We start from the raw sequence: 56080 nt of genomic DNA, 5'->3' as shown, positions 1-56080 counted from the left end.
GCGGGTGGTGCGCGCATCCATGCCGCAGGAATCACCAGCGTGCGCCCAGGCATCAGGCGCAAGGGATCACGCACCTGATTCAGTGATTGCAACCGTCGCCACTGCCCCGGGTCATCCAGGTAGCGCTGCGCCAGCCCATAGAGCGTGTCGCCCGGCTGCACCACATGACCTCCGTCCAGCTGGGCCCACGCAGGCAGCGACAGGCAGAACAGCGCGGCAGCGCGCACGAACGGGACGGGCTGGTTCTTCATGGGGTTCCTGGCAGGCCAGCGCTGCTGACCGGGCTGGTTTCTTCCAGCCGATAGCCGTGGTTGTAGACCGACACCAGGCGGTAGCCCGAAGGCGCCCGCAGTCCGAGCTTGCTGCGAACGTGCGAGGTGTAGACGTCAAGCGAGCGCGAAGAGATGTCGGCACCGATGCCCCACACCCCTTCGATGAGGTGTCCGCGCGAAAGCAGGCGTCCGACATTGCGAAACAGCAGCAGTGCGAGGTCGAATTCCTTGTGGGTCAGCGTGGTGATCTCGGCGTCGTCTTTCCAGACGGTGCGCTCCTGAACCTGGAAACGGTAGCGGCCCCAAACCACGTCCTTGGTCGCGGGGGCATGCCCACCACGACGCAGCAGTGCCATCAGCCGTGCCCGCAACTCCGCCACGCGGTTGGACTTGACCATGTAGTCGTCGGCACCGCCGTTCAGGCCTTCGACGATGTCGCGCTCATCGCTGCGGTTGGTCATCATCAGGATCGGCATCGGGGTCATTGACATGTTGCGGATGGCACGGATCACCTGGGGCCCGGAGACGTCGGGCAACTCCCAGTCCACGATGAAAAGGTCGAAGGTCTCGCGTGGCAACACGCGCAGCAGGGTCATGCCATCCGGAAAAAGGTGGCAGTCATGACCCATGGACGCAACGACGGCTCTGATCAGGTCCAGTTGAGCAGGATCGTCATCAACGGCGGCAATGCGCATGGGGGTGAGGCAGGTGAACAGGCAAAGAGGCCCTGAAAGTCGTTTGCACGAATATATAGATGCATGTTTTGTGATGCAGCCGTTTTGACAATCTATTAAGACTTCCTGCGGCAGCTTGTGCCAAGGTGCTCGATGGCCGGCCTTCCAGGGCCACAACCGCCTACAATGCCGAAAAAGCACGGTCGTTCGTTTGTACTCATCTGGGGCAGCTGGCCCGCATACAATGCCCTGTTGACGTTCACGTCAATTCGTGGCGCCCGTTTTTCCAATCATCAGGAGCAAAGCAGCATGAAGGTCATCGTCCCCGTCAAGCGCGTGGTGGATTACAACGTCAAGGTGCGGGTCAAGAGCGACGGCACTGGCGTGGACATCGCCAACGTCAAGATGAGCATGAACCCGTTTGACGAAATCGCGGTGGAAGAAGCCGTGCGATTGAAGGAAAAGGGCGTGGTCACCGAGGTGATCGCCGTTTCCTGCGGCGTCACGCAGTGCCAGGAAACCCTGCGCACCGCCATGGCCATCGGCGCGGACCGCGCCATCCTGGTGGAGACCGCTGTGGAACTGCAGCCGCTGGCCGTGGCCAAGCTGCTCAAGGCGCTGGTCGACAAGGAGCAGCCTGGCCTGGTCATCCTGGGCAAGCAGGCGATCGACGACGACTGCAACCAGACCGGCCAAATGCTGGCCGCGCTCGCCGGCCTGCCGCAAGCCACCTTTGCCAGCAAGGTCGACGTGGCCGATGGCAAGGCCAGCGTCACGCGCGAAGTCGACGGCGGACTGGAGACGCTGTCCATCACGCTGCCGGCGGTCGTCACGACCGACCTTCGCCTGAACGAGCCGCGTTACGTGACGCTGCCCAACATCATGAAGGCCAAGAAGAAGCAGCTCGACATCGTCAAGCCCGAAGACCTCGGGGTGGACGTGACGCCACGCATCAAGACCCTGAAGGTGAGCGAGCCGCCCAAGCGCGGAGCGGGCATCAAGGTGCCCGACGTGGCCACCCTCGTTGAAAAACTCAAGAATGAAGCCAAGGTGATCTGATCATGACTGCACTCGTTATTGCCGAACACGACAACGCCTCCATCAAGGGCGCCACGCTCAACACCGTGGCCGCCGCCGCCCAATGTGGTGGTGACGTGCACATCCTGGTTGCAGGGCACAACGCCGCTGCTGCCGCCACCGCCGCCGCACAGATCGCTGGCGTGGCCAAGGTGATTCACGCCGATGCCCCCGGTTTCGAACACGGCCTGGCCGAGAACGTGGCTGCCCAGGTGCTGGGCATTGCATCGAACTACAGCCACATCCTGTTCCCGGCCACCGCCAGCGGCAAGAATGTGGCTCCGCGCGTGGCCGCTGCACTGGACGTGGCTCAGGTCTCCGACATCACCAAGGTGGTCAGCGCAGACACCTTCGAGCGCCCGATCTACGCCGGCAACGCCATTGCCACTGTGCAGGCGCAGGATGCCACCAAGGTCATCACCGTGCGCACCACCGGCTTCGACCCGGCAGCGTCCAGCGGTGGCAGCGCCGCCGTGGAGACCGCCACCGCCGCAGCCGATGATGGCAAGAGCAAGTTCGTGGGCAGTGAGATCGCCAAGAGCGACCGCCCCGAATTGACCGCCGCGAAGATCATCGTTTCGGGTGGCCGTGCGCTGGGCAGCGCCGAGAAGTTCAACGATGTGATGACGCCGCTGGCCGACAAGCTGGGCGCCGCACTGGGCGCGAGTCGCGCCGCCGTGGACGCAGGTTATGCCCCCAACGACTGGCAGGTGGGCCAGACCGGCAAGATCGTCGCGCCCCAGCTCTACATTGCCGCTGGCATCTCGGGCGCCATCCAGCACCTGGCCGGCATGAAGGATTCGAAGGTGATCGTGGCGATCAACAAGGATCCCGAGGCGCCGATCTTCTCGGTGGCCGACTACGGCCTGGAGGCCGACCTGTTCGAGGCCGTGCCCGAGCTGATCAAGGCGCTCTGAGCCCTCTGACCAACACAAGGGCATCGTTCGCGATGCCCTTGTTGCATCTGCACCTGTGAATTCTGTGGAGACAACGCAATGAGTTACATCGCCCCCCTCAAAGACATGCTGTTCGACATCGAGCACCTGGCGCGCATCGACCGGGTGGCGCAGATGCCGGGTTTTGAAGATGCCGGGCTGGAAACCGCGCAGGCGGTGCTGGAGGAGTGTGCGAAGCTCAACCAGGACGTGATCGCGCCGCTGAACTTTGAAGGCGACAAGAACCCGTCGTCGTTCAAGGATGGCAAGGTCACCACCACGCCGGGCTTCAAGGATGCCTTCAGGCAGTATGCCGAGGGCGGATGGCAAGGCCTGCAGCACCCGACCGACTTTGGCGGCCAGGGCCTGCCCAAGACGATCGGTGCGGCCTGCGGCGAGATCCTCAACAGCGCCAACATGAGTTTCGCGCTCTGCCCGCTGCTCACCGATGGTGCCATCGAGGCGCTGCTTACGGCAGGCAGCGACGAGCTCAAGGCCACGTACCTGGAGAAACTGGTGAGCGGCCAATGGACCGGCACCATGAACCTCACCGAGCCGCAGGCGGGTTCCGACCTCGCGGCTGTGCGCAGCCGTGCCGAGCCGCAGCCCGACGGCACCTACAAGGTGTTCGGCACCAAGATTTTCATCACCTATGGTGAGCACGACATGGCGGAGAACATCGTGCATCTCGTGCTCGCGCGTGTGACCGGCGCGCCCGAGGGCGTGAAAGGCATCAGCTTGTTTGTGGTGCCGAAGTTCATGGTGAACCAGGACGGAACCCTCGGCGCGCGCAACGACGTGCACTGCGTGAGCATCGAACACAAGATGGGCATCAAGGCCAGCCCTACCGCCGTGCTGCAGTATGGCGACCACGGCGGTGCCGTCGGGTATCTCGTGGGCCAGGAGAACCGGGGCCTGGAATACATGTTCATCATGATGAACGCTGCGCGCTACGCCGTGGGCGTGCAGGGCATCGCGATTGCGGAGCGTTCCTACCAGAAGGCGGTGGCCTATGCAAAGGACCGCGTGCAGAGCCGCCCGGTGGATGGTTCGTTGAGCGCCGCTGCGCCCATCATCCACCACCCTGACGTGAAGCGCATGCTCATGACCATGCGAGCTTCCACCGAGGGTTGCCGTGCCATGGCCACGGTGGCCGCTGCTGCGTACGACGCGTCGCACCACCACCCGGATGCCGACGTGCGCAAACAGAACGCCAGCTTCTACGAATTTCTGGTGCCCCTCGTCAAGGGCTACAGCACCGAGATGAGCCTGGAAGTCACCAGCCTGGGCGTGCAGGTGCATGGCGGCATGGGCTTTATCGAGGAAACCGGTGCCGCGCAGCACTACCGCGACGCCAAGATCCTCACCATCTACGAGGGCACCACGGCAATTCAGGCCAACGACCTCGTGGGCCGCAAGACCTCGCGCGATGGCGGGACCACTGCCAAGGCCATCGCGGCACAGGTCGAATTGACCGAAAAGCAGCTCGCCACTGGCAGCGCCCAGGCCCGGGCAGTGGGCAAGCGTCTCACAGCAGCGCGCGAGGCATTTGTCGATGTGGTGGAGTTCATCGCCGCCAACACGCGCAGCAACCCGAATGCGGCTTTTGCCGGCAGCGTGCCCTACCTGATGCTCGCGGGCAATCTCGTGGCCGGCTGGCAACTGGCGCGCGCGCTGCTCGTGGCGGAAGAACTGTCCGCCAAGGGACAGGACGTGGCTTTCATGCAGGCCAAGATCACCACCGCGCGTTTCTACGCCGACCACCTCCTCAGCCGCGCAACCGGAGTCCGTGATGCCATCGTGGACGGCGCCGAGGCGGTGACTGCGCTGGACGTCGAATCGTTCTGAGTTCACACAACACATCCCTCCCGTTCGGGTTGAGCTTGTCCTTCGACAGGCTCGACGCGAACGGATGTTTTCCCGGTCATCCTGAGCCTGTCGAAGGGCAGGCTCAGGATGACCGGGGATGTCCTAACCACACATCGGAGACCCCATGACCGCACCCGTCCGCAGCCTGCCACCCGTTCTGAAGAACCTGAAGTTCCCGGTGATCGGGTCGCCGTTGTTCATCATCAGCAATCCCAAGCTCGTCATTGCGCAATGCAAGGCCGGCGTGGTGGGCGCCATGCCGGCGCTCAATGCCCGACCGGCCTCGCAGCTCGACGAATGGCTGGCCGAGATCACCGAGGCGCTGGCGGCGCACGACAAGGCCAACCCCGACAACAAAGCCGCACCGTTCGCCATCAACCAGATCGTGCACAAGAGCAACGACCGCCTGGAGCAGGACATGGCACTGTGTGCCAGGTACAAGGTGCCCATCATCATCACCAGCCTGGGCGCACGTGAAGACGTGAACCAGGGTGTGCACAGCTGGGGTGGCATCGTGCTGCACGACGTCATCAACAACGTGTTTGCGCACAAGGCGATCGAGAAGGGCGCCGATGGCCTGATTCCTGTGGCGGCCGGTGCCGGTGGCCACGCGAGCGTGAAGAGCCCGTTTGCCATGGTGCAGGAAATCCGCGAATGGTTTGGCGGCCCGATCGCGCTCTCGGGTGCCATCGCCTCGGGAGGCGCCATCCTGGCCGCGCAGGCCATGGGTGCCGATCTGGCCTACATCGGCTCGGCCTTCATTGCCACTCACGAAGCGCGGGCCGTGGACGGCTACAAGGAAATGATCACCACATCGGATTCCGACGACATCGTCTACAGCAACTTCTACACCGGCATCCACGGCAACTACCTCAAGGGCAGCATCCGGAACGCCGGCATGGACCCGGACAACCTGCCAGTCAGCGATCCGAGCAAGATGAATTTCTCCACCGGGGAAGGCGCCAACGCGGCAAAGGCCTGGCGCGACATCTGGGGCTGCGGGCAGGGCATCGGCGCCATCCATGAGGTGATGTCGGCGGCTGACATGGTGGCGCGATTCAAGCGCGAGTACGCTGAAGCCAAAGCCCGCATCTGCGCGGGTTGAAACCTGGTCAGGGTTTCGGCCCGCCGCGAAACCAGTTGCCCAGGGAGTCGAAAACTTTCCCGAGGTCGCCGCTGAACGTGCGGGCGTATTCCACGCCGCCCTGGTCGGAGATGGCCGACACCCAGCCGCCTTCGGCCCATTCCGCGTAGATCCAGTCATCGCCCTCGCGCACCAGGCCCGCTGGTGGTGAAGGAGGTGGCGCCTCGGGAACGCCCTTGAGGGCAGCTCCCATGAAGTCGATCCAGATCGGCAGCGCCAGCCGCCCGCCCGACTCCGCGCCGCCGAGCCCGCGCGGCTGGTCGTAGCCCATCCAGACGGCAGTGGCCAGCGTGGGCTGGTAGCCGGCGAACCAGGCGTCCACCGCGTCGTTGGTGGTGCCGGTCTTGCCATAGAGGTCGCTTCGCTTGAGCGTGGCCTGTGCGCGCGCGGCGGTGCCGGTGCGCGTCACTTCGTTGAGAAGGCTGGAGACCACGAAGGCATTGCGGGCGGGAATGGCGCGGATTTCTTCCGTCAGCGGCTGCGCGGGCGGCTCCTCGAACAGCACCTTGCCTTGCGCATCGGTGATCTTCTCGATGATGACCGGAGCCACGCGCCAGCCGCCATTGGCCAGCGTGGCATAGGCCTGCGCCATCTGCAAAGGCGTCGCGCTGCCCGTGCCCAGCGCCAGCGTGAGGTTGTCAGGCTGGCGTGCCGGGTCCAGGCCGAAGCGGCCGGTCCATTCCCGCGCTGCGGGGGTGCCGGTGTGTTGCAGCACGCGAACGCTGGCCAGGTTGCTCGACCGCGCGATGGCTTCACGCACCGTGATCGGACCTGCAAACTGGTGGTTGCTGTTGCTCGGACTCCAGCCGTTGGCGGCGGTGAAGGGCAGGTCGTCCACCAGGGTGGCGGGCATCACGCGTGCCTCGAGTGCGGCCGAATACAGGAGCGGCTTCAGGGCCGAGCCCGGCTGGCGCCAACCCTGGGTGACGTGGTTGAACGGCTGGCGCGTGAAATCAAAGCCCCCCACCAGCGCACGCACGCGGCCGGTCCTGGGATCCATGGCCACCAGCGCAGCCTCGGCTTCGGGCCACTGCGAAATAGCCCACACCGGGCCGGCCTTGCTCTTGCCGGTGGCGACCACGCGCACGACGGAGCCACGCTGGATCTTCAGGGGGGCCTTGGCTTTTGCGTCGAGCCCGCGCTGCGCCCATCGCAGACCCTCGCCTTTCACCGTGATGCGCGCTCCGCTGGTGAGTTGTACCTGCAAGGCCTTGGGGCTGGCTGTCAGCACGATGCCGACCCTCAGGGTTTCATCGTCGCGGTGGTCCTTCAGGGCTTCGGCAGCGGCGCGTTCGAGTTCAATGCCGTCTTTGGCGGGCAAGGTCTCCTGGTCTTCCGGGCCACGCCACGCGCCACGACGGTCGAACGCCAGCACGCCGCGCTGCACCGCCGCGTGAGCCGCCCGCTGGTCCGCGGCGCGCAGGGAGGTCGTCACTTTCAGGCCGCTGGAATAGGCCTCGTTGCCGAAGCGCTCCACCACGGCGCGGCGGGCCATCTCGGCCACGTGCGCAGCGTGCACGCTGCGCAACCCGGGCTGGCGGATGACGAGTTTTTCGGCGCGCGCGGCTGCCAGCTGCTCATCGGTGATGGCGTCCACCGCTCGCATGCGTGCCAGCACCACGCGCTGGCGTTGCGTGGCGCGTTCCAGGTTGGCCACCGGGTTGGCGTAGTAGGGGTTTTGTGGCAGGCCCGCCAGCATCGCCGTTTCGGCCAGTGACAGCTTTTCCAGAGGCTTGCCGTAGTAGATCTGCGCCGCTGCGGCGAAACCGTAGGCGCGCTGGCCCAGGAAGATTTCGTTGAGGTAGATCTCCAGGATGCGGTCCTTGGAGATTTCCTGTTCGAGCTTGATCGCAAGCCAGATTTCCTTGGCCTTGCGCTCGGCCGAGAATTCGCGCGTGAGCAGCATGGTGCGCACCAGTTGCTGCGTGATGGTGGAGGCGCCCTGGCGCTGACCACCGGTGATCGCCGCCACGAGTGCGCGCGCCATGCCCTTGGGGTCCACGCCCGAGTGCTCGCGAAAGCGTGCATCTTCCACCGCCAGCACCGCTTGTTGCAATTGCCGGGGGATGCGCGAAAGTGGCACGTACTCCCGTCGCTCGGTGCCAAACTGTGCAATCTCCACGCCGTCGGCGGTGAGCACCTGCAGGGGCAGCTTGGGTTGGTAGTTGACGATGCGGTCCAGCGGCGGCAGGTCGAAGGTCGAGGCCTGCGTGGGCAGCACGGAAAGGGTGGCCGCGACCAGGGACAGGCCCAGGAGCGCACGCCGGGGGTTTAGCGCAAACATGGAGGCGAATTGTCCCGGATGCATGCAATGCGCGTTGTGCACGCGGTGCCCGGCAAGGTAACGACCTGTGACCGGCGAGCGGCCCTCAGGCGCCTGACTTCAGTAGCCTTCGATGGCCACGAGCGTGCCTTTGGACGCACGCTGGCGGATCGCGACGAGGCGCTGGTATTCCGGGGAGTGGTAGAAGGCCAGCAAGTGCGCCATGTCGGGAAACTCCAGGATCACCTGGCGCGGGGGCGCGCCGCCGCCTTCGAGCACGGTGACCGCCCCTCCGCGCACCAGGTAACGACCGCCATGCGCGGCAATCAGGGCCGGCACTTCGCGGCGGTACTCCTCGTAGAGTTCGGGATCGGTGACTTCGATGCTGCCGTGGATGTAGGCGGTCATAAGGCGTGTCTCATGGGTGGGTGGGTGGTCAGGGCGAAGGGTAACGGTCTTTGCGCAGCGCCGTCCACGTCCATGCGCCACCGGCCGCGTCGATCACGCCGAACAGCGCAAGCATGGGTGATGCAAAGCCGGCGATCACCAGGCCGGTGAAGGCCAGCAGGGCGAACACACGCGTCACGACCGAAGCGGCGAAAAAAGGTCGGGCCTCGCTCACGGCCGCGTACCAGTAATACCAGCCGAGGTTGAACACCACCACGCCCAGCACACGGATCCACACCTCGCTGGTGGGCGCAAAGCCGAACATCGAGAGCATGAGGTTGGGCACGATCGCCAGCGATGTGCCCAGCGCAACGAGGTAGACGGCGAACGCCTTGATGGTGAAAGCCGCGTGGGACATGGTGCGCTCCTGTGTGATCGGGTGCGCCAGCTTAGCGCCAACTTCGTTCAGCTGCTGCCACGAATCATGGGCTCGAAACCCAGGTCGACCGAATTCTGCGCGGGTGTCTCGCCACGCATCAGGCCCAGCAGCATCTGCGCACTGGCTTCGCCCATGGCGCGGCGCGGCGTGCGGACCGTGGTGAGCGGCGGCACCATCTGGTCGCTGCCCGAGAGATCGTTGAACCCGACCACGGCGATTCGCCCCGGCACGTCCACGCCCAGTCGCAATGCCGTCAGCAGGCCGCCCTGGGCCAGATCGTCGTTGCAAAAGAACACCGCGTCCACATCCGGGCGGCTGCGCAGCAGGTCTTCCAGCAGCTCACCCCCCAGGCGCATGGACGATGGCTGAGGGCTCAGCAGTTCGAGCCGCGCGTCGTACAGGCCGTGCTCGCGCAAGCAACGGCGGTAACCCTCGGCGCGCTGCATGGTGCGTGGGTCGAGCTGGGCAGCCACGAAGGCGATGCGCTTTCGGCCGCGCCGGACCAGGTGCTCGGTGATCGCGTGGCCTGCCTCGATTTGCGAGAAGCCTACGCAGTACACGCCAGGCGCCTGCGTGAGCTCCATCAGGTACACGCAGGGTACGCCGCTGGCGGCGATGAGCTGGCGCGCGGCTTCAGTGCGATCGAAGCCGGTGAGCAGCAGGCCGGCGGGGCGGTGCGCGAGGTAACTGCGCAACAGCTGTTCTTCTTCCAGGGGCTCGTAATGCGTCACGCCAATCAGGGTCTGGTAACCGTGAGGCCAAAGCGTGCGTTGCACCGACTCAAGCACGTCGACAAACAACGCGTTGGACAGCAGCGGCACCAGCACCGGCACCTGTGCGCTGCGCTGGGAAGCCAATGCGCGCGCTGCCGGATCGGGCACGTAGCCCAATCGACCCGCCGCAAGTTTCACGCGCTCCACCAGTTCGGCAGCCACGCCCCGTTCGCCGCGCAGTGCGCGAGAGGCGGTGATGGGGCTGACCTCCGCCGCGCGGGCCACGTCATTGAGAGTGATTCGTCCGCTGTGGCGGCGCCTGCGTTCGGAGGGTTCCAAGGGTTTTCCCGGTATCAGGGTATGGGTGTTGGCGATTAGGATAGCGCTGTCCAGAGCAATCTGGCATCCGAATTTACCCTGAATCTGCCGCCGCATCTTGCCAGGAAACTCTCATCTGACCCGATGAGATGGCTCGTTGTCACCGCAGACCTTTTTTTGACTTCTTTGGACAGCGCTACCAAATGAACCAACGGCCTGAGAACACCTTGCTCGTCATCATGGGCGTGGCGGGTTGCGGCAAGTCCAGTCTGGGGCAGCTGTGCGCCCGCACACTGAAGGTGCCCTTGCTCGAAGGCGACGATTTCCATGCCGCCAGCAACATCCTGAAAATGCGCAGCGGCTCGCCGTTGAGTGACGAAGACCGCGCAGCCTGGCTCGACACCCTGGCCGAGCAATTGCAATCCCATCGCGAAGGCGTGGTGCTCACCTGTTCTGCGCTTCGGAGACGTTACCGCGACCGCCTGCGAGCCGCCGTGCCGGGCTTGAGGTTCGTGTTCCTCGATCTGACGCAGGAACAGGCGCGAGAGCGGGTGGCTGCCAGGCCGGCGCATGTGTTCCCGGTGAGCCTCGTGGCCAGCCAGTTCGAAACACTGGAGGACCCAAGGCAGGAGCCTGGCGTGCTGAGGCTGGACGCCACTCTCCCGCTGGCGGAGCTTGGCGCAGCGGTGGAGAACTGGTTGCGCACACCCGAGGAGGCTCGGGCATGAGGGCGGGTCAGCTACTGAGGCATGGCGCCGAGGCGCTGCTGGCGCTGTGCCTCATGGGCATGGTGGTGTGCGTGTTCGGCAACGTGATCCTGCGCTATTTCTGGGGCACCGGCTGGGTGGTTTCAGAGGAGCTTTCGCGCCTGCTGTTCGTCTGGCTGGTGTGCATTTCGGCCACGCTGGCCTTTGGCGAGGGCAAACACCTGGGCTTTGACCTCGTCACGACGCGGGTGAAGGGCGCGCCGTCAACCCTGCTGCGCTGGCTCGCACGTGGGCTGATGGCACTCGCCCTGTATTACCTGATCGACGGCTCCTGGTCGCAGGTGCGGGTGGGCCTGGACAGCCGCAGCCCGGTGATGAACCTGCCGCTGGCGGTGGGCGCAGCGGGCACTTTGGTGATGGGTGCGTGCATGGCGGTGTTGCTGGTGCTGCAGGCCTGGGACGATCTGCGCGGCAAAACCGACGGCGAGGAGTTGCCATGACCATCGCCATTTTTCTGCTGGTGTTGTTCGCGGCCATGACGGTTGGCGTGCCGATCGCGTTCGCACTCATGCTCACCGCGCTGGCGCTCATGGTGCATCTGGACTTCTTCGACGCCCAGTTGCTCGCGCAGAACGTGCAGGCGGGCTTTGACAGCTTCCCTTTGCTTGCGGTGCCGTTCTTCATCCTCGCCGGTGAGCTCATGAATGCAGGCGGCCTGAGCCGGCGCATCATCGAGCTGGCACGCTCGATGGTGGGCCACGTGCCCGGAGGCCTGGGTTACGTGGCCATTGCGGCCTCGGTGCTGCTGGCCTCCATGAGTGGCTCGGCCATTGCCGACACGGCCGCGCTGGCCACGCTGCTGCTGCCCATGATGCGGCGCCAGAACTACCCCGATGGATCGAGCGCGGGTCTCATCGCGTCGGGCGGCATCATCGCACCCATCATCCCGCCGTCCATGCCCATGGTGATCTATGGTGTGACCACCAACACCTCCATCAGCAAACTGTTCCTGGCCGGCATCGTGCCCGGGTTGATGATGGCCACGGCGCTGGTGATGGTGTGGCGCTGGGTGGCCAGGGACAAGCAACTGCCGGTGGCCGAAAAGACCAGCTGGCCCGAGCGCCGGCAGGCCCTGGCCAGCAGCGCATGGGCACTGATGATGCCCGTGATCATCATCGGTGGGCTTCGCATGGGTTTCTTCACGCCCACCGAAGCCGCGGTGGTGGCGGCTGTGTACGCACTGCTGGTGGCCACGCTGGTGTACCGCGAGCTCAACCTCAAGGGCATCTACCGCGTGCTGGTGGACGCCTCGCGCACCACCGGCGTGGTGATGTTCCTGTGCGGTGCCGCCACGGCAGCGTCCTACATGATCACCCTGGCCGACCTGCCCAACGATCTGGCCCGCAGCATCGGGCCGCTGCTCTCCGAGCCCATGCTTTTCATGGCCGTGGTCTGCGTTTTCCTGCTCGCCGTGGGCATGGTGATGGACCTCACGCCCACCATCCTGATCCTGGCGCCTGTGCTCTCCCCGCTGGCCGCCAAGGCGGGCATCGACCCGGTGTATTTCGGCTTCGTGTTCATCTTCGTCGGATGCCTGGGCCTGCTCACCCCGCCGGTGGGCACGGTGCTCAACGTGGTGGCTGGCGTGGGAGGTCTTCGCATGGAGCCTGTCATTCGTGGCGTCATGCCGTTCCTGCTGGTCTACATGGCCATGCTGGCCCTGCTCATCGTGTTCCCGGCCATCGTCTTGTGGCCTCTGAAGCTGATGTTCTGACATCTGGCTTTTTTTTTCACCGGCTCGCGCCGCATTCCAACCCAGGAGACTCACCATGAAACTCAAACAGCTCGCCATTGCCGCTGCCGTCACCATCGCCACGCTGGGCGCAGGTATCGCCCAGGCGCAAGACATCAAACCGCGCCTGATCCGCTTCGGCTACGGCCTCAATGAAGTGTCCAATCAGGGGCGCGCGACCAAGGTCTTCGCCGACGAGGTCGAAAAAGCCTCGGGCGGAAAAATGAAGATCCGTGCCATCGGCGCCGCCGCGCTGGGTTCGGATGTGCAGATGCAGCAGGCCCTGATTGGTGGTGCGCAGGAAATGATGGTGGGTTCCACCGCCACGCTGGTGGGCATCACCAAGGAAATGGCGATCTGGGACACGCCATTTCTGTTCGACAACGCCAAAGAGGCTGACATCGTGCTCGATGGCCCGGTGGGCCAGAAGGTGATGGACAAGCTGCAGGAAAAAGGCCTGGTCGGCCTGGTGTACTGGGAGAACGGTTTCCGCAACCTCACCAACAACAAGCGCGCCGTCACCAAGCTGGAAGACATGGACGGCATCAAGCTGCGCGTGATGCAGAACAACGTGTTCATCGACAGCTTCAAGACCCTGGGCGCCAACGCCGTGCCGCTGCCGTTCTCCGAACTCTTCACTGCGCTGGAAACCAAGACCGTGGATGGCCAGGAGAACCCCTACAACACCATCCTCTCGAGCAAGTTCTACGAGGTGCAGAAGTACCTCACGGTCACCAACCACGTCTACAGCCCCTGGATCGTGCTGGTGAGCAAGAAGTACTGGGACGGTCTGAGCAAGGACGAGCAGAAAGTGCTGCTGGACGCGGCAAAGAAGAGCCGCGACTTCGAGCGCCAGGACACGCGCGCCGAAGCCGACAAGGCATTGGCTGATCTGAAGGGCAAGGGCATGCAGATCAACCAGCTCAGCCCGGCCGAAGCCAACCGCATGCGCGAGAAACTGGCTGCAGTGAACAAGGGCATTGCCGCCAACGTGGGCGAAGACCTGTGGAAAGAAGCCCAGGCAGCCGTGGCCAAGGCGCGCGCCGCCAAATAAACGCGCGGCCGGGCTGAGGCACCGAGCCTCAGTCTGGCGCCACCGGGTGGTTGGCCATCAGCTCCAGCGCCTTCACCATCGCAGAGTGGTCGAGCTCACCCATGCCGTGGGCCGAGCAGGCCTGCATCAGCTGCGCCGCGTTCGCCGTTTGAGGCAGGCTCACGCCGAGCTCGCGTGCGCCCTGCAACGCGAGATTCAAATCCTTCTGGTGGAGCTGGATGCGAAAGCCCGGGTTGAAAGTGCGCTTGATCATGCGCTCACCGTGCACTTCGAGAATGCGGCTGGAGGCAAAGCCACCCATGAGCGCCTGGCGCACCTTGGCTGGGTCGGCGCCGGCCTTGCTGGCAAACACCAGGGCTTCGCCCACGGCTGCGATGTTGAGCGCCACGATGATCTGGTTGGCCACCTTGGTCGTCTGGCCGTCGCCGTTGCCGCCCACCAGGGTGATGTTCTTGCCCATGAGTTCGAGCAAGGGCTTCACGCGCTCGAACACCGCTTCATCGCCACCGCACATGATGGTGAGCGAGCCAGCCTTGGCGCCCACTTCGCCGCCCGAGACCGGGGCGTCGATGTAGTCAGCACCGAGTTCGTTGATGCGCTTGGCGAAAGCCTTGGTGGCCATGGGCGAGATCGAGCTCATGTCCACCACCACCTTGCCTTTGCTGAGGCCGGAGGCGACGCCATTCTCTCCGAACAGCACGGCCTCCACGTCGGGTGTGTCGGGCACCATGGTGAAGATCACTTCCGCCTCGCGCGCCACGGCGGCGGCGTTGTCACAGCGCTTTCCGCCGGCCGCGCCGATCGCCTCGGGCACCTGGCTGCGCGTGTGCACATACAGCGTGTGACCCGCGTTGGCGAGGTGCAGGGCCATGGGCGTTCCCATGATGCCGAGGCCGATGAATCCGATCTTCATGGAATGTCCTTGCAAGAGAGAGGAGGTGTTCAGTAGCCGTCCGGCGTGGTGCGCGGATGGGTGGCGCGCAGCGTGGACAGCACCTGTTGCGAGCCGGCGGCGATGAGGCGGGCATCCGAGCTGATGGTGACGAACTGGAAGCCCATGGCGATGCGGCGTGCCGCCGCTTCGGGCGAGCCATTGTGGATGCCAGCCACCAGGCCGTGTGCCCTGGCTCGCGCCAGGATGTGTTCGACCGCCGCCGCCGCCTTGGGGTCGAGATCGTCGAAGGTCGGGTTGCAGCCGAGTGCCAGCGAGAGATCGGACGGGCCGATGTAGATCGCGTCCAGGCCGGGCACCGAAAGGATGTCTTCCAGGTTGTCGAGGGCCTGCGCCGTCTCGATCATCGCGAAGGTGACGATGGTGTCGTTGGCGTGCTTCGGGTAATCGGCGCCGCCGTAGAGGAGGGCTCGCACCGGGCCGAAGCTGCGCGTGCCGCGTGGCGCATAGTGCGTGTACGCCACCAGCTTCTGCGCGTCTTCGCGCGTGTTCACCATGGGGCAGATCACGCCGTAGGCACCGGCGTCCAGCGTCTTCATGAGAATGCCGGGCTCCAGCCACGGCACGCGCACCACGGGCACGGTGTCGGTGGTGGAGATCGCTTGCAGCATGCCCACCATGGCCTGGTAGTCGACCACGCCGTGCTGCAGGTCGATGGTGAGCGAGTCCCAGCCCTGGTGGGCCATGGTCTCGGCAGAAAAGCTGTTGGGAATGGCGAGCCAGCCATTGGCCACCGCGCCGCCAGCGGCCCAGATCTGTCGCAGTCGGTTCGGTCTCATGAGATGGAGAAGTTGTGGTTCATCGGTCCAGCGCCGGGCGCTTGGGGTTGAAGGTCCAGTTTGGCATCAGGTACTGCATGGCGATCGCATCGTCTCGTGCGCCCAGGCCGTGCTGGAGGTAGAGCTGGTGCGCCTTGTCGACCTCGGCCATGTCGAGTTCCACGCCCAGGCCTGGTTTCTTCGGCACCTGCACATGGCCGCCCACGATTTTCAGCGGTTCTTTCGTCAGGCGCTGGCCATCCTGCCAGATCCAGTGGGTGTCGATGGCCGTGACCTTGCCAGGTGCGGCGGCGCCCACGTGGGTGAACATGGCGAGCGACACGTCGTAATGGTTGTTGGAGTGCGAGCCCCAGGTCAGGCCCCAGTCACGGCAGGTCTGTGCCACGCGCACACTGCCGGCCATGGTCCAGAAGTGCGGGTCGGCCAGCGGAATGTCGACCGATTGCAGCGAGAGCGCATGCGTGAGCTGGCGCCAGTCGGTGGCGATCATGTTGGTGGCCGTGGGCAAGCCGGTGGCGCGGCGGAACTCCGCCATCACCTCGCGGCCTGAAAACCCGTCCTCGGCGCCGCAGGGGTCTTCGGCGTAGGCGACCACACCGCGCATGCGCTGGCCCAGGCGGATCGCATCCTTGAGCAGCCAGCCGCCATTGGGGTCCAGGGTGACGCGGGCCTGCGCAAAGCGTTCGTGCAACGCGATCACCGCCTCCACTTCCTCGTCGCCGCGCAGCACGCCGCCCTTGAGCTTGAAGTCGTTGAAGCCGTAACGTTCACGTGCGGCTTCGGCCAGGCGCACCACCGCTTCGGGCGTCATGGCCTCTTCGTGGCGCAGGCGGCTCCAGGCGTCGGCGCCATCGGGTTCGCTGGCATAGGGCAGATCCGTCTTCGTCCGGTCGCCGATGTAGAACAGGTAGCCCAGCATCTCCACCGCATCGCGCTGCTGGCCTTCGCCCAGCAGTGCCGCCACGGGCACCTCCAGGTGCTGGCCCAGCAGATCGAGCAGAGCGCTTTCCACGGCGGTGACTGCGTGGATGGTGGTGCGCAGGTCGAAGGTCTGCAATCCGCGCCCGCACGAATCCCGGTCGGCAAAGCGGCTGTGCAATTCGCGCAGCAGGCGCTGGTGGTCGCCAATCGGTTGACCCACCACCAACTCGCGCGCGTCTTCCAGCGTCTTGCGGATCTTCTCGCCCCCGGGCACTTCACCCACCCCCGTGCGCCCGGCACTGTCGGTGAGGACGAGCAGGTTGCGTGTGAAGAACGGGGCATGCGCCCCGCTCAGGTTGAGCAACATGCTGTCGCGCCCGGCCACCGGTATGGCACGCAGGTCGGTGACGCGGGGCGTGGAGGCGGACACGGTGACGGGACTCAGCATGATCAGTCGGCTTTGATGTTGCGCGTCTGGATCAGCTTTTGCCAGCGGGCGAACTCCGCCGCCTGGAACGCGGTGAACTGCTCTGGCGTGCTGGCCACCACCTCGAAGCCCACTTCCAGCAGCTTGGGTTTGACGGCCGGATCGTTCAGCGCGTCGCGGATGGCGGCGTGCAGCCTGGCTTTCACATCGGCCGGCATGCCCTTGGGTCCGGCCACAGCCTGCCAGGAGTAGACGTTGGCGTCCTTGATGCCGAGCTCGTCGAGCGTGGGCACGTCGGGCAGCAGCGGGGAGCGCTGGGCGCTGGTGATGGAGAGCGCGCGCAGCTTGCCGGCGCGAATCTGCGGCATGGCGGTGTTGATGTTCATGAACGAAGAATCCACCTGGTTGCCCAGCAGATCGGTCATCACGGGGCCGCCGCCCTTGTAGGGCACATGCACGCCACTGGTGCCGGTCTGTTGCCAGTAGAGCTCGGCAGTAAGGTGGTCGCTGCTGCCGTTGCCGGACGAGGCAAACGTCATCTTGCCGGGGTTGGCCTTCTGGAAAGCCATCACGTCGGCCATGCTCTTGTGGGCGGAAGCGGCGGGCACCACGAGCACGTTGGGTGCCTGCACAGCCACGGAGATGAAGTCGAATTCCCTGGGGGCGTCGTAGCTCACCTTGAAAAGGTGGGGCGCGATCACAAAGGGACCCAGCGAGGAGACGAACAGCGTGTGGCCATCGGGCACGGAGCGCACCACATGGGTCGCGCCGATGGTGCCGGTGGCGCCGGCCTTGTTTTCCACCACGAAGGTGCCGCCGAGCTTTTCCTGCAGTTTGGGCTGGAGGGTGCGCGCGATCACATCGGTCGAACCTCCGGGCGGGAAGGGCACCACGAGGGTGACGGTTTTGTCGGGCCAGGCCATGGCCGCAGTGAGGGTCATGGATGCGCCTAGCGCGCAAAGCAGTTGCTTCATGGTGGAGTCTCCTGTCGTTGGGAAATCGGGCTGGATGGACTTCACTTGGTACCGGTACCAGATGAAGTTGGGGCGAATGGTACCGGTACCATCTTCCGCCGTCAACGGGTTTTTCCTGCAGCCGTAATCCCCCGGCGCACACGACCGGACCCACCGGAGAGAACTCAGGAAGTCGTATCCCGCTCCACGATCGAGAACCCGACGTCGACCACCCGGTGCGCCACCTCCCGCCCCTCGGCCCGGTCGATCAGAAACTGTGCCGCCAGGCGACCGATGTCCACACCGTTGATCCGCACCGTGCTCAGCGCTGGCGCCATGTCGGCAGCAAAGGGCACGTCGCCAAATCCCACGATGGCCAGGCGCTCGGGTATGGAAATGCCGCGCACCCGCGCCTCGGTCAAAACCCCCAGCGCCAGCAAGTCCGAACTGCAGAACACCGCGTCCACATCGGGCGCCTGTGCCAGCAAACGGCCCAAGGCCTCACGGCCACTGCCTAACGAGCGCGAGGCACCCACATTCACCACCGCCACCGTTCCCAGCCCGGCGCGTGCCACCGCATCGGCAAACGCCGTGGCACGCCGGTCCGCACGCTCGTCTTCCGCGCGAATGAGCGCCAGGCGTCTTCGACCCTTTGCCATGAGGAAGCGCGCCACCTCGCGGCCGATGTCGTTGTGTGAGAAACCCACCAGCATGTCGATGGGTGTCGGCGTCAGGTCCCAGGTCTCCACCACGGGAATGCCCGAAGCCAGCAGCCGTGTGCGGCCCAGGCCGGGGCGCAGGATGCCGGTGAGGAAGATGCCGTCTGGCCGCCGGCCGATGATCGCTTCCAGCAGCGACTCCTCTCGGCTGGCGGAGTAGCCCGACTGCCCCAGCATGAGCTGGTAGCCCGCATCGAACAACGTGCCATTGAGCGATTCGATGGTGGGCATGAAGACCGACATCACTGTGCTGGGCACCACCGCCGCGATCAGCCGGCTGCGCGAGGACGCCAGGCCGCCGGCCATGCGGTTGGGCACGTAGCCGGTCTTCTGCACCGCCTCCAGCACCTTCTGCCGCACGTCGGCCGACACCTGTTCGGGTGTGTTGAGCACGCGCGAAGCGGTGATGGGCGCGACGCCGGCCAGCCGGGCCACGTCGCGCAGGGTGATGGCCCCGCTGCCTCGGCGCGCACGCCGGGTGTTGTCGGATTCTTTCATTTGCGGCTTAAAATGGTACCGGTACCAATTTGTGGACGATCGTAGCCGGAAACGGCCGGAGCGTGCAGGATGTGCGCTTGAATCATAGGAGAAGCGGATGTCGGAAACCTTTGCCTCGCAGTTGGCTGCGCCGCCCCTGGGCATTCGCATGCACGAGCGCGACAACGTCGCCATCGTCGCCAACGACGGCGGCCTGCCTCCTGGCACCGCACTGCCCGGTGGACCGGTGCTGCGCGAAAAAGTGCCGCAGGGGCACAAGGTGGCGCTGGTGGACCTGCCGCGTGGTGGACCCGTGCTTCGCTACGGCGTGCCGATCGGGTTCGCGCTCGACGACATTCCCGCTGGCAGCTGGGTACACGAGCGCCTGCTGAAGATGCCCGCCGCACGCGGCCTCGAAGACCTGCCCATGGCCACCTTCAAGCCCGAGCCGCTGCCGCCGCTGGAGGGTTACACCTTCGAGGGCTACCGCAATGCCGACGGCTCGGTGGGCACGCGCAACATTCTGGCCATCACACAGACCGTGCAGTGCGTGGCCGGCGTCACCGACTTCGCCGTACAGCGCATCCGCAGCGAGTTGCTGCCCAGGTACCCGAACGTGGATGGCGTGGTGGCGCTGGAGCATGGCTACGGCTGCGGCGTGGCCATCGACGCGCCCGATGCGGTCATTCCCATCCGCACGCTGCGCCACATCAGCCTGAACCCCAATTTTGGTGGCGAGGTGATGGTGGTCAGCCTGGGTTGCGAGAAGCTGCAGCCGGAGCGCCTGTTTCCTCCAGACGTCATACCGATCCAGGACACCCGTGGAACCGGCTCCGCCGGGCCACTGGGTGTGTCCCCCCTGCAAGGTGGGGTGACGCGAAGCGGCGCAGGGGGGGTGGACACCATCTGTCTGCAGGACGAGGCCCACGTTGGATTCATGTCGATGGTCGATTCCATCCTGCGCCAGGCCGAGGAGCACCTGAAGCGCCTGAACGCGCGGCGGCGCGAGACCGTGCCCGCCAGCGAGCTCGTGGTGGGTGTGCAGTGCGGTGGCAGCGACGCGTTTTCCGGCGTCACCGCCAACCCGGCCGTGGGCTTCTGCACCGACCTGCTGGTGCGCGCAGGCGCCAGCGTGATGTTCTCCGAGACCACCGAAGTGCGCGACGGCATCGCCCAGCTCACCGCACGCGCCACCACGCCCGAAGTGGCGCAGGCCATGGTGCGCGAGATGGCCTGGTACGACGACTACCTGAAGCGCGGCAGCGTGGACCGCAGTGCCAACACCACACCGGGCAACAAGAAGGGCGGCCTCTCCAACATCGTTGAAAAAGCCATGGGCTCGATCGTGAAGTCCGGCAGTGCGCCGATCGGCAACGTGCTCTCACCTGGCGAGAAGCTGAAAGTGAAGGGCCTGACCTATGCGGCCACGCCAGCGAGCGACTTCATCTGCGGCACCTTGCAAGTGGCCGCTGGCATGAACCTGCACGTGTTCACCACCGGCCGGGGCACGCCCTATGGCCTGGCGCCAGTGCCCGTCATCAAGGTCGCCACTCGAAGCGACCTGGCGCGCCGCTGGCATGACCTCATGGACCTCAATGCCGGCACCATCGCCGATGGCACAGCCAGCATCGAGGACGTGGGCTGGGAGCTTTTCCGCCTCATGCTCGACGTGGCCAGTGGTCGCAAGCAGACCTGGGCCGAGCGCTGGAAGCTGCACAACGCACTGGTGCTGTTCAACCCCGCGCCGGTGACCTGATGGGCTTTGGCCGACAGGCCTAAGCGTCGGGCCGCCCCAGCGAAGCCAGCCCCTCGGGGGGCAGCGACCCGCGCAGCGGCGGAGCGTGGGGGCCAGGGGCCAGCCGCCGGGCCGCTCCCAAGGCAGGCCCAGCCCCCTCGGGGGGCAGCGACCCGCGCAGCGGCGGAGCGTGGGGGCCAGGGCCAGCCGCCGGGCCGCTCCCAAGGCAGGCCCAGCCCCTCGGGGGGGCAGCGACCCGCGCAGCGGCGGAGCGTGGGGGCCAGGGGCCAGCCGCAGGGCCGCTCCCAAGGCAGGCCCAGCCCCCTCGGAGGGCAGCGACCCGCGCAGCGGCGGAGCGTGGGGGCCAGGGCCAGCCGCCGGGCCGCTCCCAAGGCAGGCCCAGCCCCCTCGGGGGGCAGCGACCCGCGCAGCGGCGGAGCGTGGGGGCTTATCTAGGCTGCGAGGGGGCAGGAATCTGCGTGGTGAGTTCGCGGATCGTGCCGCCGCTTTGCACGGAACCCGAAACCGAGCCCTCACCGCGCGCCATGCGTTCGCAGATGGCACGGTCTTCTGGTGTCTTGTGCACCTGGCAGCGCAGCAGGGCGTTTCGCTCGCGCTGTGCGGGCGTGGTGATGGAAGTCTTTCCCGTGCGCAGCGCCTGGGCCCGGGCGGCGCCCGCGTCGCGCAGGCAGTTGGTGCGGTCCGCCGGTGCGGCGATGCTTTGGCAGGCTGAGCGTGCAGCCTTGTAGTTGGCTTCGATGGAGGCCTTGTCGGCGCTGCTGGCCGCCCAGGCAGGCAGCGAGATGGCGAGCGCGGCGGCGGCAATGCAGGTGCGCAGGTGGTGGCGTGTGGAGGTGATCACGGTGTGTCCTTTCCGAATGTCGGAGGCGATGGCATGGCATCGCCCGGGACCACCATGTTGGTGCGGCTTCGCGGCAGGGTCTGTAGTCCTTGTCCGACCCCGATCAACGGGTTGGTTCAGCCGCGCGGACCTCGGCGCTGGCCGCGCTGGTACGACTGAAGCTGCGTCTTGGCAATGTTGCCTTCAAACAGCGGGGTGAGATCGGAAACCGCCTGCAGCGCACTGGTTTCGTCGCGTTGCAGGCAAAGGGCCTGGGCCAGGTCGGCGCGCAGGAACCACAAGGCTTCAATGCTGGGCGCGTAGCGGATCCGATGTTCGAGATCTGGGTTCTGCTCGCCCCCACGCACGCCGAGAAGCCTCAACATGGACTTCTGGATCAAAAGCATCGCATGCGGGTCTGGGGCTTTGGGCGTCGATTCTGCGTTGCTCGACGTCAGGATCGACGTCAGGCTGCTGAGAAAGGTCTTGACGCTGCTGTGCATGCGAAGGTTCCTATGGCGGACAAGCCAGGGGGCTGGGACATTCAACCCGCTTCGGGCAGCGCATTTTATACCCAGCGGGGCAGGGCTTCTGACCCCCCTGGTGTGAAACGGCTTGTCGTGCCTGTGAACCTGGTCAGTTTTCTGAGGCCATGGCCTTTGCCATGGTCTTGCCCAGTTCCACGCCCCACTGGTCAAAGGCGTTGATGCGCCAGATCGCAGCCTGGGTGAACACCTTGTGCTCGTACAGCGCGATGAGCGCGCCCAGCCGCTGGGGGTCCAGGCGGTCGAGCCAAAGCACATGGCTGGGAATGTTGCCCTCGAAGCAGCGGTGCGGCGCCAGGACGGCGGCGCGCGCGGGGTCCATGCCTTCCTTTTCCAGCGCGGCCTGTGTGGCCTGCAGGTTGCGCCCGCACGCCATCGCTTCGGCCTGGGCGCGCAGGTTGAGGTTCACCACTGCGTGATGCGTGGCGGCCAGGGGCAGGGGCGTGTCTTCGTTGTTCACGCCGATGAAGTCCACCGGCACGGTGTGTTGCCCTTGGTGAACGAGCTGGAAATAGGCGTGCTGGCCGTCGATGCCCAGGCCGCCCCAGACGATGGGGCCGGTGTCCACCTTGGCGGGCGTGCCGTCGATGTGGGTGCGTTTGCCGTTGGACTCCATGTCCATCTGCTGCACGAAGGGCGTGAAGCGCGCCAGCCTCGACGCGTAGGGCACGATGAGATGGGTGGGCAGGCGCAGGAAGTTGCGGTTCCACACCCCGTTGAGCGCCATCAGCACGGGCATGTTCTGCGCCAGCGGGGCTTCGGCGAAGTGCTGGTCCATTTCGCGGGCACCCGCCAGAAAATCGCGGAAGTTCGCCGCACCGATGGCCAGTGCCAGCGGCAGGCCCAGCGCCGACCAGACCGAATAACGCCCACCCACCCAGTCCCAGAACAGGAAGGTGCGCTCAGCGGGGTAGCCCAGTTGGGTGGCCTTGTTCGGGCTGGCCGTGATGGCCGCGAGGTGCAGGTGCAGATCGGCCTGGGGACAGCCGTGGTCGATAAGCCAGCGTTGCGCGCTGGCCGCGTTGGTGAGCGTTTCCTGCGTGGTGAAAGTCTTGCTGGAGACCACGAGCAGGGTGCGGGCCGCGTGCAGCCCGCGCAGCACGCTGTGCAGCGCCCACGCGTCGGGGTTGGAGACGAAGTGCACGCGCGGGCCGGGCACGGCGGGATGGGCGAGATGGGCCAGTGCCTCCGTCGCCATCCGGGGCCCCAGGTCCGAGCCGCCGATGCCGATGTTGACGACGTCGGTGATGGCTTCGCCGGTGTGTCCGCGCACCGCGCCGGCCGACAGCGACTCGGCGAAGTCGCACACGCGGCTGAGTTCGCGCTGCACTTCGGCCTGCACCGGCTGGCCCCAGGGGCCGGTGTGCAGCGGATCGCCACGCAGCGCGACGTGCAGCACAGGTCGGTCTTCGGTGGCGTTGATGGCGTCGCCCCGGAACATCGCGTCGCGCTGTTCGGCCAGGCTGGATTGCTGCGCCAGTTCGAGCAGGGCTTGCTCGATGGCGGGCGTGAGGCGCTGGCGGCTGGCGTCGAGCGTGATCCCGGCGACGCTGTGGGTGAAGCGCGTGGTGCGGCCCGTTTCGGCCAGCAGTTCGCGCAGGTGCGGTATGGGTTGGGCGGCCAGGGTCTGAAGGCGGGTCCAGGCGGGCAGGGAGGTGGGCAGGTTCATGGGTGGGACAGGGTGGTGGCTTCGCGGGCCAGTCGCTTGATGCGGGCCCAGTCGCCATCGCGAAGGGCGTCGGCGGGGGTGAGCCAGGAGCCGCCGACCATTGCCACGTTGGGCAGGCTGAGCAGCTCGCGCAGGTTGTCGGTACCGACGCCGCCAGTGGGGCAGAAGCGCACGTCGGCCAGCGGCGAGCCCAGGGCCTTGAGCATGCCGATGCCGCCGGCCTGCGCGGCGGGAAAGAGCTTCATGAGTTGAAAGCCGTGGTCGCGCGCACGCATCACCTCGCCCGGTGTCATCACGCCGGGCATGAAGGGCAGGTTGGCGGCCTTCACGGCTTCTACCAGCGCATCGGTGCAACCCGGAGAGAGCGCGAAAGTGGCGCCCGCGTTCATCACCTGCTGCACCTCGGCCACGCGCGTGACCGTGCCGGCACCCAGGTGCATCTGCGGCACGGCGCGAGCCACGGCCTCGATGGCCATGAGCGCCACGTCCGAGCGCAGGGTGATTTCCATCACGTCGATGCCGCCTTCAAGCAGCGCATGTGCCAGCGGCACGGCGTGTGCCGCATCGCTGAGCACGATGACCGGAACCACGCGGGAGGAGAAGCTGGGAGGGGTGAAACAGGTGCTCATGGTCTGGCGTGTTGGTGTCGGGGGTGGTCAGCCGAACAGCGGGGAAGCGCCCAGTTCGGCGGCGCTGGCCTGCTGGCGGAACAGGCTGAAGAGCTCACGCCCGCTGCCGTGCTGGTTGCCGCGCAGGTCGGGGTGCTTCACTCGGCGTTTGGCGAGGGTGGCGGCGTCCACCTCCAGTTCGAGCAGGCCGCGCTCGCAGTCCAGCGTGATCCAGTCGCCATCGCGCACGCGTGCGATGGGGCCGCCGGCGAGGGATTCAGGGGTGAGGTGAATGGCCGCTGGCACCTTGCCCGAAGCGCCGGACATGCGCCCGTCGGTGACCAGCGCCACCTTGAAGCCCCTGTCCTGCAGCACCGCCAGCGGCGGCGTGAGCTTGTGCAGTTCGGGCATGCCGTTGGCTCGCGGCCCCTGATACCGCACCACCGCCACCAGATCGCGTTCGAGCTTGCCGGCGTTGAACAGGTCCAGCAGATCGTGCTGGTCGTTCACCACCACGGCTTGCGCGCGCACCTGGCGGTGTTCTGGCTTGACGGCCGAAACCTTCACCACACTGCGGCCCAGGTTGCCTTGCAAAAGACGCAGTCCACCGTCGGCGCTGAACGGTTCTGCCACCGAGCGCAGCACGGCCATGTCGCCACTGTGTTCGGGCACCGGTCGCCAGGCGAGCTGGCCGTTGTCCAGCCAGGGTTCACGAGCGTAGGCGTCGAGGCCAGCGCCCATCACTGTGTTCACGTCGGCATGCAGCAGGCCCGCCGCAAGGAGTTCCTTCATGAGAAAGCCCATGCCGCCGGCCGCGTGGAAATGGTTCACGTCGGCGCTGCCGTTGGGGTAGACACGCGCCAGCAGCGGCACCACGTGCGAGAGTTCGGCAAAGTCGTCCCAGTCCACCAGCACGCCGGCCGCGCGCGCCATGGCCACGAGGTGCAGGGTGTGGTTGGTGGAACCTCCGGTGGCCAACAGGCCCACGATCCCGTTGATCAGGGTCTTCTCGGTCACGATGTCGGCCAGACAGACCGCAGGCTCGCCGGTGCGCCCGGTGTTGGCCACGGCGCGTTTGACCGCGCCCCGCGTGAGCGCCTCGCGCAGTGGCGTACCGGGGTTGACGAAGGACGCACCCGGCAGGTGCAGGCCCATGATCTCCATGAGCATCTGGTTGCTGTTGGCGGTGCCGTAGAAGGTGCAGGTGCCAGGGCTGTGGTAGGCCTGAGCCTCGGATTCGAGCAGCGCTTCGCGACCCACCAGACCCTGCGCGTATTGCTGGCGCACCTTGGCCTTGGCGTCGTTCGAGAGGCCAGAGGTCATGGGACCGGCCGGTACGAACACGGTGCTGAGGTGGCCGAATTGAAGCGAGCCCATGAACAGGCCGGGCACGATCTTGTCGCAGATCCCGAGCATGAGCGCAGCGTCGAACACGTTGTGCGAGAGCGCCACGGCGGTGCCGAGCGCGATCACGTCGCGCGAGAACAGCGAGAGCTCCATGCCGGCTGCGCCCTGCGTGACGCCATCGCACATGGCTGGCACGCCGCCCGCCACCTGCGCGGTGGCGCCCATCGCGTGTGCGTGCTCGCGGATCTTCTGCGGGTAGGTCTCATACGGCTGGTGCGCCGAGAGCATGTCGTTGTAGGCGGTGACGATGCCGATGTGCGGTGCACGTTCCGCGTGGATCTTGAGCTTGTCGGCCGCCGGCAACGCCGCCGTGGTGTGGGCCATGTTGGCGCAGCCCATGCCGGCGCGCTGCGTGCCGCTCTTGCGCTGCGCAGCCATGGCTTCGAGGTATTCGGCACGGCTGGCCGCGCTGCGTTCGACGATGCGCTGCGTGACGCGATCGAGGGTGGGGTGAAGTGGTGGGGTCGTGATCGTGGTCATCTTGTGGGGTCCGTGTTCAGGCCAGCCACACGCTGATCGGCGTCTGGTACTGGTTGAGCACCAACGAGACCGGCAAGGACTCATCGGCGCCCAGGCGCGCCTGCTGGTAGGTGGCGAGCTTGCCCGCACCGGTGATCGACAGGGCGAGCTCGCGCGTGGCCAGCAGGGCGGGCAGGGTGAGGGTGAGGCGCGCGTGCGGCGCGGCGAGGGGGCGCAGCCAGGTCAGCGGGCCGCTGCCGCGCAGTGCCTGTGCCAGCCTTGGTGCGCCGGGAAACAGCGAAGCGGTGTGACCGTCTTCGCCCATGCCGAGCACCACCAGGTCCATGGGCCAGGGGTGGGCGGCGAGCCGGTGGTTGGCGGTTTCCACCAGGGTGTTGAGGGCCGCGTCGCTCAGTGAGGTGGGCAGGGCGTCGAAGAACGGCACGAAGGTGGCCGCTGCTGCGGCACCCTTCAGCAGGTGCGTGCGAACCAGCGCGGTGTTGCTCTCCGGGTGATCGTGCGCGACGCAGCGTTCGTCCACCAGCAGCACCGTCACACGCGCCCAGTCCAGCACCTGCTCGCGCAACTGTTCAAACATCGCCACAGGCGACTTGCCGCCCGACACCGCCAGCACCGCATGGCCACGCACGGTGATGGCCTCGCGCAGGCGCCGCGCGATGTGGCGCGCCAGCTGCTGGGCCTGTTCGGCCGCGCTGCCGGCGGGGTGTACCTGCAAGGTGGTCGGCGGCATCGCCTCGTCGTCCTTCATGGCCTCAGACCTCCTCGGCCCAGGCGGAGCCTTCGCGTGCCATCAACGCCGAAGATGCAGCCGGGCCCCAGCTGCCGGCGGCATACGGCCGAGGCTTTTCGTTCAGATTCTTCCAGCCGTCCAGGATGGGTTCGACCCAGCTCCATGCCGCCTCGAGTTCGTCGCGCCGCATGAAGTGCGTGAGACGCCCTTTGGTCACGTCCATCAGCAGGCGTTCGTAGGCTTCGGCCCGGCGGGCGCTGAAGGCCGACTCCAGATCGAGGTTCAGGCTCACCGGGCGCAGGCGCATGCCGCTGCCGGGTTCCTTGGCCATCATCTGCAACTGCACGTGTTCTTCCGGCTGCAACCGGATCATCAGTCGGTTGACCGGCTGGCGCGGCGCGTCCGGAAAAATGGTGTAGGGCAGGTCGGCGAACTCGATCACGATCTCCGAGCGGCGCTCGGCCATGCGCTTGCCGGTGCGCAGGAAGATGGGCACGTTGGCCCAGCGCCAGTTGTTGATGTGCGCCCGCAGCGCCACGAAGGTTTCGGTGTTGCTGTCGGCGGGCACATTGGCTTCCTGGTGGTAGCCCACCGCCCTGTCGCCATTGGACGAGCCGGCGGTGTACTGGCCGCGCACGGTGTCGCGCGCCACGTCGGCCACGGTCATGGGGCGCAGCGAGCGCAGCACCTTGAGCTTTTCGTCGCGCACGGCGTCCGGGTCGAGCGAAACCGGGGGTTCCATTGCCACGATGCACAGCAGTTGCAGCAGGTGGTTCTGCAGCATGTCGCGCAGCGCGCCGGTGCCGTCGTAGAAACCCGCTCGGCTGCCCACACCCACCGATTCGGCCACCGTGATCTGCACGCTCTTGATGAAAGGGCTGCGCCACAGCGGTTCGAAGATGGTGTTGCCAAACCTCAGCACCATGAGGTTCTGCACGGTCTCCTTGCCCAGGTAGTGGTCGATGCGGAAGGTCTGCGCCTCGCTGAAATGACGGCCCACCTCGTCGTTGATGGCACGTGCCGAGGCCAGGTCGTGGCCGAGGGGTTTCTCCAGTACCACGCGCGAGCGGGGGTCGATCAGCCCTGCACTGGCCAGGTTGGCACAGATGCCGGTGAAGAGGGTGGGAGCCGTGGCCAGGTAGTAGACCCGGTCCGAGCCGGTCTGAAGGGCGGCGCCCAGGCGGTTGAAATCGGCGGCTTCGGTGGCGTCCAGGCAGACATAGGCCAGGCGTTCGACGAAGGCCGGCCAGGCCTGGGCGTCCATCGCCTCGGGGTCGATGAAACCCCGCACCTTTTCATCGACGAAGGCGGTGAACGCCGCACGGTCCCAGGGTTGACGGCCGAGCGCGAGGATGCGCGTGGACGCCGGCAGGTTGTGGTGCAGGTGCGCCATGTACAGCGCAGGCAGCAACTTGCGCACGGAAAGGTCGCCGGCGCCGCCGAAGATGACCAGGTCCAGCGGGGCTGCGGAAGCGGCTGCCGTGGCAGATGATGAAGTGACCATGCTTCTAATTTAGTTACTTGAATTTTTAGATTCTAATGTAACGAAGTTACATTGAAGCATCAACAGCCCCCACCTTACCCGCATGTGGGCCGCAGGCCCAGTCACAAAGTGAAAGCCTGCAAGCCTTCGGCGGTGAGGTGCAGCACTCGGCGGGCCCGAGCGGCGGCGGCGGTGGAATGCGTCACCAGCAGCAGCGCTGCGCCGCTGTCCTCGGCTTGCCGCTGCAGCACGTCCATGACCTGCGCTGCGGTGGTGGGATCGAGATTGCCGGTGGGTTCATCGGCCAGCAGCAGGCCGGGCCGATGCACCAGCGCGCGCGCAATCGCCACCCGCTGCAACTGGCCGCCGGAGAGTTCGGCGGGCAGTCGCGCACCGAGCTCGCCCAGCCCCACGGCCTTCAGCATCTCGTGCACGCGCGCCGCATCGGGCTGGCCCAGCAGCAGCAGGGGCAAGCCCACGTTCTGCGCCACGTCCAGGTGCGGCAGCACATGGAAAGCCTGGAACACGAAGCCCAGGTGCTGGCGCCGCCAGTGGGCGCGCTGCGTTTCGTCGAGCGTGCCGAGGTCCACGCCGTCGTGCCGGATCGTGCCCTGGCTCCAGTCGTCCAGCGCGGCCAGGCAGTTGAGCAGGCTGGACTTGCCCACGCCCGACTCGCCCACGATGGCCACGAACTCGCCTCGCTCCACGCGCAGGTTCACGTGGCTGAACACCGCCGTGTCGCCGTAGCGTTTGCCCAGCTGGTTGACGATCAGCGTCATGCGGTTGGCCCCAGCCGCCTTCGCACCGCGGCCATCACCCGGGCCAGCGCACCGGGGGCATCGCAGGCAATCACCTCGCGCTGCGGCATCGAGCGCAGCCAGGTGAGCTGGCGCTTGGCCAGCTGGCGCGTGGCATAGATGCCGAGATCGCGCAACTCTGCCTGCTGCGCGGCCGTCAGCGACTGGCCATGCACGTCCATCAGTTCCCAGGCCTGGCGATAACCCACGCAGCGCATCGAGGGCAAGGCGGTCGAGAGGTCGCTTCGTGCGCGCAGGCGGCGGACCTCGTCGAGGAAGCCATGGGCCAGCATGTCGTCGAAGCGCTGCTCAATGCGTGCATGCAGCCAGCTGCGCTCGACGGGTTCCAGCGAAATCAGATCTTGAGGCGCGAGCGGACTCTGCGGATTGTGGGTGCGCCCACGTTGAAAACCAGAGATCGGCTGGCCCGAGACCTGGTACACCTCCAGCGCGCGCTGGATGCGCTGCGCGTCGTTGGGCGGCAGGCGCGCGGCGGTGGCCGGGTCCACGCGCGCCAGTTCGGCGTGCAGCGCGGGCCAGCCCATTGCGCGGGCGCGGGCGTCGATGGCGTCGCGCACGGCGGCATCGGCGGCAGGCATCTCGTCCAGGCCGACGAGCAGGGCCTTGAAGTACAGCATGGTGCCGCCCACCAGCAGCGCGGTGCGTCCGCGTGCGGCAATCTTATCCACCAGCGCGCTGGCATCGCGCACGAAGTCGGCCGCGCTGTAGCTCTGCAGTGGGTCGATGATGTCGATCAGATGGTGTGGCACCAGCGCGCGCTCGGCCGCGCTGGGCTTGGCGGTACCGATGTCCATGCCGCGGAACACCAGCGCCGAGTCCACGCTGACGATTTCCACTGGCCACTGCTGCGCGATCGCCAGCGAGGCCGCACTCTTGCCGCAGGCCGTCGGCCCCGCCAGTGCAATGCAACGAGGCGCAACCGGCGTCATGCCATGCGAACGGGCAAGGGTCTGGGGTCGCCGTGGCGCTGCACCAGCGTCCACGCGGTGACAGCAATCACCACGCTCCAGAACCAGATGCCGTTGGTCAGGGGCAGCACGGAACCCGTGCCTTCTGCAATGCCAGCCAGGCTGCGACCCAGCCAGCCACCCATGAAGAAGGCCGCCACCATCATGAGGAAACCGCTGAGCGCCGAGGCCGCTCCTGCAGCCTGCGGAAAAGGCCCCACGGCGCCGGTCTGGCTCACCGGCTGGTGCACACCGTGCGCGAGCATGAAGAGGTAGAAGGGCGCCATGATGGCCCACGGGCTTTGCACACCCGACCAGGCCAGCAGGCCGATGGTGGTGCCGGCGATCAGCGTCATGCCGCCGGCAATGGCCTCAGTGCGGCGAATGCCGAATCGCGGCAGCAGGTGCCGGCACAGAAAGGTGCCCAGGATGTAGCTCAGTGACATGCTGAACATCACCAGCCCGTATTGCGTCTTGCTCAAGCCGAGCACCTGGATGAAGACGAACGACGAACCGGCCAGGAAGGTGAACAGACCGCCATAGGACGCAGTGGCCAGCAGCGCAAATGCCCAGAAGGTGGGGTGGCGAGCGATCTGCGCCCAGGTGGCCAGCAGCTTGCCGGGGTGCAAGGCGTCCGGATTCCTGCGCGCCAGGGTTTCCTCGAAGCGCCACGTCAGCACCGCCAGCGTGGCGGCGCCGAACACGGCCAGCGCCAACAGGGAAACGCGCCAGCCAAACAGGTCGGAGAGCAGACCGCCCACGGGCGCGCTGGCGCAGGCGATCACGCCCAGGCCGGTCAGTCCCTTGGACATCACGCGTGCGCCATCGGCAGGGGCGTAGAGGTCGCGCACGATGGCGCGCGCGCACATCACACCCGCGCCCAAGGCCACGCCCTGCACGGCGCGCCAGGCGATGAGCTGCTCCATCGAGGGCGAGAACGCGCTGCCCACCGAGGCGGCCACGTAGGCCGCCATGCCCATCAGCAGAATGGGGCGGCGCCCAAAGCGGTCCGACAGCGGACCCCACACCAGCTGCGACAGGCCAAAGGCCAGCAACAGCGCGGTCAGGGTGAGCTGGGCTTGCGACATCGGCGCACCAAAGCCCTGCGTGATCGAGGGCAGGGCGGGCAGGTACAGATCGGTGGTGACGGGCTGCAGGCCCAGCAGAAGCGCCAGCACCAGCACGATGAGACCGGGCGACATGCGGGAAGAAACGGACGTGGAGGGCATCCGGTCGAGGGTAGCAGAAGCTTCCTCGAGAGCCCTTGCGTCAGGGCTTGTGCGGCATCAGTTTCGGACCACGTCCACGCCACCGGGCACAGAAGGGGCCAGGCCAAACAGATCCGACAGGGCAGCGCGGTATTGCGCCTGCCCGACCGAATTGGTGTTGTGGTGAGAACCGCCTTCGACCAGCACAAACGATTTGCGGCCGGTGGCAGCCGCATAGAGCCGGCGGCCGAGTTCGGGCTGGATCAACCGATCCTCACCACCATGCACCACCAGCAGCGGCGAGCCGATGGCGGACACCCGCTTGACCGCTTCAAAGCGCTGCGTGATCAGCAGCGAGACCGGCAGCCAACCCCATTTGAAGGTGCTCACCACGTCCGGAATCGAGGTGAAAGTACCCTCGACCACGGTGCCTGCCTCATCGTTCACCTGCGCCGCGAGCTCGATGGCAATGGCGCCGCCCAGGGAGTGGCCAAAGATGTACCGAGGCCGTCCGGGGTACTTCTGGCCCAGCCAGTCCCAGGCTGCGCGTGCGTCTTCGTAGGCCATGTTTTCCGAAGGCAGATCGTTGGTGCTCTTGCCGAAACCCCGGTAGTCGATGGCCAACACCGAGAAACCCAGTTCTTCCATGCGCCGAGCGCGGAAGGCCGACCCGGTGACATTGAAGCGCGCGCCGTGAAGGTACAGCAGGATCGGCGCGTCCTTGCGCTGAGTGAAGTTTTCGTTCTGCGCCCAGAGCCCATGCAGCTTGACCGGTTGGCCCGTGACCTGAGAGGGAAATTCGATCCAGATGTCTTCCATGCCCTGCGCGGCGCTCAGCCCGCCGGCCCAGCTGCGGTCCGAGGGCTGGAAGATCCATGCGCGCTGCTTTTCGTCGAGCGTCGCACACCCTGCCAGCATGGCCAGGGCAGCAAACAAGGTGACGAGCAGACGCTTCATGGCGGTGATGGAGGCGCCAGAACGGAAAAAAGTTCAGGGCGGTCATGCATGGTGCACGTTCCATGCCATTCTGACGAGCGTTACATCGCAGTGACGGAGCGTGGGGGGCCAGGGGCCAGCCGCCGGGCCGCCCCCAAGGCAGGCCCAGCCCCCTCGGGGGGCAGCGACCCGCGCAGCGGCGGAGCGTGGGGGCAACAAGAACGGGCCAGCCGCCGGGCCGCCCCAAGGCAGGCCCAGCCCCCTCGGAGGGCAGCGACCCGCGCAGCGGCGGAGCGTGGGGGCCAGGGGCCAGCCGCAGGGCCGCCCCAAGGCAGGCCCAGCCCCCTCGGGGGGCAGCGACCCGCGCAGCGGCGGAGCGTGGGGGCTTTAGACCACGCCTTGGGCGAGCATGGCGTCGGCGACCTTGACGAAGCCGGCGATGTTCGCGCCGTCCACGTAGCTGACCGTGCCATCCTTGCGTTTGCCATGTTGCAGGCAGGCCTGGTGGATGCCGACCATGATGGTGTGCAGCCGCGCGTCCACCTCTTCACGGGGCCACGACAGGCGCATGGCGTTCTGGCTCATCTCCAGCCCCGAGGTGGCCACGCCACCGGCGTTGCTGGCCTTGCCGGGTGCGTACAGCACGCCCGCAGCTTCCAGCACCGCCACCGCGTCCATGGTGGTGGGCATGTTGGCGCCCTCGGCCACGCAGCACGCGCCGTTGTTCACCAGCGTGGCGGCGTCTTTCGCGTCCAGTTCGTTCTGCGTGGCGCAGGGCAGGGCCACGTCCACCGGCACCGCCCAGGGCTTGATGCCGGCCTCGAAGCGCGTCTTCGTGCGCTCGGCGTAGTCGCTCACCCGGCCATAGAGGTGGTTCTTCACCTCCATCAGTTCGGCCAGCTTGGCGGTTGTGAACCCGGCTTCGTCAATCACGGTGCCGCTGGAGTCGGACACGGTGATGACTTTCGCGCCCAGGGCCATGGCTTTCTCCACCGCGTACTGCGCCACGTTGCCCGAGCCGGACACGCTCACGCGCAGGCCCTGCAGGCTCTTGCCCTGTTGCTTGAGCATTTCCTCGGCGAAGTACACGGTGCCGTAGCCGGTGGCTTCGGGGCGAACCAGCGAACCGCCGAAACTCAGGCCCTTGCCGGTGAAGACGCAGTCGGCGCGGTTGCCGAGCTTTTTCATCATGCCGGCCATGAACCCGACCTCGCGCGCGCCCACGCCGATGTCGCCTGCAGGGACGTCGGTGTCCGAGCCCACATGGCGGAACAGCTCGCTCATGAGCGCCTGGCAAAACCGCATCACCTCGCCCGGGCTCTTGCCTTTGGGATCGAAATCAGAGCCGCCCTTGCCGCCACCCATGGGCAGCGTGGTGAGTGCGTTCTTGAAGGTCTGCTCGAACGCCAGGAACTTCAGGATCGACAGGTTCACCGAGGGGTGGAAGCGCATTCCGCCTTTGTAGGGCCCGATGGCGGAACTGTGCTGGATGCGGTAGCCGCGGTTCACCTGCACGTCGCCATGGTCGTTGACCCAGGAGATGCGGAACATGAGCACCCGTTCGGGCTCCACCAGCCGATCCAGCAGACCCTGCTCCGCATAGCGTGGGTGGCTGCTGATGAAAGGCCACAGGCTTTCCGTCACCTCGGTGACGGCTTGAAGGAATTCGCTCTGGTGGGGGTTGCGTTGCGCGACCTGGTCGAGAAAGTGGTGGGCCGAGGTGTATTTCATGGAGTCTCATGCTTCAAGTTGGTGCATGAGATTATGCGAAGTCGGCATTCCGCCTGACAAAACGCCCGGTTTTGGTGCCTTCAGGTCAGCGACCGCGGAGAAACAGCGCGTCCAGTTCCTTCATGCTCACCTGGCGCCAGGTGGGGCGACCATGGTTGCACTGGTCGGAGCGTTCGGTCACTTCCATCTGGCGCAGCAGCGCGTTCATTTCGTCCAGCGCGAGGCGGCGGTTGGCGCGCACCGCACCGTGACAGGCCATGGTGGCCAGCAGTTCGTTGCGCGCGCGCTCCACCACGGTGCTGGCGTCGTGCTGGCCCAGTTCGGCAAGCACGCTGCGCGCGAGTTCCACCGGGTCGCCCTGGGCCAGGGTGGTGGGCACGGCCCGCACCGCCAGCGTGCGCGGTGAGAGCGGGTTCACCTCCAGACCGAGCGTGGCCAACACCTCGGCGCAGGCTTCGGCGGTGGCCACTTCTTCGGGCGTGGCAGCGAAGGTGGCCGGGATCAGCAGCGGCTGGCTGGACACCTGCTGGTCGTCGAGCTGCTGCTTGAGGCGTTCGTAGACGATGCGCTCGTGCGCGGCGTGCATGTCGACCACCACCAGGCCTTGTGTGTTCTCGGCCAGGATGTACACGCCTTGCAATTGGGCGATGGCACGGCCCAGGGGCCAGTCGCCTGGCGGCAGGGGCTGCAGAAGGGCGGGGGCTTCGACAAGCTCAGCCCGAACGGGGGTGAACTCAGCCCGATCGGGGTTGTGGTCAGTTCGATCGGGGGTGAACTCAGCCCGATCGGGGTTGTGGTCAGTCCGAACGGAGGTGAAGTCAGCCCTTACGGGGTTGTGGTCAGTCCGAACGGGGGTGAACTCAGCCCTTACGGAGTTGAAGTCAGCCCGATCGGGGGTGAATGCAGTCTGGTCGTGGGTGAGCTCAGACCGGTCTGGGGTGAGCTCAGGCCGATCGGACGTATTCGTTTCGGCTCCACCCGCCCCCGTTCGGGCTGAGCTTGTCGAAGCCCTTCCAGACCCGTAACCCCACAACGCCCCCACATCGTTCACCCGGTGCCCCACCTCCGGCTGGCGCGGCGCAAACGCCAGCCCGGTCTGCCGCGCGGGTGGCGTCCACACCGGTGCGGACTCGGCGCCCGTGGCATCGGCATTTGCGGCCGATCGCGGCACCGCCAGCGCGGTTTCCACTGCCTGGCGCACCGCGTGGTGCACCTCGCGGCTGTCGCGGAAACGCACCTCGATCTTGGTGGGGTGTACGTTCACGTCCACGCGCGCCGGGTCGAGCGAGGCGTAGAGCGCATACACCGGCTGGCGCTGGCCGTGCAGCACGTCTTCGTAGGCGCTTCGGGCGGCGTGCATGATGACCTTGTCGCGCACGTAGCGGCCGTTCACGTAGGCAAACTGCCAGTCGGCGCGCGAGCGCGCGGCGTCGGGCACACCAGCGAAGCCCCACACGCGCAGTCGTTGCATGCCGTCGGCGGGTGGGTCCACAGGCCAGTCCACCGCCACCGCCTGTTGCACGAAGTCCTCGCCCAGCACGTCGGCCAGGCGCTGGCGCAGGGCGCCGATGCCGCCACCGGCCACGGCGCGCCACTGCGCCACCAGCTTGCCGTCGTGCCAGATGGCAAAGCCCACGTCGGGGCGAGCCAGCGCATGCCGGCGCACCGCTTCGATGCAGTGGGCCAGCTCGGTGGCGTCGGTCTTGAGGAACTTGCGCCGCGCCGGTGTGGCAAAGAACAGTTCGCGCACTTCGACCGTGGTGCCCGGTGCTCGGGCGGTGGGGCTCAGCTCGCCACTTCGGCCATCCAGCAGCCAGCCGTGCGGCGCTTCGTCGGTGTCCACGCGGGTCAGCAGCGACACCTCGGCGATGGAGCAGATGGCCGCCAGCGCCTCGCCTCGAAAGCCCATGGTGCCCACGGACTCCAGATCGGCGAGGCTGGCGATCTTGCTGGTGGCGTGCCGCTTCAGGGCATGGGGCAGTTCGCTGCGCAGGATGCCTCCGCCGTTGTCTTCCACGCTGATGAGGCGCACGCCACCGGCCTGCAAGCGCACGGTGATCTGGGTGGCGCCAGCGTCCAGCGCGTTGTCGAGCAGCTCACGCACCACCGATGCCGGCCGTTCCACCACCTCGCCGGCGGCGATCTGGCTGACCAGTTCATCGGGGAGTTCGCGAATGGGGCGGCGGTGCGGGGCGCTGAGGGTGGGGAGGTGGGTCACGGGCAAATTGTAGGCCGCAGACATAATGCCCCTCCATGGAAATCATTGCCTTCCTCATCGACTTCATCCTGCACGTAGACCAGCATTTGCAGACCTTCGTGCAGAACTACGGCGCCTGGGTGTACGCGCTGCTCTTTCTCATCATCTTCACCGAGACCGGCGTGGTGGTCATGCCCTTCCTGCCGGGGGATTCGCTGCTGTTCGTGGTGGGCACGCTGTGCGGCGCGGGCCTCATGAACCTGCCGCTGGCCATGGGCCTGCTGGTGGTGGCCGCCGTGCTGGGCGACCAGGTGAACTATTCGATTGGCCGCTACTTTGGCCCCAAGGTTTTCCAGTGGGAGAACTCGCGCCTGTTCAACCGCAACGCCTTCAACCAGGCGCACGCGTTCTACGAGCGCTACGGCGGCATCACCATCATCCTCGCGCGCTTCATGCCCTTCATCCGCACCTTTGCGCCCTTTGTGGCCGGTGTGGCCGAAATGACCCGCACCAAATTCACCGCCTACAACGTGATCGGCGCGCTGATCTGGGTGGTGGGGCTCACCGCCGCGGGCTACTGGTTCGGCAACCTGCCCTGGGTGCAGGAGAACCTGAGCAAGATCATCTGGGCCATGATCATCATCCCCGGCCTCATTGCCCTCTATGGGGGCTGGAAAGCCAGTCGCGAGGCCAAGCGCAACGCCGCCTGAGTTCAGGCGGGCGCGCCGTCGGCGTGCAGATCGAAGACCAGGCCGCGCAGCCACTGGTTGGCGGGGTCCTTGTGGTACTTCGCATGCCAGAACTGGTTGATGGCAATGCGGGGCAGGTCCACGGGGTGTGGCAGGTGGCGCAGTCCAAACGGCGCCACCATGCGCTCGGCCAGGCGCTCGGGCACGGTGGCAATCAGGTCGGTGGATTGCAGGATGTGACCGATGGCCACGAAATGAGGCACCTTGAGCTTGACCCGGCGCTGTGGCGAGTGGTTGTCCAGGATCTCGTCGACCTGTCCGTGGCCCGTGCCGGCCGAGACGATGGCCAGATGATCGGCGGCGAAGAAGTCGGCCGCGCGCAGGCGCTTCTGATCGAGCCGGTGTCCCTGGCGAAACAGGCAGACGTATCGCTGCTCGAACATGCGCCGCTGGAAGAAGCCGGCCTTGAGCTGAGGCAGCAGTCCGATCGCCAGGTCGATCTGGCCGGCCTCCATCGCGTCCTTGAGGTTCAGGCTGGTGTGGCGCACCGTGCTGATGCTGACCTTGGGCGCCAGTTCCTGCACGCGCTGCATGAGGCGCGGCAGGAAGTAGATCTCGCCGATGTCGGTCATGCCGATGGAGAAGCTGCGCTGGCTGGTGGCAGGGTCGAACGAGGTGCGGGCATTCACCGCGCCATGGATCATGCCCAGCGCATAGCCGATGGATTCGGCCAGGTGTTCGGCGAAAGGCGTGGGCTGCATGCCGTGGGCGGTGCGCAGAAAGAGTTCGTCGTCGAACAGCTTGCGCAGGCGGGCCAGCGCGTTGCTCACCGCCGGCTGGCCCAGCCCCAGGTTTTCGGCCACCTTGGACACCTTGCGTTCGGTGAGCAATTGGTTGAACACCACCAGCAGGTTGAGGTCGATGTCTTCGAGTTTCATATTGATTTGAATGATATCGGTCATTCATGCCATTGCGTTGACTGATTTTTACGGGGCGATGATCATCGGTCGATGGACATTCACATCCGGCCGATTTCCCAGACGCTCAGCGTCGCCGCAGGCACGAACCTGCTGGAAGCGCTGCGCGCGCATGGCATCCCGGTCTCCTACAGCTGCATGGCGGGCCGCTGCGGCACCTGCCGCTGCAAAGTGGTGTCTGGACAGGTGCTGGAGTCGGGGCGCGAAGTGCGGCACGCGCAGGCTGGCGACGACCCCAGCTCGGTGCTGGCGTGCCAGACCTTCCTCACCGAGCCCTGCACCGTCGAGATTCCCGAGCCCGACGAGGTGGTGGTACACACGGCGCGCATCGTCAAGGCCACTGTGGTGGGCATGGAGGACGCGACGCACGACATCAAGCGGCTGCGCCTTCGTCCGGCCAGACCCATGGCGTTTTCGCCGGGCCAGTACGCCCAACTGCAGTTCACGCCCGAGCACATCCGGCCGTATTCCATGGCCGGGCTGTGTGGCGATGGCGAGCTGGAGTTCCATGTCCGCCTGGTGCCCGAAGGTCGCGTGAGCGGCCACATTGCCCACGTCCTGAAGCTGGGTGACGCGGTGCGCGTGAGCGGCCCGCTGGGATCGGCCTACCTGCGTCGCCGCCACGAAGGGCCCATGCTGTGTGTGGCTGGCGGCACAGGGCTTGCGCCCATTCTTTCCATCTTGCGCGGCGCACTGGCCGCCGGCATGCGCAACCCGATGCACCTGTACTTCGGCGTTCGTTCCGAGCGCGACCTCTATGGGCTTGACTGGCTGGCCGATCTGCAGAGGCACCACCGTGGTCTGCACCTGCACACTGTGGTGGCATCGGGTCGCGCAACGGGCCGTCGCACGGGGCTGGTGACCGACGCGATCCGCCACGACTGGTCCAGGCTCGACGGCTTTCGCGCCTATCTGTGCGGAGCACCCCCCATGGTGGAAGCCACCTCACTGCAAATCCGGCAGATGGGCGTGTTGCCCGAGCACATCCACGCCGACGCTTTCTACGCCAGCAGCAGCTGAACACGACCAAGAGGAGACCAAGATGGACACGAACACCGACGGGACATTTCCCGACCGCTTGCGCTGGGAGTCCGAAGGCACGAGCCGCATTCCCTTCATGGCCTACACCGACGAGGCACTGCACAGGAAAGAGCTCGAACGCTTTTTCTATACCCGTCACTGGAACTACGTGGGCCTGGAAGCGGAGGTGCCGAACCCTGGCGACTTCAAGCGCACGGTGATCGGCGAGCGTTCGGTGATCCTGGTGCGCGACGCCGAGGGCGAGATCCGCGTGGTGGAGAACGTGTGCGCGCACCGGGGCATGCAGTTCTGCCGTGAGCGCCACGGCAACAAGAAGGAGTTCGTCTGCCCCTACCACCAATGGAGCTACACGCTCAAGGGCGATCTGCAGGGCGTGCCGTTTCGCCGCGGCGTCAAGCAGGACGGCAAGGTCAACGGCGGCATGCCGGCCGACTTCAAGACCGCCGACCACGGCCTCAACCAGCTCAAGGTGGCCACGCGCGGTGGCGTGGTGTTCGCCAGCTTCGACCACGGTGTCGAGTCGCTGGAGGATTTCCTCGGCCCCGTCATCCTCGGTTACTTCGACCGACTCTTCAATGGCCGAGCGCTCACCATCCTGGGCTACAACCGCCAGCGCATTCCGGGCAACTGGAAGCTGATGCAGGAGAACATCAAGGACCCTTACCACCCAGGCCTGCTGCACACCTGGTTCGTCACCTTCGGCCTCTGGCGCGCCGACAACAAGAGCGAACTCAAGATGGACGCGCACCACCGCCACGCGGCCATGATCTCCACGCGCGGGCAGTCGGGCAAGGCCGATCAGGTCACGCAGGTGTCGAGCTTCAAGGAAAGCATGCAACTGCACGACCCGCGCTTCCTGGACATCGTGCCGGAGCCCTGGTGGGGCGGCCCCACGGCAGTGATGACCACGCTCTTTCCCAGCGTGATCCTGCAGCAGCAGGTCAACAGCGTTTCCACGCGCCACATTCAGCCCGACGGGCATGGCGCGTTTGACTTTGTGTGGACGCATTTCGGCTTCGAGGACGACACCCCCGAGATGACGCAGCGCCGCCTGCGCCAGGCCAACCTGTTCGGCCCGGCGGGCTTCGTGTCGGCCGACGACGGCGAGGTGATCGAGTTCTCGCAGCAGGGCTTCGAGCAAAAGCCCTACCACCGCACGCTGGCCGAACTCGGCGGCCGCGAAGTGGGAGATACCGACCACATGGTCACCGAGACGCTGATTCGGGGCATGTACCAGTACTGGCGTGATGTGATGGAGGATCCCGCATGAACACGTCACTGAATTTCGAGGACCACCTGGCGATCACGCGCCTTTACGCCGACTACGCGCAGGCGGTGGATTCGGGCGACTGGGACCTGTGGCCCGAGTTCTTCATTGAAGACGGTGTCTACAAGCTGATCCCGCGAGAGAACCATGAGCGCGGCTTTCCGCTGGCAACCCTGTCCTTCGAGAGCAAGGGCATGCTCAAGGACCGCGCCTACGGCATCAGGGAAACCCTGTTCCACGACCCCTATTACCAGCGCCATGTGGTGGGCGCCCCGCTGGTTCACAAAGTCGAGACAGATCGCTTCGAGGTCGAGGCCAACTACGCCGTGTTCCGCACCAAGCTGTCGAAAGAGAGCACGGTCTTCAACGTCGGCCGCTACATCGACGTGATCGTGCGCACGCCACAGGGGCTCAGGTTCGCCTCTCGCCTGTGCGTGTACGACAGCGAAATGATCCCCAACTCCATCATTTACCCCATCTGAATCGCGAGGTGCCTTCATGAGTGCGAATCCCGATGCCTGGACCGATGCCGCCTCGCTCGACGAGTTGGCCGACGACGACGTGACCGGTCTGGAGGTCGCTGGGCGCGACATCGCCATCTACAAGGTGGAGGGCGGCGTGTTCGCCACCGACAACACCTGCACCCACGGCCAGGCGCGGCTGTGCGATGGTTTTCTGGAGGGGCACGAAATCGAATGCCCTCTGCACCAGGGGAAGTTCGACGTGCGCGATGGTCGGGCCACCTGCGCACCGGTCACCGAAGCTCTGCGCTGCTATCCCGTGCGCGTGGAAGGCGGCCGGGTGCTGCTGAACCTCGCAGGCTGAGCGCCCCCGCTCAGATCTGGCGGGTTCTTGCCAGTGGCGGGTGCCTGGAGAAGTAGGCGACGATGCCGCGCAGCAGCGCGTCGGCCAGGTCGTTCTGGTACTTCGGGTCGTTCAGGCGCTTTTCTTCATCGGGGTTGCTGATGAAGGCGGTCTCCACCAGCACGCTGGGGATGTCAGGCGCGCGCAGCACCGCGAAGTTGGCCTGTTCCACGCGGGGCTTGTGCAGTTTGCCGATTCGCTTGACGTGACCCAGCATCGCGCTGCCGAGCTTCAAGCTGTCGTTGATCTGCGCCGTGGTGCTCATGTCCAGCAGGGCGCGACGCAGGTGGGCGTCGGAGCTCGACTTGCCATTGAGGCCGCCCACGAGGTCGGCCGCGTTTTCCTTGTCGGCCATCCAGCGTGCCGCGGCGCTGGTGGCTCCCTTGGTGCTCAGGGCATACACGCTGGCACCCTGCGGCCGGGGCGTGAGGAAGGCGTCGGCGTGCAGGCTGATGAACAGGTCAGCCTGTACCTTCTGGGCCTTTTGCACGCGCACCTGCAAGGGCACGAAGAAGTCCTTGTCGCGCGTCATGTAGGCTCGCATGGGGTTGCCATTCACGCGGGTTTCGTTGATGCGGTCGCGCAATCTCTGCGCAATCTGCAGCACCACCTTTTTCTCATGTGTGCCACCAGGGCCGATGGCGCCGGGGTCTTCGCCACCATGGCCCGGGTCCAGCGCCACGATGATCAGGCGCTCGGTCTTGCCTCTGCCCACAGGTCGCTGCTTGGAGGGGCTGCCCTTGCCCGGCGCAGCGTCTGCCATGGTCTTGTCGTCCACGCTGACCGGGGGCTGGGCGGGTGCGTTGCCCGGTGCCACCGGTCCGGTGACGCCAGGTGGGAGCTCGCGCCGGGCAATCAGCGCACCCAGTGGATCGTCCTGCAGGGTGCCCGGCCGGGTCACCTTGCCGGTTTCCAGGCCCAGCAGCTGCGCAGCGCGCGCGCTCGCCTCGTCCAGGTCCTTCATCCGTTGGGCAATCAGTTGCTCCAGCGGGTCCGGCGCGTTCACGGGGTAGAGATCGAACACCAGGCGGTGCTGGTAGGCGGCCACCGGCTCCAGGTGAAACACCTGCGGCTTCATGGGCTGCTTGAGGTCGATCACCAGGCGCACCACGTTGGCCGCGTTCTGGCCCACGCGGATGCCTGCAATGTTCGGGTCGTCCGACTTGAGCTTGCCCACCAGCTCGCGCAGGCCCGGCAGCAGGTCGATGCCTTCGATGTCCACCGCCAGTCGCGGCGGTTCGTTGACAAAGAACTCGCGCGCCTTCAGAACGCCGTCGGACTCGATGGTCACGCGGGTGTAGTCTTCTGCAGGCCATATGCGCACTGCCACCACGCTTGCGCCGCGCGCGATCTGCTGCGCGCCCAGCAGCAGCACCAGAGAACCCGTGCGCAGCAGCTTGCGGCGGGAGAGTGTCATGCCAGTGCCTCCAGCAGGAGGCGGCCCGTGGGGGTCAGGGCCGTGGCACCGACCTGGCGTTGTGTGTCCTGATCCAGATCAATGTGGTCTTGAGGGGTCATCTCGTCGGGTTGGATGTGAATGCGCAGATCAACCGGAGGCAGAAAGGCGCCAGCACGTTCGGGCCACTCCACCAGCTTGAGACCGGGGCTGGCGAAAAGTTCGCGAAAGCCCGCATCTTCCCATTCGCGCGGGTCGCAGAAGCGGTAGAAGTCGAAGTGCCAGATTTGCAAAGGTTCACCTGCGGGCATCACCGCGCAGTCGATCGTCGTGTGGGGTTCCACCACGGCGTAGGTGGGACTCTTGATGCGCCCGCGCACGCCGAGTGCGCGCAGCAGATGGCGCACCAGCGTGGTCTTGCCCGCGCCCAGGTCCCCGTCGAGGGCAATGGTGGCGTGGGCGATGGCGGGCGAGGTGGCAAGCTGGCGGGCAAAGGTCTGCGTGTCTTCTTCGGTTTCCCAGCGGCCTCGCCACTGCGCGGCGGCGGACGCCGAACCCGCAGGCACCGGGGCGGTTCCTACAATGGACTGCACATGAAGATCGTTCTGGATGCCGCTCAACTCGTCTCGCAGATACAGGCCTGGGGCCAGGAGCTCGCATTTTCGCAAATTGGCGTGGCTGGTGTGGATTTGTCGGCCGCCGAGCCCGGCTTGCGGGCCTGGCTGTCGGCTGGATGTCACGGTGACATGGCCTACATGGCCGCGCACGGCATGAAGCGCGCCCGCCCGGCCGAGCTGGTACCGGGCACCTTGAGCGTGATCACCGCGCGCATGGACTACCTGCCACGCGACACCCGTGAGGGCTGGCAGGCACTGGAACTCGCCCGCCTGGATCGCCCTGGAGAGGCGGTGGTGTCGGTCTATGCCAGGGGCCGCGACTACCACAAGGTGCTGCGCAACCGCCTGCAGACGCTGGCCGATCGCATCCAGGTGGCGGTGGGTCCGGTCGGCCACCGCGTGTTCACCGACTCGGCCCCGGTGCTCGAGGCCGAGCTCGCGCAGCGCAGCGGGCAGGGCTGGCGTGGCAAGCACACGCTGCTGCTGCACCGCGAGGCCGGATCCATGTTTTTTCTCGGCGAGATCTATGTGGACCTCGCGCTGCCGCCGACCGAAGCGGTCAGTGAACACTGTGGAGCCTGCACCGCCTGCATCGCGGTCTGCCCCACGCAGGCCATCACCGCGCCACAACGCCTCGACGCGCGACGCTGCATCAGCTACCTCACCATCGAACACGCGGGGGCCATCCCGCTGGAACTGCGGCCGCTCATGGGCAACCGCATCTATGGCTGCGACGATTGCCAGCTCGTCTGCCCCTGGAACAAGTTCGCGCGGCTCAGCCCGCTGCCCGATTTCGATGCGCGCGAAGGCCTCAGGGGCTCAACCCTTGTCGAACTGTTTGCCTGGAGCGAGGCCGAGTTCCTGCGCCACACCGAAGGCAGCCCGATCCGGCGCATCGGTCACGAACGCTGGCTGCGCAACCTGGCGGTGGCGCTGGGCAATGCGCTGCGGTCCGAGTTCGATGAAACGTTGTTGAACGCCCTTCATGCTCGGGCTGAACACCCCAGCGAACTCGTGCGCGAGCATGTGACCTGGGCGCTCACGCAGGCCCGCCCACCTCACCGTTCGCCCTGAGTCTGTCGAAGGGGATTGCGGGTTGGCCAGGGCTTCGACAAGCTCAGCCCGAACGGGGGGGGCTTGCTGTGCGCTTGCGCACCTCACCGTTCGCCCTGAGCCTGTCGAAGGGTGTTTCGGATTGGCGAGGGCTTCGACAAGCTCAGCCCGAACGGGGGGGGGCTTGCTGTGCGCTTGCGCACCTCACCGTTCGCCCTGAGCCTGTCGAAGGGGATTGTGGATTGGCCAGGGCTTCGACAAGCTCAGCCCGAACGGGAGGCTTGCTGGGCGCTTGCGCACCTCACCGTTCGCCCTGAGCCTGTCGAAGGGTGTTTCGGATTGGCGAGGGCTTCGACAAGCTCAGCCCGAACGGGGGGCTAGCTGGGCGCTTGCGCAGGCCCGCCCACCTCACCGTTCGCCCTGAGCCTGTCGAAGGGCATTTCAGATTGGCGAGGGCTTCGACAAGCTCAGCCCGAACGGGGGGCTTGCTTTGCGCTTGCGCAGGCCCGCCCACCTCACCGTTCGCCCTGAGCCTGTCGAAGGGTGTTTCGGATTGGCCAGGGCTTCGACAAGCTCAGCCCGAACGGGGGGCTTGCTGGGCGCTTGCGCAGGCCCGCCCACCTCACCGTTCGCCCTGAGCCTGTCGAAGGGCATTTCAGATTGGGCAGGGCTTCGACAAGCTCAGCCCGCATGGGCCTTTCCGGGACTCAGGCCGTGTAGCGCTGGCGCAGTTCGCGCTTGAGCAGTTTGCCGCTCGGGTTCTTGGGGAGGCTGTCGGTGAACACCACGCGTTTCGGGCTCTTGAAGCTGGCCATGTGCTGGTTGCAGTGGGCCAGCACCTCGGCCTCGCTGAGTTGCTGGCCGGCCTTCAACACGATCACGGCGGTGACTGCCTCCACCCATTTCGGGTCGGGCAGGCCGATCACCGCCACTTCGCTGACGGCCCCCAGGCGATAGACCATTTCTTCCACCTCGCGGCTGGCCACGTTCTCGCCGCCGGTCTTGATCATGTCCTTCTTGCGGTCCACCACCGTGATGTAGCCTTCGTCGTCGATGGTGGCGAGGTCGCCGCTGTGAAACCAGTCGCCCTCGAAGGCGGTTTGCGTGCGCTCGGGGTCGTTGAAGTAGCCCAGCATGAGATGCGGCGAGCGGTGCACGATCTCGCCGACTTCGCCCACGGCCACGTCCCGCATGGCGTCGTCCACCACGCGGGTTTCCACATTCAGCACGGCCTTGCCGCAGGAGCCGGGTTTGCGCAGCTGGTCCTCGGGGGGCAGCATGGTGGCCAGCGGCGCGATCTCGGTCTGGCCGTAGAGGTTCCACAAGCGCACCGCAGGCAGGCGCGAGGCCAGCTCCTTGAGCACCTCCACCGGCATGATCGAGGCGCCGTAGTAGCCCTTGGCCAGGCTTTTCAGCTTGGTGGCGTCGAACAGCGGCGAGCGCAGCAGCGCGATCCACACCGTGGGCGGCGCGAAGAAGCTCGTGATGTGGAATTTCTCGATCAGGGCGAGCAGGTTGTCGGGAACCGGCTTGGCGGTGATCACGTTGCTGCTGCCGATGTAGATGGCCGGTCCGAAGAACACGTCGAGCTGGGCGCAGTGGTACAGCGGCAGGGCGTGCAGGGCGTGGTCCTCCTCGGCGATGCTGGCGTTGATCACGCAGCTCACGTACTGCCACAGCACGGCGTCGTGCGTGAGCATGGCGCCCTTGGGGGTGGATTCGGTGCCGCTGGTATAGACGATCTGCGCCAGGTCGAAACTGCCCAGGGTGACGTCGGGCAGGGAGTCCGTACACGCGGCCAGATCGTCAAAGGCGTGCATGCCGGGCACCGGCTCGCTCGGGTCTTCGGAAGGCAGCCAGAGGTACTGAGCGACTTGCGTGTCGAGCGCGGCGGCATCGCGAGCGAGGGCGGCCAGGCCGCTGTCGGTGGCGAGGGTCTTCGCGCCGGCGTGGCGCAGGATGTAGGCCACCTCGTCGGCCTTGAGCATGAAATTGATCGGGACCATGACCGCTCCGCGGCGCGCCAGCGCAAAGCGCAGGGCGGCAAAACCGTGCGAATTGCGCGCCAGCACCGCCACCTTGTCGCCCTGCGCCACCCCGATGCGGGCCAGGCCGGCGGCCAGACGGCTCACCAGTGCGTCGAACTCGCCATAGGTCCATTGCGTGGCGCCACAGACAATCGCGGTCTTGTCTGGCAGGCGCAGCGCGGTGCGGCGCAGGGCGTCAGCGATGGTCTGGCGGCGCACCACAGGGTGGACTGAAAACGGCATGCAAGGCTCCTGATGACGGCTGAGGGATGGCCCGATTGAAAATCAAACCCGGCGAGCACGCATGCGCGTTTACACCAGCCGGTTGTCACGTTTGCTCACGTGTGGGGCGCCGGCTGCGCTCAGTGTGCCGACTATCATGGCCGCATGAACCCCGTGAACGCCACCCACAGCCTGATGGGCCACTGGGGCCGCAAGGCCCGCGCCACCTGGCGTGCGTGGTGGCATGTGATCCACATGGGCGCACAGATCGTGGTGCTGGCGCTCACGCCGTCCATCTACACTCGCACAGCCCACCGCGGTGCGGTGTTCGCGCACCTCTACACCGCCACGGCACCGCTCCTGACCTGGTTTCTGGTGCTCTCGGCGCTGGTGAGCCTGGTGCTCATCCGCATCGTGGTGGCCACAGCCTACAGCTACGGTCTGTCGCAGTACGCGCTCGAGGTGCTGGTGCGCACCCTGGTGCTGGAGCTGATCCCCTTGTATTCGGCCATGTTCGTGGCCGCGCGCTATGCCATGCCGTCCGCGCAGGCATTGCGCGGACGTTTTGCGAGGGCGCAGCGCGAGGGCAGCCTGGCGCCGCTGGAATCGCTGCTGGCGTTGGTGCTGCTGCCGCGCGCGCTGGCCGCCATGTTCTCCGTGCTGTTGCTGGCGGCGCTGGCGTGCGTGGTGTGCCTGGTGCTCACCTACCTCACGGTTTATGGTTTCTCGCCCTGGGGCCTGCCCGCCTACACCCGCAGCGTGGGCCAGGTGTTCTCGCCCACGGTCACGCTCATCTTCTCGCTCAAGACGCTGTTCTTCGCCCTGGCCGTGGGCGTGGTGCCGCTGGCCGCCAGCGCGCAGAGCGATGACCATGGCGGCTTTTCCCGCCGCAGCGACATGTCCGAATTCGCGCGCCTGTTCTCCGTGGTGCTGCTGATCGAGGTCACCTCGCTGATCGGCAACTATTACTAGGGCCTGTTCACACTATTTTTCCAAGATGCGTTGCGGATCAAAAAGGCCATGCGCAAGGCGCGAAACGCAGCCGGGGTTTTCCCCTGGCAAGGCTTCGCAACGCCGCGCATGGCCTTTTTGGCCGCAACCCGAAGGGAATGGGGTGGAAACAGCGCCACTCGTCGTTGCACTCCTAGGCCAGACACCCAGTCTGGCCGTCGTCGTGCGCCTAGATTGGCGCTGTTTCCACCCCATTCGCACTTGGAAAAATAGTGTGAACAGGCCCTAGATCCCAATGACGCCCACGCCTTCACCCCCTTCGTACGACGAACCGCCACCAGTGAAGAATCTGGAACTCAAGGCCGCGCTGCTGCTGGTGGTGATGGTGCTGCTGGTGGTGGGCTCGGCCGCCTACGTGATGTTCGCGCGCGGCGTCTTCGAACCCACGCAGAGGCTGGTGCTGATCGCCGACGACTCCGAAGGCGTGGTGGTCGGCATGGACATGACCTTTGCCGGCTTTGCCATCGGGCGCGTGGCGCGCATCGAACTGGCCGACGACGGGAACGTTCGCATCCTGGTGGATGTGCCCGAGAAGGACGCCAAGTGGCTGCGCACCTCGAGCATTTTCACCATGGAACGCGGCATCGTGGGCGGCACGCGCCTGCGCGCCTACAGCGGCGTGCTCGAAGACCCACCCTTGCCCGATGGTGCCGAGCGCACCGTGTTGCGGGGCGACACCGCCGCCGAAATTCCCAAGCTCGCGGCCAGCATGCGCGAGGTGCTGGAGAACCTGGCCGCACTCACGGCGGCCGATGGCGCCGTGGCCGGCACGCTGGGCGGCGTGCAGGTGACTGCTGAACGCCTGAAAGGGCCGCACGGTGGCCTGGGTGTGTTGATGGGCAACGACGACGACGCGAAGAAACTGGTGCTCACCATCGAGCGCACCAACGCGTTGCTGCTGCGTGCCGATGCGCTGGCCAGGCGGCTGGACAGCCTGGCTGCCAATGCCGACCGCCAGGTGTTCGGCCAGGGCGCCGCGCCGGGGCAGACCGGTCTGGTGGGCGATGCGCAGGCCACGGTGAAGCAGCTCAATGCCTTGCTGGCCGATGCGCGCAACAGCCTGCAGAAGGTGGACGCGGTGCTGGTGGAGGTGCAGGGCGTGGCCAGCAACACGCGCGACGCCACGGGCGATCTGGGCACGCTGCGCGCGGAGGTCGAGTCGAGCCTTCGCAAGGTGGACTCGCTCATCAACGAGATCAACCGCAAGTGGCCGTTTGCGCGTGAAACAGAGATTCGCCTGCCATGATGAAGCTCACCCCCGCGCCGGTCCCTTCGGTCCCGTCACCCCCTCAAGGGGGCAACAGCTGCGGCCCGGCCAAGCCGGATCCGCGCTGTTTCTCGATGGCATTCACGGCGCTCGTTGCGGGCTTGCTCTTGACTGCCTGCTCCGGCACGCCACCCGCCCCCGAATGGCAGATGAATGCGAAGACCAGCACGGAGCGCGCGGCCGAGGCCTGGCTGGTGGGCGATGCGCGCGTCGAGGCGCTGGAGTTCGGGCGTGCGCGGCGCGAGATCACCAGCACCGGACGCGCCGATCTGCTGGCGCGCGCGGAGCTGCTGCGTTGCGCCACCCGCGTGGCCTCGCTGGTGTTCGAGCCGTGTGCGGGTTTCGATGCACTGGCGCTGGACGCCGCGCCGGCCGAGCAGGCCTACGCGCGGTATCTGCAGGGCACGGCAAAGCCGGCCGATGCCGCGCTGCTGCCCGAAGCGCATCGCAGCCTGATCGGCAACGCGGTGCCGGATGCTGCGGTGGCCGCGATCAAGGACCCGTTGTCGCAACTGGTGGCCGCTGGCGTGTTGCTGAAAAGTGGCCGGGCCACGCCCGGCGTGATCACCACAGCGGTGGACACCGCCTCGGCGCGTGGCTGGCGGCGCCCGCTGCTGGCCTGGCTCGGCGTGCAGCGGGAACGCGCGCAGGCTGCGGGTGCCAGGGACGAAGCTGCCCGCCTGCAGCGCCGCATCGACCTGGTGGCGCCGCCCCCTGCGGCGCGCTGACTCAGTTCACCTTGCCGATCTTCTGCACCACGGTCTTCATGGCCTGGGCGTCGTCCTGCACGAACTTGTCGAATTCGGCGGCGTCCTGAAACTGGAACGAGGTGCCTGCGGTGGTCATGACCTGGACGGTCTTCGGGTCCTGTGCGGCAGCGCGCGCGGCTTCTCGCAGCTTGTTCACCACCACGGGCGGTGTGCCGGCTGGCACGAAGATGCCGGCCCATTGCGAGTAGCTGATCGGCACGCCCAGTTCCTTGAAGCTGGGCACGTCGGGCAACAGGGCCAGCCGGCCTTCGCCCCAGTGCGCCAGCGCGCGCAGCTTGCCCGCCTTGATCTGGCCGACCGCGCTGGCCGGGCCGGTGGCCACCGCATCCACCTGCCCGCTGAGCATGCCCAGAATGGCTGGCCCTGCGCCGGTGTAGGGCACATGCAGCATGTAGCTGGACGTGGCGGCCTTGAGCTGCTCCATGGGCACGTGCATGGTGCCGTAGTTGCCCGATGAGCCGAAGGTCACGCGGCCCGGGTTGGCCTTGGCATGCGCAATGAATTCAGCGTAGGTCTTCCAGGGGCTGTCGGCCCGCACCACCAGCACCGTGGGGTCGGCCGTCATGCGGGCTATGGGGAGCAGTTGCGAGAGTTCGAACATCGGCGGCCGGCCCAGGATCTTGTCGGCTTCGGGCAGCACGACGATGGAAGACAGTGCCATCAGCATTGTGTAGCCGTCGGGCGCGGCCTTGGCCACCTGCGCCATGCCGATGCCTCCACCTGCGCCCGCGCGGTTGACCACCACCACCGACTGGTTGAGGTGGCGCCCCATGGCCTCGGCCACGGGCCGGCCCACGACGTCGGCCACGCCGCCGGGCGGGAAAGGCACCACCATGGTCACGGGTTTGCTGGGGTAGGCGTCCTGCGCGTGGGTGGCGGCCACCGTGGCGACCAGCGCCAGGGCCAGGCTGCACAGCTTGAGTGCGGTTCGTTTCATGCTTGTCTCCTGAAGGTGTTTTTCGTGAATGACGGGTCGATCAGACAAACCGGTTCTGCAGCGCGCCGATGCCGTCGATCTCGATGCGCACGACGTCGCCGCTTTTCAGAAACGTGGGCGGCGTGAGCCCCAGGCCCACACCCGCTGGCGTGCCGGTGGCGATCACATCGCCGGGGTAGAGCGTGATGCCGCGCGAGATGGTTTCGATGAGGGTGGGAATGTCGAAGATCAGGTCTTCGGTGCGGCCATCCTGGCGGGGCTCGCCGTTGACCCAGCAGCGCACGCGAGTGTGCTGGCCGTCGAGTTCGTCGGCGGTGACGATCCAGGGACCCATGGGGCAGAAGGTGTCGAAGCTTTTGCCCATGTCCCACTGCTGGTGGCGCATCTGCACATCGCGCGCCGTGACGTCGTTGACGATGGTGTAGCCGAAGACGTGCTTCATGGCGTCGGCGCGGGTGATGTTCTTGCCGCCGGTGCCGATCACCACAGCCAGCTCGGCCTCGTAGTCGATCTGCGGCGAGATCGCTTCGCCGGGCAGCAGCACGTCGGCGCCGTCGGCCACCACGCATTCGGGCACCTTGGTGAACACGATCGGCCAGGCGGCCGGGTTGCTGTTGTTGTTCTTGAAGACCGATCCCTGCAGCTCTCTGGCGTGCTCGTGGTAGTTGCGGCCCACGCACCAGAGGTTGCGACGCGGCAAGGGAATGGGGGCTTCGAGTTGCACGTCTGACAGCTTCAGGGCCGCGCCGATGGGCGCCGGAGCAGGCGCACCGGCGGCTGCCGCCTCCACCAGGGCCAGCACGCCGCGTCGCGCGTCCGAAGGATCGAGGGCCAGGGCCTGAACAGTCTGACCGTCGGCCGAGACGGCACCGACCTGCCGCTGGCCTTGATGAACGAAAGTGGCGATGCGCACGCAGACTCCTTGAAGGGAAAAATCCAGAAAAGGTACCAAAAAATACCAATCAAAACCAGTCCAGGAATCATAGAAGATGGCAGGCGGACATGAAGTGGGGAAAGCCCCTAGAGCGAACCTTGTGGGCGCATTGGTCTGTTTTGGTACATTGCCCTCCATGAACCTGTCGGCACCCCTGCGCGAAACGATCCTGGAGCAATTGCAGGCGGGGCAGTGGCGCGCGGGCGACCGCCTGCCCACCGAACGCGAACTCGCCGACACCTTTGCCGTCAGCCGCACCACGGTGCGCAAGGCGCTGGCCGAACTCAAGCAGCAGGGGCTCATCGAGCAGACCGTGGGCAGCGGCACTTTCGTGACCGAGCAGGCGGGTGCGCGCCTGGGCCGGCGCGTGCAGCAGGATTCCTCGCAGCACACCAGTCCGGCCGACCTGATGGAGGCGCGCCTGGCCCTGGAGCCCGCCATCATCGAACTGGCGATCCGCAATGCGAACGCCGCCGACCTGCAACGCATGGACGCTTGCTGCGACCAGGCCGAGGCAGCGGACACGCTCGAAGCCTTCGAGCACTGGGACGCCGAGCTGCACCAGGCCATAGCCGACGCCGCGCACAACAGCTTCGTGGGCAATGTGTTCAGCCTCATGAAGACGGTGCGCGCCCAGGGCGACTGGGGTCAGCTCAAGAAGAAGAGCGTGACGCCCGAACGTCGGCTGGCCTATCAGGCGCAGCACCGGCAGATCGTGAGCGCGCTCAGGGATCGTGACGCCGCGCGAGCGCGCGAGCTCACACTTGAACACCTGCTTCACGTCCGACAGAACCTGCTCGGCTACTGAGAACTTACAGCACGAGACGCTGCGCGTAGCCCGTCATCTCCAGGTAGCCGCGCCCCACCATGCGGCCGTTGCTGTCGAGCAGCTCCGACAGGCCTTCCCAGTACACGGTGCCGGTGCTTGCGCGGCTGTCGAGTTCCTGCGGGTCGATGATGGCCTTGACGGTGTAGAAGTCGGCCGGCGTTCGAACCACCCACTCCACCGGGTAGCGTGCGCGGGTGAGAGGGCTGGTCCAGTAGCGCTGGGGTTGCCAGTCCACCTCGCCGGCGGCAAAGCGGTAGATGTCGGTGGGGCTTTGAGCGCTGCCCGCTGCGCGGAACGAACCGCCCGCCCACACCTTGCCACCGTCCTTGCGCCGCAACTGGAAGGCGGTGAGGCTGGTGCCGTCCAGCAGGTTCATGCCGATCCAGTCCCAGCCCACTGCCTGCGGGTGCAGCAGCGCCTCGCTCCATTCGTGATCCAGCCAGCCGCTGCCCTTCACCGCAAACCGCTGGCCGCGCAAGCCCAGTGTGCCTTGCACTGCCAGGTGCGGCTGGCTCACATAGAAGCTTGCCTGCGCCGGATCGGGGCCCTTGCGCGAGAAGCCGTTCTCGCCCTGCAGCAGCAGGGCCTGGCGCGGTTGCGCCTGCAGTTCGATCTGCAGTGCTTCGTCGCCCACCCGCATCGCGTAGTTTCCTCCGGGCTCGCGCCGCAGGTGCCAGTCGCGCAGTTCAATGTGCGTGTCCTGCACGCTCGCAAACACCGCGCGGCCGGTGCGCGCGGGCCGCTCGCCGTTCCAGCGCGCAATGCGCTGGTCGTGCACGAGCACGCCATTTTTCACGTCGGTGATGGCCGCGTGCGCGAACAGCAGGTGTTTTGCCGCCAGTCGACTCTTGAGGTCTCGCGCTTCGTCGACGCGACTGCGGAAGAAGGTGAGCTGGAAGCCGAAATCGCGCCCGTTCCCATCGCGTGCATGGCCGGTGAGGTACCACCACTCGGTGCGGGTCTCGTTGTGGCTGCCGTGGTCGCGTGGGAACACCAGCGGGCGCGGCCGCAGCACGTCACCTGGGCGGTGCTCGTTCTGCGCCAGCATCGGCGAGGGCAGCATGCACGCGCCAGCAGCACCGATCAGCCATTGGCGTCGATCGAAGTTCACCAGTCCTCCTTGACAGCGCGCACCGCGTCGCGGCTGGCGGCGGCCTGGCCCGCGAGCCAGGCGGTGAGCGTACCCGCCATCACCACGGCGGCGCACAGCGCGAGCAGCCGTGCCCAGGGCAGCACCAGGTCCATGGTCCAGTGGAAACTTTGCGGATTGACCACATGCACCAGCACCAGGCTGACCGCCAGCCCCAGCGCCAGGCCGGCCAGCGCGCCCAGCAGCGTCCAGGCCAGGCCTTCGAGTGCGACCACACCCAGAATCTGGCGGCGCGTGAGCCCCAGGTGGGCGAGCAGGCCGAACTCGCGTTTGCGCGCCAGCACCTGCGCGCTGAAGCTGGCAGCCACGCCGAAAAGGCCGATGCCGATCGCCACCGCCTGCAGCCACACCGTCACGGCGAAGCTGCGGTCGAAAATCCGCAGCGAGCCAGCGCGGATCTGGCTGGCCGATGCGAACTGGATCTGGTCGGCCACGCCCAGACGGATGGCTTCGGTCCGGATCTGCACTTGCACCTGGATCTCCTGTGCGTCAGGCGCGAGCAGCAAGGCCAGGTCGTTCACGCGCGCATCGCCCGTGAGGCGGATGAAGTCGGCGCGGTCCATCACCACGCTGCCATGCTGGCGTGCGTAGTCCCGCCACACGCCAGCCACGAAAAAGCGCGTGCCGCGCGCCTGTGGCTGGGCGAAGGCCCGCGCCAGCTCGTCGAGCCAGGTGCCGGGCTTCGCACCATAGAGGTCCACCGTGGCCTCGCTGACATACACCGGAACCACGCGCTCGCCGTCGCGGGCGCGCGGCGCCTGCCGCGGTGTGTCCACCAGCGGCAGGCCCAGCATGGCGCCCGGCACCGGAAGGAGGGGGCGCGAGAGCAGCACCACGGGCGGGCGGGCCGGGTCCAGCTGCACCGGCGTGGCTCGAAGCGGATCGGCGCGCACCACGCCGGGCACGCCCGTGACCGCCGTCATGAAGTCCTCGGGCAGGTGGCTGGCGTCGCCCACGCCACCCACGCTGCGCACATACAGCGGCGCGGGCAGCACGGCGTCGAGCCAATGCGTGACCGAATCGCGAAAGCTCGCCACCATCACCGTGAGAGCGACCGACAGCGCGAGGCTTGCCACCACGCCGCTGGTGGCTACGGCGGCGGTTTCGCGCAGGCGACGCGAGCGCTCCACCGCCAGCAGCGGCAAGGCGTGGCGGGCCACGCGCGGTGCCAGCCGATCCAGCAGCCAGCCCACCCCCAGCGGCAACGCCGCGATGCCGCCCACCAGCAACAGGCCCACCGAGATATAGGCTGCCAGCGGGATGCCGGCCACCGGTGGTGCCCAGGCCAGTGCCGCTGCCAGCGCAATCAGCGCCAACGCCAGCCGGTGGCGGCGAGCGCCGCGCGGCGCGGGTGCGCCCAGGCCCTTGAGCGCCAGGGCAGGCGCCATGCGCGCCGTGGCGCGCGCGGGCCACCAGCCGCCCACCATCGCAGCCGCCACACCGAGCAGGCCATACACGCACGCTGCCCACGGGCTCCACAGCAGAGGAGGGGACTCGCCGGTGAAGTAGCCGCCGCCCAGGTCGCCGCCGAGCAGGCGCAGCGCGAGTGCGGCCAGCACGGTGCCCAGGACCACGCCCAGTGCGCTGCCCAGCAGTCCCAGCAAGGCCGACTCGGCCAGCACCAGGCGCAGCCGCTCCCGACCCGACAGGCCCAGCACGCCCAACAGTGCGAATTGCGGCTGGCGCCGAGCCACCGACAGCGACAGCACCGAGAACACCAGGAATGCGCCGGTGAAAAGAGCGACCAGGGCCAGCACTGTGAGGTTGACGCGGTAGGCACGCGAGAGGTTGCTCACGCGCTCGCCGGATTGTTCGGCCCGCTGCGCGATCACGTTGTCGGGCAAGGCCAGTGCAGCCAGCACCTCGTCAGCGCGCGCGCCGGGGGCCAGCCGCAGGTCGATGCGGCTCAACTGGCCGGCGCGGTTCGTGAGTTCCTGAGCCGCCGCCACGTCCATGACCAGCAGCGGCGCGCCGGGTGCGTTCACACGGCCAGCCACGCGCAGCGTGGCATGGGGCCATTGCAGCGCGCGCAGGCCACTCAGTGCCTGGGCGGCGGCCGGATTGAGGAACAGCGCGTCGGGCGCGAACAGGTCGAGCCTTTGGCCAGAGCCCGCGCCATCGGGTCCTTCCACCACCGGCATGAGCGCAGGCGAGAGACCAGCCACCGCCAGCGCGTCCACGCCGATCAGCTTCACCGCCACGCGCTGTCCCCGGGCGTCAGTCACCTGGGTGGCGACTTCCAGCACCGGGCTGGCCAGGGCAACGCCCGGATGGGCCGCCACCGGTTCGAGCAGCCGGTCGTCGAGCAGGCCCTGGCGCGCGCGCAGCGACAGGTCGGGCTGACCATTCACCGCGCTGACCGCGCTGGAAAACTCAGCCAGCGCCGAGGCATTGATGAGGTGTACCGCAAAGGCCAGCGCGACGCCGAGCATGACCGCCACCACCGCCGAGGCATTGCGCCACGGGTGATGGCGCAGTTCCTGCCTGGAGAAGGTGGAGAGCAGCGCGCGCATCTGCAGGAGCTTAAAGCGATTCGCCGCCGGGCCGCCCCCAAGGCGAATCAGCCCCCTCGGGGGGGCAGCGACCCGCGCAGCGGCGGAGCGTGGGGGCCAGGGCCAGCCGCCGGGCCGCCCCCAAGGCGAATCAGCCCCCTCGGGGGGGCAGCGACCCGCGCAGCGGCGGAGCGTGGGGGCCAGGGCCAGCCGCCGGGCCGCCCCAAGGCAGGCCCAGCCCCCTCGGGGGGCAGCGACCCGCGCAGCGGCGGAGCGTGGGGGCCAGGGCCAGCCGCCGGGCCGCCCCCAAGGCAGGCCCAGCCCCCTCGG

The 56080-nt window shown here is 66.7% G+C and carries 51 protein-coding genes (1 of these 51 cut by a window edge); 19 read left to right on the top strand and 32 right to left on the bottom strand.

Annotated elements, in window-relative coordinates:
* Positions 1-251: the 5' portion of a FecR domain-containing protein gene (locus AB7F11_RS11860; protein WP_428289822.1), read on the bottom strand. 1426 nt of this gene lie to the left of the window's left edge; only the first 251 of its 1677 coding nucleotides appear in the window; its start codon is at positions 249-251; the stop codon falls past the left edge of the window.
* Positions 248-967 carry a response regulator transcription factor gene (locus AB7F11_RS11855; protein WP_428289823.1) on the bottom strand — a complete coding sequence of 240 codons (720 nt, stop codon included), beginning with the start codon at positions 965-967 and terminating at the stop codon, positions 248-250. Before AB7F11_RS11855 ends, AB7F11_RS11860 begins: the two co-directional genes overlap by 4 nt.
* Positions 968-1255: 288 nt before the next feature.
* On the opposite strand from AB7F11_RS11855, the gene AB7F11_RS11850 reads away from it, so the two are divergent.
* The 4 genes from AB7F11_RS11850 to AB7F11_RS11835 all read left to right on the top strand — a co-directional run bounded on the left by AB7F11_RS11850 (position 1256) and on the right by AB7F11_RS11835 (position 5932).
* On the top strand, positions 1256-2005 hold the full coding sequence (locus AB7F11_RS11850; RefSeq protein ID WP_428289824.1) for an electron transfer flavoprotein subunit beta/FixA family protein: 750 nt from the start codon (positions 1256-1258) through the stop codon (positions 2003-2005).
* Between the two features lie 2 nt (positions 2006-2007).
* Positions 2008-2940, top strand: a complete 933-nt coding sequence (locus tag AB7F11_RS11845) for an electron transfer flavoprotein subunit alpha/FixB family protein (protein ID WP_428289825.1) — start codon at positions 2008-2010, stop codon at positions 2938-2940.
* A 78-nt stretch (positions 2941-3018) separates the two neighbouring features.
* A complete protein-coding gene (locus AB7F11_RS11840) occupies positions 3019-4806 on the top strand; it encodes an acyl-CoA dehydrogenase (RefSeq protein ID WP_428289826.1) in 1788 nt (595 codons plus the stop codon).
* Between the two features lie 145 nt (positions 4807-4951).
* Positions 4952-5932, top strand: coding sequence for an NAD(P)H-dependent flavin oxidoreductase (locus AB7F11_RS11835; RefSeq protein ID WP_428289827.1), 981 nt, complete (start codon positions 4952-4954; stop codon positions 5930-5932).
* 7 nt (positions 5933-5939) lie between these two features.
* On the opposite strand, the gene AB7F11_RS11830 is transcribed toward AB7F11_RS11835, so the two are convergent.
* The 4 genes from AB7F11_RS11830 to AB7F11_RS11815 form a co-directional block, all read right to left on the bottom strand.
* Complete coding sequence (locus tag AB7F11_RS11830; RefSeq protein ID WP_428289828.1) at positions 5940-8255, bottom strand: penicillin-binding protein 1A; 2316 nt, start codon at positions 8253-8255, stop codon at positions 5940-5942.
* Between the two features lie 99 nt (positions 8256-8354).
* Positions 8355-8642 (bottom strand): DUF1330 domain-containing protein, encoded by a 288-nt coding sequence (locus AB7F11_RS11825; protein WP_428289829.1) that lies wholly within the window; start codon positions 8640-8642, stop codon positions 8355-8357.
* Between the two features lie 28 nt (positions 8643-8670).
* A complete protein-coding gene (locus AB7F11_RS11820) occupies positions 8671-9039 on the bottom strand; it encodes a hypothetical protein (protein WP_428289830.1) in 369 nt (122 codons plus the stop codon).
* Positions 9040-9086: 47 nt separating this feature from the next.
* Positions 9087-10112: a LacI family DNA-binding transcriptional regulator gene (locus AB7F11_RS11815; RefSeq protein WP_428289831.1), complete on the bottom strand. Its 1026-nt coding sequence runs from the start codon at positions 10110-10112 to the stop codon at positions 9087-9089.
* Between the two features lie 182 nt (positions 10113-10294).
* Here AB7F11_RS11815 and AB7F11_RS11810 point away from each other — a divergent pair, with 182 nt between their 5' ends.
* The 4 genes from AB7F11_RS11810 to AB7F11_RS11795 are packed head-to-tail and all read left to right on the top strand — an operon-like array spanning position 10295 to position 13644.
* Entirely contained in the window at positions 10295-10819 is a 525-nt protein-coding gene (locus AB7F11_RS11810; RefSeq protein WP_428289832.1) for a gluconokinase, read from the top strand.
* On the top strand, positions 10816-11298 hold the full coding sequence (locus AB7F11_RS11805) for a TRAP transporter small permease (RefSeq protein WP_428289833.1): 483 nt from the start codon (positions 10816-10818) through the stop codon (positions 11296-11298). The genes AB7F11_RS11810 and AB7F11_RS11805 overlap by 4 nt, the downstream gene beginning before the upstream one ends.
* On the top strand, positions 11295-12572 hold the full coding sequence (locus AB7F11_RS11800; RefSeq protein WP_428289834.1) for a TRAP transporter large permease: 1278 nt from the start codon (positions 11295-11297) through the stop codon (positions 12570-12572). Before AB7F11_RS11805 ends, AB7F11_RS11800 begins: the two co-directional genes overlap by 4 nt.
* 55 nt (positions 12573-12627) lie before the next feature.
* Positions 12628-13644, top strand: a complete 1017-nt coding sequence (locus AB7F11_RS11795) for a TRAP transporter substrate-binding protein (RefSeq protein WP_428289835.1) — start codon at positions 12628-12630, stop codon at positions 13642-13644.
* Positions 13645-13672: 28 nt separating this feature from the next.
* Here the strand turns inward: AB7F11_RS11795 and glxR are convergent, their stop codons facing one another.
* The 5 genes from glxR to AB7F11_RS11770 all read right to left on the bottom strand — a co-directional run bounded on the left by glxR (position 13673) and on the right by AB7F11_RS11770 (position 18893).
* Positions 13673-14557 carry a 2-hydroxy-3-oxopropionate reductase gene (glxR, locus tag AB7F11_RS11790; RefSeq protein WP_428289836.1) on the bottom strand — a complete coding sequence of 295 codons (885 nt, stop codon included), beginning with the start codon at positions 14555-14557 and terminating at the stop codon, positions 13673-13675.
* A 29-nt stretch (positions 14558-14586) separates the two neighbouring features.
* Positions 14587-15375, bottom strand: a complete 789-nt coding sequence (locus tag AB7F11_RS11785) for an HpcH/HpaI aldolase family protein (protein WP_428289837.1) — start codon at positions 15373-15375, stop codon at positions 14587-14589.
* Positions 15376-15394: 19 nt separating this feature from the next.
* Positions 15395-16744 (bottom strand): glucarate dehydratase, encoded by a 1350-nt coding sequence (gudD, locus tag AB7F11_RS11780; RefSeq protein ID WP_428289838.1) that lies wholly within the window; start codon positions 16742-16744, stop codon positions 15395-15397.
* 2 nt (positions 16745-16746) lie between these two features.
* Positions 16747-17697, bottom strand: coding sequence for a Bug family tripartite tricarboxylate transporter substrate binding protein (locus AB7F11_RS11775; protein ID WP_428289839.1), 951 nt, complete (start codon positions 17695-17697; stop codon positions 16747-16749).
* A 164-nt stretch (positions 17698-17861) separates the two neighbouring features.
* Positions 17862-18893 carry a LacI family DNA-binding transcriptional regulator gene (locus AB7F11_RS11770; protein ID WP_428289840.1) on the bottom strand — a complete coding sequence of 344 codons (1032 nt, stop codon included), beginning with the start codon at positions 18891-18893 and terminating at the stop codon, positions 17862-17864.
* Positions 18894-18990: 97 nt separating this feature from the next.
* Between AB7F11_RS11770 and garD the strand changes: the two genes are divergently transcribed.
* The gene (gene garD / locus AB7F11_RS11765) at positions 18991-20628 is read left to right on the top strand and encodes a galactarate dehydratase (RefSeq protein WP_428289841.1); all 1638 of its coding nucleotides are present in this window, start codon (positions 18991-18993) and stop codon (positions 20626-20628) included.
* 427 nt (positions 20629-21055) lie between these two features.
* On the opposite strand, the gene AB7F11_RS11760 is transcribed toward garD, so the two are convergent.
* The 13 genes from AB7F11_RS11760 to mutL all read right to left on the bottom strand — a co-directional run bounded on the left by AB7F11_RS11760 (position 21056) and on the right by mutL (position 36228).
* Complete coding sequence (locus AB7F11_RS11760) at positions 21056-21469, bottom strand: hypothetical protein (RefSeq protein WP_428289842.1); 414 nt, start codon at positions 21467-21469, stop codon at positions 21056-21058.
* 116 nt (positions 21470-21585) lie between these two features.
* Positions 21586-21951 (bottom strand): hypothetical protein, encoded by a 366-nt coding sequence (locus AB7F11_RS11755; RefSeq protein ID WP_428289843.1) that lies wholly within the window; start codon positions 21949-21951, stop codon positions 21586-21588.
* A 133-nt stretch (positions 21952-22084) separates the two neighbouring features.
* Entirely contained in the window at positions 22085-23662 is a 1578-nt protein-coding gene (gene pgi / locus AB7F11_RS11750) for a glucose-6-phosphate isomerase (protein ID WP_428289844.1), read from the bottom strand.
* A complete protein-coding gene (gene eda / locus AB7F11_RS11745; protein ID WP_428289845.1) occupies positions 23659-24291 on the bottom strand; it encodes a bifunctional 4-hydroxy-2-oxoglutarate aldolase/2-dehydro-3-deoxy-phosphogluconate aldolase in 633 nt (210 codons plus the stop codon). The genes pgi and eda overlap by 4 nt, the downstream gene beginning before the upstream one ends.
* Positions 24292-24318: 27 nt before the next feature.
* Positions 24319-26157 (bottom strand): phosphogluconate dehydratase, encoded by a 1839-nt coding sequence (gene edd, locus AB7F11_RS11740; protein ID WP_428289846.1) that lies wholly within the window; start codon positions 26155-26157, stop codon positions 24319-24321.
* 16 nt (positions 26158-26173) lie between these two features.
* The gene (gene pgl / locus AB7F11_RS11735) at positions 26174-26905 is read right to left on the bottom strand and encodes a 6-phosphogluconolactonase (protein ID WP_428289847.1); all 732 of its coding nucleotides are present in this window, start codon (positions 26903-26905) and stop codon (positions 26174-26176) included.
* Positions 26906-26909: 4 nt separating this feature from the next.
* Positions 26910-28391 carry a glucose-6-phosphate dehydrogenase gene (zwf, locus tag AB7F11_RS11730; RefSeq protein ID WP_428289848.1) on the bottom strand — a complete coding sequence of 494 codons (1482 nt, stop codon included), beginning with the start codon at positions 28389-28391 and terminating at the stop codon, positions 26910-26912.
* 101 nt (positions 28392-28492) lie between these two features.
* Complete coding sequence (locus AB7F11_RS11725) at positions 28493-29149, bottom strand: ABC transporter ATP-binding protein (RefSeq protein ID WP_428289849.1); 657 nt, start codon at positions 29147-29149, stop codon at positions 28493-28495.
* Complete coding sequence (gene miaA / locus AB7F11_RS11720) at positions 29146-30117, bottom strand: tRNA (adenosine(37)-N6)-dimethylallyltransferase MiaA (RefSeq protein WP_428289850.1); 972 nt, start codon at positions 30115-30117, stop codon at positions 29146-29148. The genes AB7F11_RS11725 and miaA overlap by 4 nt, the downstream gene beginning before the upstream one ends.
* Positions 30114-31364, bottom strand: a complete 1251-nt coding sequence (locus tag AB7F11_RS11715; RefSeq protein ID WP_428289851.1) for a multidrug effflux MFS transporter — start codon at positions 31362-31364, stop codon at positions 30114-30116. The genes miaA and AB7F11_RS11715 overlap by 4 nt, the downstream gene beginning before the upstream one ends.
* 57 nt (positions 31365-31421) lie before the next feature.
* On the bottom strand, positions 31422-32300 hold the full coding sequence (locus AB7F11_RS11710) for an alpha/beta hydrolase (protein ID WP_428289852.1): 879 nt from the start codon (positions 32298-32300) through the stop codon (positions 31422-31424).
* A gap of 366 nt (positions 32301-32666) precedes the next feature.
* Positions 32667-34010 carry an NADP-specific glutamate dehydrogenase gene (gene gdhA / locus AB7F11_RS11705; RefSeq protein WP_428289853.1) on the bottom strand — a complete coding sequence of 448 codons (1344 nt, stop codon included), beginning with the start codon at positions 34008-34010 and terminating at the stop codon, positions 32667-32669.
* 85 nt (positions 34011-34095) lie between these two features.
* Positions 34096-36228 (bottom strand): DNA mismatch repair endonuclease MutL, encoded by a 2133-nt coding sequence (mutL, locus tag AB7F11_RS11700; protein WP_428289854.1) that lies wholly within the window; start codon positions 36226-36228, stop codon positions 34096-34098.
* A gap of 35 nt (positions 36229-36263) precedes the next feature.
* On the opposite strand from mutL, the gene AB7F11_RS11695 reads away from it, so the two are divergent.
* Entirely contained in the window at positions 36264-36917 is a 654-nt protein-coding gene (locus AB7F11_RS11695) for a DedA family protein (RefSeq protein ID WP_428289855.1), read from the top strand.
* A 2-nt stretch (positions 36918-36919) separates the two neighbouring features.
* On the opposite strand, the gene AB7F11_RS11690 is transcribed toward AB7F11_RS11695, so the two are convergent.
* Complete coding sequence (locus tag AB7F11_RS11690) at positions 36920-37834, bottom strand: LysR family transcriptional regulator (protein WP_428289856.1); 915 nt, start codon at positions 37832-37834, stop codon at positions 36920-36922.
* Positions 37835-37906: 72 nt separating this feature from the next.
* On the opposite strand from AB7F11_RS11690, the gene AB7F11_RS11685 reads away from it, so the two are divergent.
* The 4 genes from AB7F11_RS11685 to AB7F11_RS11670 are packed head-to-tail and all read left to right on the top strand — an operon-like array spanning position 37907 to position 41006.
* Entirely contained in the window at positions 37907-38893 is a 987-nt protein-coding gene (locus AB7F11_RS11685) for a 2Fe-2S iron-sulfur cluster-binding protein (RefSeq protein ID WP_428289857.1), read from the top strand.
* A gap of 22 nt (positions 38894-38915) precedes the next feature.
* The gene (locus AB7F11_RS11680) at positions 38916-40184 is read left to right on the top strand and encodes an aromatic ring-hydroxylating dioxygenase subunit alpha (RefSeq protein ID WP_428289858.1); all 1269 of its coding nucleotides are present in this window, start codon (positions 38916-38918) and stop codon (positions 40182-40184) included.
* Positions 40181-40663, top strand: a complete 483-nt coding sequence (locus AB7F11_RS11675) for an aromatic-ring-hydroxylating dioxygenase subunit beta (RefSeq protein ID WP_428289859.1) — start codon at positions 40181-40183, stop codon at positions 40661-40663. The genes AB7F11_RS11680 and AB7F11_RS11675 overlap by 4 nt, the downstream gene beginning before the upstream one ends.
* Before the next feature lie 16 nt (positions 40664-40679).
* Complete coding sequence (locus AB7F11_RS11670; RefSeq protein WP_428289860.1) at positions 40680-41006, top strand: non-heme iron oxygenase ferredoxin subunit; 327 nt, start codon at positions 40680-40682, stop codon at positions 41004-41006.
* 10 nt (positions 41007-41016) lie between these two features.
* On the opposite strand, the gene AB7F11_RS11665 is transcribed toward AB7F11_RS11670, so the two are convergent.
* Together AB7F11_RS11665 and tsaE are read right to left on the bottom strand one after the other, a co-directional pair.
* On the bottom strand, positions 41017-42462 hold the full coding sequence (locus tag AB7F11_RS11665) for an N-acetylmuramoyl-L-alanine amidase (protein ID WP_428289861.1): 1446 nt from the start codon (positions 42460-42462) through the stop codon (positions 41017-41019).
* Positions 42459-43007, bottom strand: coding sequence for a tRNA (adenosine(37)-N6)-threonylcarbamoyltransferase complex ATPase subunit type 1 TsaE (gene tsaE / locus AB7F11_RS11660; protein ID WP_428300746.1), 549 nt, complete (start codon positions 43005-43007; stop codon positions 42459-42461). The genes AB7F11_RS11665 and tsaE overlap by 4 nt, the downstream gene beginning before the upstream one ends.
* 27 nt (positions 43008-43034) lie before the next feature.
* Between tsaE and queG the strand changes: the two genes are divergently transcribed.
* On the top strand, positions 43035-44132 hold the full coding sequence (gene queG / locus AB7F11_RS11655; protein WP_428289862.1) for a tRNA epoxyqueuosine(34) reductase QueG: 1098 nt from the start codon (positions 43035-43037) through the stop codon (positions 44130-44132).
* Positions 44133-44818: 686 nt separating this feature from the next.
* Here queG and AB7F11_RS11650 read toward each other — a convergent pair.
* On the bottom strand, positions 44819-46381 hold the full coding sequence (locus tag AB7F11_RS11650) for an acyl-CoA synthetase (protein ID WP_428291787.1): 1563 nt from the start codon (positions 46379-46381) through the stop codon (positions 44819-44821).
* 144 nt (positions 46382-46525) lie between these two features.
* On the opposite strand from AB7F11_RS11650, the gene AB7F11_RS11645 reads away from it, so the two are divergent.
* From AB7F11_RS11645 to AB7F11_RS11635, 3 genes are all read left to right on the top strand, one after another.
* The gene (locus tag AB7F11_RS11645) at positions 46526-47332 is read left to right on the top strand and encodes an MlaE family ABC transporter permease (protein ID WP_428300012.1); all 807 of its coding nucleotides are present in this window, start codon (positions 46526-46528) and stop codon (positions 47330-47332) included.
* Between the two features lie 274 nt (positions 47333-47606).
* On the top strand, positions 47607-48617 hold the full coding sequence (locus AB7F11_RS11640; RefSeq protein ID WP_428291670.1) for an MlaD family protein: 1011 nt from the start codon (positions 47607-47609) through the stop codon (positions 48615-48617).
* A gap of 170 nt (positions 48618-48787) precedes the next feature.
* On the top strand, positions 48788-49366 hold the full coding sequence (locus AB7F11_RS11635; RefSeq protein ID WP_428291669.1) for a hypothetical protein: 579 nt from the start codon (positions 48788-48790) through the stop codon (positions 49364-49366).
* 1 nt (position 49367) lies between these two features.
* On the opposite strand, the gene AB7F11_RS11630 is transcribed toward AB7F11_RS11635, so the two are convergent.
* Both AB7F11_RS11630 and AB7F11_RS11625 read right to left on the bottom strand, forming a co-directional pair.
* Positions 49368-50345 (bottom strand): tripartite tricarboxylate transporter substrate binding protein, encoded by a 978-nt coding sequence (locus tag AB7F11_RS11630; protein ID WP_428291668.1) that lies wholly within the window; start codon positions 50343-50345, stop codon positions 49368-49370.
* Between the two features lie 40 nt (positions 50346-50385).
* Entirely contained in the window at positions 50386-51258 is an 873-nt protein-coding gene (locus AB7F11_RS11625; RefSeq protein WP_428291667.1) for a fumarylacetoacetate hydrolase family protein, read from the bottom strand.
* Between the two features lie 157 nt (positions 51259-51415).
* Here AB7F11_RS11625 and AB7F11_RS11620 point away from each other — a divergent pair, with 157 nt between their 5' ends.
* On the top strand, positions 51416-52087 hold the full coding sequence (locus AB7F11_RS11620; protein WP_428291666.1) for a FadR/GntR family transcriptional regulator: 672 nt from the start codon (positions 51416-51418) through the stop codon (positions 52085-52087).
* A gap of 4 nt (positions 52088-52091) precedes the next feature.
* Here AB7F11_RS11620 and AB7F11_RS11615 read toward each other — a convergent pair whose 3' ends face one another.
* The gene (locus AB7F11_RS11615) at positions 52092-53171 is read right to left on the bottom strand and encodes a lipocalin-like domain-containing protein (RefSeq protein WP_428291671.1); all 1080 of its coding nucleotides are present in this window, start codon (positions 53169-53171) and stop codon (positions 52092-52094) included.
* 44 nt (positions 53172-53215) lie between these two features.
* On the bottom strand, positions 53216-55771 hold the full coding sequence (locus AB7F11_RS11610) for an FtsX-like permease family protein (RefSeq protein ID WP_428291665.1): 2556 nt from the start codon (positions 55769-55771) through the stop codon (positions 53216-53218).
* Positions 55772-56080 lie beyond the last annotated feature (309 nt).

This window comes from Hydrogenophaga sp. (genome assembly GCF_050250835.1).
GTDB lineage: Bacteria > Pseudomonadota > Gammaproteobacteria > Burkholderiales > Burkholderiaceae_C > Hydrogenophaga.
Note: the sequence above shows the minus strand (reverse complement) of the source record. Positions and strands in the feature narration are given on the sequence as shown.

Bases quoted from the DNA above. Each gene is read 5' to 3' on its own strand.
- AB7F11_RS11615 (WP_428291671.1), bottom strand. From the start codon at position 53,171: ATGCTGCCCTCGCCGATGCTGGCGCAGAACGAGCACCGCCCAGGTGAC.
- pgl (WP_428289847.1), bottom strand. From the start codon at position 26,905: ATGAAGGACGACGAGGCGATGCCGCCGACCACCTTGCAGGTACACCCC.
- AB7F11_RS11795 (WP_428289835.1), top strand. From the start codon at position 12,628: ATGAAACTCAAACAGCTCGCCATTGCCGCTGCCGTCACCATCGCCACG.
- AB7F11_RS11840 (WP_428289826.1), top strand. From the start codon at position 3,019: ATGAGTTACATCGCCCCCCTCAAAGACATGCTGTTCGACATCGAGCAC.
- AB7F11_RS11800 (WP_428289834.1), top strand. From the start codon at position 11,295: ATGACCATCGCCATTTTTCTGCTGGTGTTGTTCGCGGCCATGACGGTT.
- AB7F11_RS11685 (WP_428289857.1), top strand. From the start codon at position 37,907: ATGGACATTCACATCCGGCCGATTTCCCAGACGCTCAGCGTCGCCGCA.
- AB7F11_RS11830 (WP_428289828.1), bottom strand. From the start codon at position 8,255: ATGTTTGCGCTAAACCCCCGGCGTGCGCTCCTGGGCCTGTCCCTGGTC.
- AB7F11_RS11670 (WP_428289860.1), top strand. From the start codon at position 40,680: ATGAGTGCGAATCCCGATGCCTGGACCGATGCCGCCTCGCTCGACGAG.
- AB7F11_RS11755 (WP_428289843.1), bottom strand. From the start codon at position 21,951: ATGCACAGCAGCGTCAAGACCTTTCTCAGCAGCCTGACGTCGATCCTG.
- AB7F11_RS11785 (WP_428289837.1), bottom strand. From the start codon at position 15,375: ATGAGACCGAACCGACTGCGACAGATCTGGGCCGCTGGCGGCGCGGTG.
- AB7F11_RS11715 (WP_428289851.1), bottom strand. From the start codon at position 31,364: ATGCCCTCCACGTCCGTTTCTTCCCGCATGTCGCCCGGTCTCATCGTG.
- AB7F11_RS11810 (WP_428289832.1), top strand. From the start codon at position 10,295: ATGAACCAACGGCCTGAGAACACCTTGCTCGTCATCATGGGCGTGGCG.
- gdhA (WP_428289853.1), bottom strand. From the start codon at position 34,010: ATGAAATACACCTCGGCCCACCACTTTCTCGACCAGGTCGCGCAACGC.
- AB7F11_RS11690 (WP_428289856.1), bottom strand. From the start codon at position 37,834: ATGAAACTCGAAGACATCGACCTCAACCTGCTGGTGGTGTTCAACCAA.
- garD (WP_428289841.1), top strand. From the start codon at position 18,991: ATGTCGGAAACCTTTGCCTCGCAGTTGGCTGCGCCGCCCCTGGGCATT.
- AB7F11_RS11850 (WP_428289824.1), top strand. From the start codon at position 1,256: ATGAAGGTCATCGTCCCCGTCAAGCGCGTGGTGGATTACAACGTCAAG.
- pgi (WP_428289844.1), bottom strand. From the start codon at position 23,662: ATGAACCTGCCCACCTCCCTGCCCGCCTGGACCCGCCTTCAGACCCTG.
- zwf (WP_428289848.1), bottom strand. From the start codon at position 28,391: ATGGTCACTTCATCATCTGCCACGGCAGCCGCTTCCGCAGCCCCGCTG.
- AB7F11_RS11620 (WP_428291666.1), top strand. From the start codon at position 51,416: ATGAACCTGTCGGCACCCCTGCGCGAAACGATCCTGGAGCAATTGCAG.
- AB7F11_RS11695 (WP_428289855.1), top strand. From the start codon at position 36,264: ATGGAAATCATTGCCTTCCTCATCGACTTCATCCTGCACGTAGACCAG.
- AB7F11_RS11630 (WP_428291668.1), bottom strand. From the start codon at position 50,345: ATGAAACGAACCGCACTCAAGCTGTGCAGCCTGGCCCTGGCGCTGGTC.
- eda (WP_428289845.1), bottom strand. From the start codon at position 24,291: ATGAGCACCTGTTTCACCCCTCCCAGCTTCTCCTCCCGCGTGGTTCCG.
- edd (WP_428289846.1), bottom strand. From the start codon at position 26,157: ATGACCACGATCACGACCCCACCACTTCACCCCACCCTCGATCGCGTC.
- AB7F11_RS11805 (WP_428289833.1), top strand. From the start codon at position 10,816: ATGAGGGCGGGTCAGCTACTGAGGCATGGCGCCGAGGCGCTGCTGGCG.
- AB7F11_RS11725 (WP_428289849.1), bottom strand. From the start codon at position 29,149: ATGACGCTGATCGTCAACCAGCTGGGCAAACGCTACGGCGACACGGCG.
- AB7F11_RS11845 (WP_428289825.1), top strand. From the start codon at position 2,008: ATGACTGCACTCGTTATTGCCGAACACGACAACGCCTCCATCAAGGGC.
- AB7F11_RS11665 (WP_428289861.1), bottom strand. From the start codon at position 42,462: ATGACACTCTCCCGCCGCAAGCTGCTGCGCACGGGTTCTCTGGTGCTG.
- AB7F11_RS11820 (WP_428289830.1), bottom strand. From the start codon at position 9,039: ATGTCCCACGCGGCTTTCACCATCAAGGCGTTCGCCGTCTACCTCGTT.
- AB7F11_RS11680 (WP_428289858.1), top strand. From the start codon at position 38,916: ATGGACACGAACACCGACGGGACATTTCCCGACCGCTTGCGCTGGGAG.
- AB7F11_RS11835 (WP_428289827.1), top strand. From the start codon at position 4,952: ATGACCGCACCCGTCCGCAGCCTGCCACCCGTTCTGAAGAACCTGAAG.
- AB7F11_RS11640 (WP_428291670.1), top strand. From the start codon at position 47,607: ATGACGCCCACGCCTTCACCCCCTTCGTACGACGAACCGCCACCAGTG.
- AB7F11_RS11710 (WP_428289852.1), bottom strand. From the start codon at position 32,300: ATGAAGCGTCTGCTCGTCACCTTGTTTGCTGCCCTGGCCATGCTGGCA.
- AB7F11_RS11645 (WP_428300012.1), top strand. From the start codon at position 46,526: ATGAACCCCGTGAACGCCACCCACAGCCTGATGGGCCACTGGGGCCGC.
- queG (WP_428289862.1), top strand. From the start codon at position 43,035: ATGAAGATCGTTCTGGATGCCGCTCAACTCGTCTCGCAGATACAGGCC.
- AB7F11_RS11675 (WP_428289859.1), top strand. From the start codon at position 40,181: ATGAACACGTCACTGAATTTCGAGGACCACCTGGCGATCACGCGCCTT.
- miaA (WP_428289850.1), bottom strand. From the start codon at position 30,117: ATGACGCCGGTTGCGCCTCGTTGCATTGCACTGGCGGGGCCGACGGCC.
- AB7F11_RS11825 (WP_428289829.1), bottom strand. From the start codon at position 8,642: ATGACCGCCTACATCCACGGCAGCATCGAAGTCACCGATCCCGAACTC.
- AB7F11_RS11650 (WP_428291787.1), bottom strand. From the start codon at position 46,381: ATGCCGTTTTCAGTCCACCCTGTGGTGCGCCGCCAGACCATCGCTGAC.
- AB7F11_RS11610 (WP_428291665.1), bottom strand. From the start codon at position 55,771: ATGCGCGCGCTGCTCTCCACCTTCTCCAGGCAGGAACTGCGCCATCAC.
- AB7F11_RS11635 (WP_428291669.1), top strand. From the start codon at position 48,788: ATGAATGCGAAGACCAGCACGGAGCGCGCGGCCGAGGCCTGGCTGGTG.
- glxR (WP_428289836.1), bottom strand. From the start codon at position 14,557: ATGAAGATCGGATTCATCGGCCTCGGCATCATGGGAACGCCCATGGCC.
- AB7F11_RS11855 (WP_428289823.1), bottom strand. From the start codon at position 967: ATGCGCATTGCCGCCGTTGATGACGATCCTGCTCAACTGGACCTGATC.
- AB7F11_RS11770 (WP_428289840.1), bottom strand. From the start codon at position 18,893: ATGAAAGAATCCGACAACACCCGGCGTGCGCGCCGAGGCAGCGGGGCC.
- gudD (WP_428289838.1), bottom strand. From the start codon at position 16,744: ATGCTGAGTCCCGTCACCGTGTCCGCCTCCACGCCCCGCGTCACCGAC.
- AB7F11_RS11775 (WP_428289839.1), bottom strand. From the start codon at position 17,697: ATGAAGCAACTGCTTTGCGCGCTAGGCGCATCCATGACCCTCACTGCG.